Genomic DNA, 57671 nt, shown 5'->3' on the forward strand with positions numbered 1-57671 from the left:
TGCTCTTTTTTGAAGGTTTTTTCGCGCTTTCTTCTCCCAAGACCCCTTTTTTACCCAAAATTGGGGCATTTTCGACTCGCTGGAGGAAAATCGGCCCTCAACTTCCCTCCAGAATCTAAATTTTCACCCCAATCCCTTTTTCGCCTAACCAATGTTGATATTCAGGCCTTTTTAGCGCGTGCCATTCTCCACACCAGCCATCCAACCACATTCACGACCGCCAAAGCGCCTAACAATTGGGTGAGCGACTGCGCCAATGACCCCTTCCCCAAGCCGCTCCCGACCAGAGAGAAAGCAATATTTAACGGTAAGTAGCCAAGCAGAGTCCCGATCAAAAAGGTCGAATGCGCCACCTGGGTCACCCCTAACAAAACATTCAGTACCAGACCAGGTAGCATCATCTGCCGCACCCAGAAGACCTTCAGCCAGGAAGGCTTCTCCAGCATCTTCTTCAGCCAGGGCCAGCGCTCAGCCCGGGCCAGGACCGCACGCCGCGCTCCTGCCCGAGTCATGAGGAAAGCCCCATACGATCCCAGAACGGAACCCACCAGAGAGAGGCTCAGCCCCTCCATAAAGCCAAAGATCAGCCCCGCACCCGCACAGAGCGGCAGTCTGGGCAGGCCGATCATCACCCCTATCGCACAGGCCAGGATGAAGCTGAGGTGCGCCATCCAGCCTAGCTCATCCACAAAAGCCTTCCAGGCCTGGACATTGGTGATCCAGGCCTTCAACGGCGTAAAATGTGCCAGGACCATGAACAGTCCCACCACAGCCACCAGGATGAGGACACGCTTGTTTTCACGGTTCATGGATCGGCTTGTTTCCAATTCGACCAAGTCCGCCTCAGTGGCCTTGTCTTCAGTGTCGCACTTCACATGTCCAGTGTGCAGCGGGGCTTTTTCTTGGTCCGGTCCGTTCATTCGGGAGTAATCAGCGACGGGTCACCCGGCTTCTCAACACAGAAAGTGCATCTTTATCTCAAGGCATCCTCCCGCTGGCGCGTTTCATAAGAACTTGCCATGAACACGCCCGCCCTTTCTCGCCGCCAATTTCTTCAGCGCAGCAGCCAGGCGCTCGCCTCAGGCCTGCTCGCCACACCGCTCCTGCAGGCTGCGGGTGCCATGCCACGCTCTGAAACGCTGGTACATCAGCTTTACTCAAGCCTCCAGGAGCCTCAGCAAAAGTTGTTATGCTTTGGCTGGGACGACCCGCGCCGTCTCAAGGTAGACAACAATTGGCATATCACTCCTCAAAAACTCCGCGATGTCCTGGATGGAGACCAGCAGGACCTCGTCCGCCAGATTTTCGACAGCTTGCACAGTGATGAGTATAAAAAAGAGGTCTGGCGTCAGTTTGACCAGGATAATAAAGGCGATGGCGGCTTTGCCAGCTCCTCCATGGCCCTTTTTGGGAAACCCGGCAGCGGCCAGTTCGAATTCGTCCTCACTGGTCGCCACTGCACCCGCCGCTGCGATGGTGACAGCGAGGCTGGCACTGCATTTGGCGGCCCCATCTTTTATGGGCATGCCGCGAAGGGCTTTTATGAAAAACCGGACCACCCAGGCAATGCCTACTGGTTCCAGGCCAAACGAGCCAATGAAGTTTTCCAGGCCCTGGATGGTCGCCAACGCGATCTGGCTCTGCTCGGAGACGGGCGGGATGAAACAGGTAGCCGCACGGTTAACCTCACCGGAAAAAAAACGGGATTGGACGGCATCCCCCTGACGGAGCTTAGCGGAGACCAAAAAGGACTCGTCCGCCAGGTACTCGGAGATTTGTTAGCCCCCTTCCGCAAAGAAGATGCCCAAGAGTCCCTCAAATACATCGAAGCCGCCGGATTCGAGAACCTGCACATGGCCTTCTATAAGAATCAGGACGTCGGCAATGACGGCACCTGGGATGTCTGGCAGATCGAAGGTCCCAGCATGATCTGGTACTTTCGGGGAGATCCCCATGTCCACTGTTGGGCTCATATTAAAGAAGCAGCCTGAGAAAAAAATTCAAGAGGACCACTTGACAGGCGCGGGAATTGCTAGCGAACGTACTCGCACGCAATGCCAACTCCCGTTTTGGAAGCGACCTACTACATCTCTAAAGGCCAAAAAGTCGTCGGTCCCTGCACCTTGGACGACTTATACAGCTATATCGCCTACGGCTCAGTCCGCGAGAGCGATCTGGTGCGCCGTGAAGGTGCCACGGACTGGACCCCGCTTAAAGCCCTGGAAGAATTGCATCTGGATACACCGGATTCCCAGACAGCCCGGGAGCTGACCACCCGCCGCCGCACAGCACGTTACCGGGACTATGCCAAAGTGCCCCGCAATCGCCGCTCCGGCATCGTGCTATGGCGCCTCATCATCGGCTTCTTGCTTTTCCCCCCGCTTCTTTGGAAAGCCGCCATCACCGTCTTCCAGGACCGGATCTTTACCACCAAGACGGATCCGCGCGGTTACCTGGAGTCCTGGCCCCGCTGGTGTGAGCCCGTCATCTCGGGCATGATTATCGTCAATACCTTGGCCTGGACAGCCTTTGTCTGGAGCTTTTCCCAGGAATCAGCACCCGTTGTCCAGGAGCTCGCCGCTATCTTCTCCACCGGCATGGTGGAGATCCAGCGCTGGTTTAATCAGTAAGCGAGATGAAAAGCGGAAGGCCGTTTCCTTCAGCAGATGTTTGAATTTTAACAAAAACAAACAATTCCATTGCCTTTAATACTATGGAAAATATAGTTGGTGTAGATTTGGCTCCATTATGCCTGTTTCACCCGTCCACTTTTCCCCCCGGCAAGCCTCGAAGAGGCTGCTCATCGCGCTTGCCTTAGGAGCGCTGATCCTGGCCAGCAGTCATGCCCAGCAAAATCCGGCCCTGTCGGAGAACGCTACCATCAAGGTCAATTTCCCCAACACGCCGGTCCAGGCCATCATCCCGTTTTATACCCAGATCACGGGAAAAAAGATCATCCTGGATTCCGCCCTTCAGGGCGAGCCCCTGCGTATCATCGCCCCCGAGCCTTTGACCCGTCGTGAGGCGGTCGCCTTTATTGAGGCTACCCTTCTCCTCAATGGGTATGCCATCATCCCAGTGAATGAGTCCACGGTGAAGCTCATTCATCACAGCGGCGGCAAGAGCCCGACACCTGAAGGGCTTAAAGTTTATAACTCCATCAAAGATCTGCCGGATAACGAAGAGCTGTGCCACTTCGTCATGCCCCTCCAGCACATCTCCCCAGATGAAGCCTCCAAGGCCTTTCAGCAGGTGATCAAGCTGCACAGCTACGGTGCCATCATGCCCATGAAGAATGCCGCCGCACTCATCATTACGGAAAACAGTACCACCATCCGCAGCATCTATGAGATCGCCCAGGTCATTGATGTGCCACCGGCAGAAATTGCCAATGAAATGATCAAGCTGGAGCGCAGTGATGCGGAAAGCATCGCCGAGATCATTGGGGAAATCTACGCGGAGGAAGAAAAGACCGAATCCGCACCTGCCCAATCCATCCCTGCCGCACCCCCAGTAGCCACCAATGGCGCACGCGCCCCGGCCCTCAACCCCATGGGCATCGCTAACACGGCCAATACCAATCCTAGCGTAGCCAGAGTACGCGTCATCCCTCACCGCCGCACCAACAGCATCCTGGTCATCGCCCGACCGGTGGACATTACTTATATCCGCGGACTGGTGGAAAAGCTGGACCAGCAGGCAGGTGACGTCACTTTCCTGAAGCGCAAGCTGGCCTACCTGGATGTGGGGGATTTCCTTCCCGTCGCCTATAATGCCCTGGCCAAAGACACCGACATCCAGAGCGAGGGCGCAGATTCCGCCTCCGGCGGCGGACGGCGCAGCAGCAGCAGCCGACGCCCTAGCGCCAGTTCCAACACACCCTCCACGGATGCCTCCCGCGACAGTTCCAGTTCGAACGATTTTGGTCAAAATCTCCAGGGCGGTTTCGGTGGCCAGGGGAACAATCGTAACGAACGCAGCCTGCTGGATGACCCAGATGCCATCTCCGCACCAGAATCCCTGGTGGTTGGAAAGACCCTGCTCATTGCCGACCCCCAGTCCAACAGCCTCGTCGTCAGCGGCTCGCCAGAACACATTGCCGTCATTGACCAGCTCATCCAGGAAATGGATGTGCGCCCGCAGCAAGTTTACATCAGCACCATCATCGGCCAGTTGAACCTGGGCGGAGATTTCAAATACGGGTTCGATTTCCTCAACATGCTGGATGATTTCACCCTCCGGCAGAAGGATGTCACCACCCCCAACGGTGTTGACCTCGGAGGTGCCTTGAACATCCCGTTCAACATGGAAAAATTCGGCACCAGTTCCATGAGCTTCTATGGCCAGCTCGGCTCCCTGAGCCGTTATGTGAACCTGCTGGAAGGGAATAAAAACTTCAAGGTCCTCTCTACCCCCAGCCTTTATACCACGAACAATGGCAAGGCGGTCATCTCCAGCGGTCAGCGCATCGCTGTGCCGGTGAATATCCTTTCCAATGCAGGCATCAATAACATTGCCGCCACCAGTGCCAGCATCGAATACCGGGATGTCGTCCTGAAGCTGGAAGTTGTCCCTCTCATCAATAACGACAACGAAGTCACCCTGCGCATCGCTCAGGTGAATGACAACATCGTTGGTGAGCAAAACATCTCCGGCAACACGGTGCCCACCATCGGCACCCAGGAGTTGCTGACGACTGTGACCGTGCGGGACGGAGCCACCGTCGTCCTGGGCGGGCTCATCACCGAAAGGACCGAAAACACCGAGCGCGGTGCCATCTTCCTGCGCCGCGTTCCCGTACTGAAGCACCTCTTTGGCACCACGGAGAAAGGCACCACGCGCGATGAGCTGCTGATCTTCATCCAGCCAAAGATCATCAATTCCACCGCCCAGCTGGACAGCCCGAATAACATTGAAGCACGTCGTTCCCGCATCATGGAAGAGACCCTGGAATTCGGTATGCCTCTGAAAGATATTCCCCGGGCACTGCCTGCGGATAAGTAACGGCGGATAAAGGTTAGCTTTAATGTTAGGCTTCCAGCCCCGGACGGTTTCCTGGAGATTGACGAAAAGCGGCGGAGGCGCATAATCGTAGCTAGGAAATTTAACCCTGCTGCGAATCATGAAATATCTCATTGTACTCCTGATTGCCACCCTGTCTGCCACGGTCTTCTCCGCACCAGCTCCACGCGAATGGACCAATACGGAAGGCAAGAGCCTCACAGGCACACTTGTTGAAACCGTTCTGGATGCACAGGGAAAAGCGACGGCCGCCAAAGTGCGCCTGCCCAATGGCCAGGTCTATATCCTGGAACTGAGCAAGCTCTCTGCCGCCGACCAGGAATACGTGGCCACTGCCCAGAAGGAAAAAGCGGCCGAGGAGCAAAAAGCCTTGCTGGCCAGCCGCCGTGCCAAATGGACCGATGACTGGGAAAAGGCGCAGGAAGAATCCGAAAAGACCGGGCTGCCCATCCTGCTGTTGATGACTGGATCCGACTGGTGCGGCTACTGCATCCGGCTGAAAAGCAATGTCTTTGAAGAACGGGAATTTCAGAAATTCGCCAATGAAAACGTCGTGCTCATGATCGCGGATTTCCCTCACGGTTCCCAGTCCAAGGCGCTGAAGGAGCAGAATGAGAAGCTGAAAAAGGACTTCCCCTTTGGCGGTTATCCCACGGTGAAACTGGTCAAAGACGGCAAAGAAGTCGCCTCGTTCGGCGGCTATGGAGGTGACTCGGCCGAGGACTACGTCAAGAAGCTGGCTGAGAAATTGAAGTAACTTCAAGACGAGTTGATACGAAAACAGAGATCCATCATAAAAGAGCTGTGTTTTCCTTTTGCACTGCGGCCCAGGCTGCGTGTCATAGCTGACGCTCTCTGCATGGCCTCCGCTCCTTCCTACCTCCCCTGGCTTAGGCGGATTGTCTTTTGCCTGTTCATGGCCGCCATGGCCTGGGGATATGTATGGCTGTCTGCACAAAACATCCGCCATTCCCTGGACCGGGAAATGACGCCGCTGGAAAACCGTCATCTTGCGCTCACCCTGGCCACTCAGAGAGATCTGAGGCCTGACTTTACCCACAGCTTCTCCGAGCCGCTGAAAAAATTGGCCCCTCACCGCACTGACGGCGTGGCCCAGCCCCTGTGGCCTTGGGTGGCAGCCTGGAGACTGGATGAGGCGGACCTGCGCGGCTCGCTGCATGATCTGGCGTGGTTCCGGGTCGGTCTCACCTTGGCCTGCCTGATTTTGATGGGGCTGGCCTGCCTGCGCTATTTTGCCCTGCCTGCTGCCTTGCTGGTGGTGGCCTTGACTGGCTTTCATGGGCTTCTGGGCACGGTATCCATGTATTCTGGAGCTACTTTGTTTCATCTGTTCTTCCTGCTCACCTGGCTGGCTTGCCTGTATGCACTGCAAAGAAACTCGCTCTGGGTGTATGGGCTGGTCGGGGTGTTTGGTGCGCTGGCTTACCTCTCGGTGGGTCGGATCGTGCCGCTGGTGGTCGTGTTCATTCTCGTCAGCACACTCCGGGCGATCTGGGGCTGGCTGGCGGCCCACTGGTGTCCCCATGAAGGGACGACCCTGTGGGTGAGGCGTAACCATATGTTCGGTCTGCTGCTGCTCGCCACTGGCGCGGGTTTCATCGCCGGACCACGGCTGACGGTTGCCCGGGAGCAGTTTGGGGAGGCCACCTTTCATTACAGCGACCACATCCGCTGGCTGGATGACCGGGAGGCAGCTCTCGCCTGGATCGAAGCTCATCCTGACAAAGCCAGCCTGAAACGTATACCCACATTGGAACGTCTCACCCCGCAGCATTACTTCCAGACCCATACTCCCGCACAGATAAAACAAAGGCTTTTCAATGGAATGTCCATCCTCACGGGTCGGCTCCAGGGCCGGGGCGGGGAGGTGGTGACGATACTGCTGGTCTTGCTGGTGGCCTTTACCCTGGCCTGTCGGTTTAGCACACCCAAAGCCTGCCACGCCGGAGAGCGCCTGCACCCGGAGACGGTGCCGACAGTGCTGTTTCTCGTCACTGTGGCAGTCACCTACGGACTCATTGCTGCCTGGGATGTAACGATCGTTACGGCCAATTACCTCCATGCACTCACCGGTCCCCTGACCCTGAGCCTGCTCTGGGGGTGTGAGAGTGTCCTGCGAAGGGCGCGGCGCCGGGGGGCGAGCTGGATGGTCGCCCAGGGTTACCAAGCCGTTCTGTGGCTGCTGCTGGCCATGACCCTGGTACAGTTTTGGAAAACGGCCTTTACTGTGCCCTGAAGCCTGCCTTGACTCCCCTGCTGCCAGGGTAAAGTCCCTTCCCCCATCTGTCGCATGCCTGCCCGCAATCCTACGTTCATCCTCTCCTTCGATTTCGACGGCACTCTGGTGCATCCGGAGAGTGATCCCGTCTTCCATCCGATGCTGGGGCAGATGATCCAGCACCTGCGCAACCAGGGCGCTGCCTGGGTCATCAATACAGGCCGCAGCCTGCCGCAGACTCTGCAAGGGCTTTCCCAGTATGGCATCTTCATGGAGCCGGATTACATCATCGCCATGGAGTGCGATATTCATAAGCCCGGCCTGTTCAGCAAGTGGACCGACTTTGGTCCCTGGAACAAACAGGCGCGCAAAGCCCATACGCGCTTCGTCAAAGACCATCAGGCTTCTTTGAACAGCATCCGCGAGATGGTGGAAAACCAGACGCAGGCCCAGTTTCTCACCGGGGAATATGGCGAGCTGGGAATCGTGGCGACTACGGATGAGGAGATGGAGGTCATCTGCTCGTTCATCGACACTCATGTGCGGCAGTTCCCGGACATCGGTTACAACCGCAATGGCATCTATCTGCGCTTTGCGCACAGCGGCTACAGCAAGGGCACTGCCTTGAGCGAGCTGGCCCGCCTGCTCGGTCTGAATGCCAGTCATTGCTTCGCCGCCGGGGATAATCTCAACGATCTCTCCATGCTGCACCCGCGCCATGCCTGCATGATCGCCACACCCGGCAACGGACTGCCCGAGGTGAAAGCCCATGTCCAGAGTCATGGCGGTTTCATCGCCACGCGATATGCGAGTGAAGGCATGATGGAAGCCCTGACGCATTACTTTGGCGGCAAGAGTTGATGGGTGAAAGCAGGCATTCTTCAGGTCCCACAAGAGAGGCTGTATAAGCGGGACTGGCGCATCTGTAGCCGTACCTTCAGAGGCCGGCCTTGGGGCAATGCGCTGCCAGAGGCCTGCCACCGGACCTGCCATTTTGTTTGGTTCTCACGCAGGGGTTCACAGTCTTCAGCTGTATAACCTTCAATAGGACGGCCATCCGCCTCCAGTAATGCGGCGCGGATCTCGCCCCCTGCGGCGTTGGCATTGATGATGAGTGCTGGGCCTCCCAATTGAAGGGGCCGGGTCTCGACAAGACCATTCTGACCGGCATCCAGGGACACAAAACCATGCCGCCTCCATTCGGCCCGGCCGATGGCATTCATTTTGGGTGGAATAGGGGCTCCGTGGCTGGTCGTGAGGGCGGTGTAATAGATCCAGGTCTCATCTTTCACATGCACACAGGTGCTGGAAACACCAAGGATGGTGCCGCCATCAAAACTCCCTGGTTCACCGCGTGGAATGAGGCTGATTCGAGGGTCCGTGCGCTGCCACGTCAGGCCATCGGCGCTGGTGATGAGCTGCACCTCAATGATGCCATCGGTGGGGCTCTGACCAGGTTTCACCTCTGTCTTCTCAGCATCCTTGCCCAGCACGCGAAAGATCGTCGGCAGACCGATAAAACCGGAAGCGTGAGGATAGACGGAGAGGTTATTGACCTCTGTACGCTCGTCCGCATTCTTGGCCCAGGCGTGGTCATCTTTATCCGCCAAGAAGGTCAGCTCGGGCTCGCTCCAGGTTTGGAAATCACGGCTACGAGAGAGTGAAACTGAGCGTCCATGCTTATTCGCCGGCTGTCGGTGATAAGCCAGGTATTCACCGGTCAGCGGATCCTGGGTCAGGCAGATATTATCCGAACTTTTCAGTACGGGACGGTCATCTGGAAAGCGTTTCCAGTTTATACCATCTGCGGATACCGCCGCATAATAGGCCCCTCTTAATGAGCCGAGCATCTTATACCGCCTGGAGGGATCCGGGTCCCGTTTGTCCAAAAGCACGCTCGGGCTATGCATGTCGAATACGATGTTGTTGGCCGTGGAGCCCTGGAAACTATGCAGTCCAAGCTGCGGCCTCTGCCAGGCCAGACCGTCTTTCGAAGTCGCATACAGAACCATGTCACCCTTGCCCGCCCTAAAACCTGGGACCTTGGGTTTATTCCCCTGCGCATCCACATCTGGATGGCCCATATACCAAAGGGATAAGCTTTGAGCAGCTTCATCATAATAGACCGAGCCATAGACATAAATGCGGCTGCCTTCCCAGGGAAGTTCCGGCTGCATCACTGGTTCAGCCCGTGTCCGTGCCCGATGAAGGGTGATGATAACCCCCTGTCTGGAGGCGATACCGCTGTCATCCACAAACAGCAGCGGCAAATCATCCAGCACAATCTTGGGCATCTCCTCGCACATCGCCGTTGCGGCGGAGAGCAGGAGGCCTAGGGCGATGAAACAAGGGAGCTGGCTTTTCATGGCGTTCAGAGAACCGGGGGGGAAAAAACGTGTTCACCATCCTGTCTGTTTCCCGGATTGATGCAGGGACAGCCGGAATGGATGCGGGGTAAAATGTTTCCTGAACATGCCCCACCGACCATTTGCCCTTGTTTGACCGGGGACGCTTGGGTTAAAGGAACTGCGACCCCATGAATCCGACCGCCAACGTCCACATCGCCTCCAATATCCCGCTGCCTGCGCCTCGTGCGCTGGTGGCAGAACTTCCACCCTCGGAGACGCAGGCGGCGTTTGTGAACCAGGCACGCCAGGAAATTCGCAACATTTTGTTCGGCGATGACAAGCGCTTTCTGGTTATTGCCGGACCCTGTTCCATCCATGATCCCGAGGCGGGGCTGGAGTATGCGGCGAAGCTGGCGGCGCTTTCCCGCGAGCTGAACGACCGCCTCTGCATTGTCATGCGGGTGTACTTTGAAAAGCCGCGCACCACCGTCGGCTGGAAGGGGCTGATCATGGACCCTGATCTGGACGGCACCTGCAACATCCCGGACGGTCTGCGCCTGGCGCGGCGCATCCTGCGGGATGTGCTGGAACTGGGTCTGGCAACGGCCACGGAGCTGCTGGACCCGATCACCCCACAATACATCGCGGACCTGATCTGCTGGAGTGCTGTTGGAGCACGCACGACGGAATCCCAGACGCACCGGCAGATGGCCTCCGGGCTGTCCATGCCACTGGGGTTTAAGAACGGCACGTTTGGCCACATCTCGCCGGCGGTGAATGCGATCAAGGCAGCCATTCAACCGCAGACTTTCCTGGGGGTCAGCGAAGATGGAGTGGCCTCCGCCGTGACCACCAGTGGCAATCCAGACTGCCACATCATCCTGCGCGGCGGTGAAGACGGCCCGAACTATGGTGCTGACGACGTGGCGGAAACGCGTGCTGCCCTTGAAGCGGCGAAGCTGAAGGCTTCCATCATGATTGACGCCAGCCATGGCAACTGTGCGAAGGACCACCAGCGCATGCCGCAGGTCTTCCGTGAGATCGTCCGCCAGCGCGCAGCCGGGGAGGAATCCATTATCGGTGCCATGCTGGAAAGCAACTTGGTGGGCGGCAGCCAGAAGTTCCCGCGCCCGCTGAATGAACTGACCCGTGGCCAGTCCATCACGGATGCGTGCATGGACTGGGCCACTACCGAGCAGGTGCTGCGCGAAGCGCATGCCCTGCTGGGATAAGGAGCCATCAGAAGTAAACATCTCTCAATCTAGGGTGAGCCGCAGCAGCGGCTCACCCCTCACCCCGGGCCCTCGCCCCGCAAGCGGGCGAGGGGGAGGTCGTTGTCAGCCGACCAGCTTCCGGGCCTCGGCGAGGGCAGCGTCCACCTTGGACACGTCCTTACCGCCGCCACGGGCGAAGTCGGGTTTGCCGCCACCTTTGCCACCAACGATGGGGGCAATGGTTTGAATAATCTTGCCGGCCTGAACCTTGGCCTGATGCTCTTTGGAAACGGTGGCCATGAGGGTGACGTTACCGCCGCCGGTGGAGGCCAGGACGATGACGCCATTAAACACGCCTTTGAGGGCATCGTTCACGGCCATCGCGTAGTCGCCATCCACATCGCCCAGGTTGGCGATGAGGGTGTTGTTTTCGGCGGTGGCGAGGAGTTCCTTGGCCTTGCCCGAGGCTTCACGCTGCTGGGCGGCCTTGAGGGCTTTCTCGAGTTCCTTCTGCTGGGATAGCAGGCCTTCGATTTTCTTCTCGAGGTCGGCCGTGCCCTGGGCGCTGACCTTGCCAGCGAGCAGCTTCAGGAGGTCGGCATCAGCACGGGCGGCGTTGTAGGCTTCGAGTCCGGCGATGGCTTCGATACGACGGACGCCAGCGGCGACGGCACCTTCACCGATGAGGCGGAAGAGGCCGATCTGGCCGGTGTGACGGGTGTGGGTACCGCCGCAGAGTTCCATGCTGTAACCGTCAAAGGCGAGCGGCTTGCCGCCGATCTGCACCACGCGGACATTCTCCGGATACTTCTCACCAAAGAGCTGCATGATGCCAGTATTGGACTTCACTTCCGCATAGGGGACTTCGTTCCAGGAAACGGGGTCATTGGCGACGATGCGCTCATTCACCAGACGCTCGATATCGGCAAGCTGACCCGCCGTGAGAGCCGCATTGTTGAAGTCGAAGGTCAGTTTCTCGGCCGTGACGTTGGAGCCTTTCTGAGTGGCTTCCTGGTTCACGACTTCATGCAGGGCCCAATGCAGGATGTGGGTGACGGTGTGATGACGCTCGATGGCGTGACGGCGGGCGGCATCCACTTCAATGCTAACGGTAGAACCGACAGCGGGTGTCTCTTCCCCTTCGATGAAATGCAGCCAGGTATTTCCCACCTTGGTGGTGCTGCTGATAGGATACGTATTCGCACCCAGGATGATCTGCCCGCTGTCACCGATCTGGCCACCCATTTCGGCATAACAAACACTGCTATCAAGGATGATGGCCGTCTTGTCCTTCATGGACACGACTTCGAGAACCTTCGCTTCTGTTGAGAGAGCGTCGTAACCGATGAACTTGGTGGGTTCTTTGGTTTCGATTTCGCTGACGGAGACGATCTGCTTGTTCTTTTGACCGGCTTCACGAGCGCGTTTTTTCTGCTCGTCCATGAGCTTGTCAAAGCCTGCGGTGTCAACGTTCAAGCCGCGTTCGCGGGCGAGGAGCTCGGTGAGGTCGAGAGGGAAACCGAAGGTGTCGTAGAGTTCGAATGCCACCGCCCCTGGAATAATCATCGGTAAGCTTGGCACATTGTGCAAAGCAGAAGTAAATTCACTCAAATGGACGGCTAGTTCTACCTCCAACTCGCCTCCCAATTCTTTTTCGCTATCGTAAGCAATTGCTTCTCTATATATGTCCTCAGCTGATGCCCAAGATGTTTCCAGCCTACTTGAGGTAACCGTAAATGCTGATTTAGCGCCAGACGCAAAAACAATAGGCTGGGCTGCCTTGATCAGCTGAGTTAAAAGATCGAGAAACGTTCGCACATCCCCCCATGATCCCTTGGTGGTTTGGAAAATAACTCTTCCATTTTTACCTGCTGCGTCATTTAGATCTCGGCAAGCGTCGAGTTGCTTATTGAAATCAATGATATGATTGAGACGGTCATCAAAAATTGCTAACCCCTTATCCAGCGTCCGATTGAACGCTTCTTCTTCCACCTTCAGCACAGCCTTGATCTGCTCTTTGCGGGCGCGCAGTTCGGGGAAGACATCACCCATGTGCTGGGCGAGGACGTCCACGAGTTTGTAGAAGAAGGGTTCTTTGAATTCCAGGGTGCGGCCATACTTCACGGCGCGGCGGAGGATGCGGCGGAGGGTGTAGTTGCGGTCGCTGTTGCCGGGCTGGATGCCATCGGCAATGGAGAAGCTCAATGTACGCAGGTGGTCGGCGATGACGCGGAAGGCGACGTCGATTTTCTCCTGTTCGGTCACGGGGATGACGTGGCCCTGCTCATTCGGCAGGGGCAGGGTGCTTTGGTAATGCTTGCCGCTGAGCTTGGTCAGTTCATCAAAGATGGGTTTGAAGACATCGGTGTCGTAGTTGCTGATCTTGGCGGTTTCGAAGTCGGTGAAGTTCTTGGTGCCCTGGATGATGGAGGTGAGGCGCTCAAAGCCCATGCCGGTATCCACGTGCTGCGCAGGCAGGGGTGTGAAGGTGCCGTCCGGGTTGGCATTGTACTGGATGAAGACGTTGTTCCAGATTTCGATGCAGCTTGCGTCGCTGCCATTGACTAACTTCGCGCCTTCGCGCTGGCGTTCTTCGCTGAGCTCAATGGGGCCGGGGGTGAGGTCAATGTGGATCTCTGTGCAGGGGCCGCAGGGGCCGGTATCGGCCATCATCCAGAAGTTGTCCTTCTTGTTGCCGTTGACGATGTGGATGTCGGGGTCGAGGCCCACGGCACGGAATTTTTCGGCCCACAGGTTCCAGCTTTCTTCATCGCGGTCGGCGGGGTCGCCCTTCGATTTGTCCGGCTGATAAATGGTGGCGAAGACGCGGCTCGGGGGGAATTTGAAACGCTCGACAATGAGTTCCCAGGACCAGGAGATGGCTTCCTTTTTGAAGTAGTCACCAAAGGACCAGTTCCCCAGCATCTCAAAGAAGGTGTGGTGATAGGTGTCCAGGCCGACGTCCTCAAGGTCGTTGTGCTTGCCGCCGGCGCGGATGCATTTCTGGGTATCGGCCGCGCGGGTGGGGAGGCCTTTGCTCAGCACGCCAGGCCAAGTGTCCACATCGGCCGAGCGCTCGCCCAGGAAGATGGGGACGAACTGGTTCATGCCAGCATTGGTGAAGATGCGTGCGCCATCGCGGCTGGTGTAGCCGACGTTGTCACTGGGGACGATGGTGTGGTCCTTGGACTTGAAGAAGTCCAAAAATGTCTGGCGAATCTGGGCGGCGGTGGGGACGGCGGACATGAGCAGAAAGGGGCGCGCACTATGGGCGGAGGAGGCGGGTGGTAAAGTGATCAGTTTTTAGCGACCCGCAGGAAGGAAGACGAAACGGAGCTAAGGGGGATGCCTGCTGAGTGGGGAATGCGGGGATGGGGACGCAGATGAATTTTTCCCCATTTGGGGATTTTTTGCGCTAAACTGTTGATGATCAACAATTGGCGATGGGGATTTTTATCCCCATGAATCCCCACAGGTTCCCCAATCATCCCCATTTCCCCATGTTTTCCCCAAGCCTGGGGATGCACAGGGGTGAATGCAAAACGGGGAGAGCCAATGAAGGGTGAGGTCACGCCGGTAACGTCCGGGCGGTGGAATCCGGGGTCAAGGGAGTGTGGGGGGCACTTGGGCCAAGTGGCTCGGATTGGCCGCAAAGGGGTGGAGAGGCAGAGGAGGCAGAAAAAGGCTAGAACGATAAGCACTCAGCTCCCACTGCTCCTCTGGGGCAGTGTTTTGGACTTCCGTGTCTTATACCATCTGGATCAAGTAGCTGATCGAATCTTATATGAGGTCTTTGCGAGCTAAAGCTCTGGACTACTTTGGCTGGCGCAGGTGGCGGTCGAGGAAGCTGAGGGCGGGGGTCAGGATATCGCCATAGGAGAGGAAGGCGGCGATGTGGCCGCGACCGTTTTGCCAGACGAGTTCATGGGGAATGCCGACTTTTTTCAAAGCGGCGGCGTAGTCTGAGGCGTGATCCGGCGGCACGAGGGTATCCCGGGTGCCGTGGTAGATGAAGACGGGTGGGTCATCCGAGGTCAGGTGGGTGACGGGGGAGGCGGCGGCGTAGAGGGCGGATTTTTCCTGGAGACTGCCGCCGAGGTAGGTGGTGACGATGGGGCTGCGGTCAAATTTACGGAGATCCGAAGGGGCCCCGCCCGCGACGACGGCCTGAAAGCGGAGGTCCGCAGGTGCATCCAGGGCAGCGAGGAGCGCGGCGAGATGACCGCCAGCGGAGTAACCGAAGACGCCGAGGTGATCCGGCTGAAGGTGCAACTGGTCCGCATGGGTGCGGAGCCAGCGGGTGGCCTGCTGGAGATCGTGTATCTGCGCGGGATGGATGTGCTGGGGAGCGAGGCGGTAGGTGGCGTTCATGACGACGTAACCGCGACGGGCGAGGTGCCCGGCAATGCCATCCATGTCACTGCGGCGGTCTTTATTGGCCCAACTGCCGCCATGGATCAGAAGAATGCCGGGCCAGGGACCGGGGCCGTCCGGGACATACACATCCGCAGGCAGGGCCTGGGGCCAGCCGGGGGGAGTGTAGATGACGTCCTCCCGAAGGGTAAACCCGGCGACACGGACGGGCTGCACCGGGGTGCCAATGCGAGGGCCCACGCGGGTGGTGCAGGAGAGGCTGGACAGGAGGCAGACGAAAAGGAGGAGATGGGCTTTCATGCGGTGCGGCTGGCAGGGGAGGCACGGTGGCCTAAGCCCGCTATTGATTCGCACAGGGGGAGGATGCGGATTCACGCAATCCAGTGCCAATAGATTTTGAGCGGCGCTTTGGCCGGTGCTGCCGACACTGTGAGACGACAGGTGATGTCAGCCGACGAGGTGGAGCAGGTAACGCACTTCCTCCTGCCAGTTGTCCCCCTCGACGGTCTGCTGGACGAGGCGCTGGAATTCATGAGCCGCTTCTTTCCGCAAGCGGTGAAGACTGACTTTTAAATCTGCCAGACTGACGAGGCCTGCTTTTTTGACGAGTTCAGCCGAGGAGAGTGTCTGGTCCTTCATCTCGCTAAGGATGAGGGGGGACAGGGTCTCATACACGCTGAGGCGCTGGCGGTAAATGTAGGCACTGCGCAGGGTATCCAGCACCTGCTGCCAGAGCTGGCGGGCGAAGCCACGATCAAAGGCGCGCTCTGGGTTATCCAGATCTTCTGCGGCATGCTGGAGGTATTCGCTTTCCGCGAGGTCAAAATCCAGCGTGACGTGCTCCACCCCACCGCCACGGACTTGCGTCTGCTGATGGGCGATGCTGTTGGAAAGGCGGTGGCGAAAGATGGTAATGATCCAAGTACGAAGCCTGCCCTGCTCCCCATCGTAAGTGGAGAATCCCTCTGCATGAGTGAGGATGTGCTGGAAAAAATTCTGCACGGCATCGGCCGAGGCATGCTCGTTCATACCAGTGCGGCGGGAAAAATCATAAAGCGGCAGCCAATAACGGCGCGCGACTAGGCGGATGGCTTCGTTGCGCAGAGAGGCATCCGTACTGCACAGTCGTCCTACCAGGGTAAGGCTGGTTTCGGGAAAGCCATCGTGGGGGGGGAGGATGGACATTAGGCCGGTCAAAAAGATTATTCTCGCATGTGGATACCGGATTGGTGCACCATAGATACAGTTTTTCTGCTAAGTAATGGAGAATCCCTCCGTCCTTTTTACAGAATGCCATCGGAATTGCCCCCCCCAGACGATACAGGCGTGCCCTCATTTCAGTCTATCGTAGAGATGGATCTGGGTGGGCCGCTGCGGCCTGCGGTGGAGTGGCAGGGTACGGAGATGATCCCGAAGGAAGTTTTGATGCTGCTGCTGCCGCAGTATGAGGGGTGGGAATTCCTGGGGGCCGGGGGGATGGGGGTGGTTTATAAAGCGTGGCACCGGGAGCTGCACCGGTGGGCGGCGGTCAAATTCCTGGCTCCGCGCCAGTGCCGGGATTCGCGGGCGCTGGCGCGGTTTCAAAACGAGGCGTCCCTGCTGGCGCAACTGCGGCATCCGAACATCGTGCCGGTACATGACTTTGGCAGCGAGGGGGACGTGGCCTGGCTAGTGATGGACTTTGTGGATGGGGTGCCGCTGGTACAATGGACGGAGGAGAAATCCCGAAAGCCGACCGAGATGGCGCAGATGGTGGCAAAAATCGCCCGGGCGGTGGGGGTGGCGCATGCTTCCGGCATCACCCACCGTGACTTGAAGCCCGGAAACATCTTGGTCATCGGGGAGGAGCCGGTGCTGCTGGACTTTGGGCTGGCACAAAACATGGCCTGGCAGCAGGACATCCGGCTGACCCAAAAGGGGGAGCTGGCGGGCACCGTGGCCTATCTGGCCCCGGAGCAGGTGCAGCCCAGCCTGGGGGAACCAGCCCCGGCGACGGATGTGCATGCCTGTGGGGTGATGCTGTATGAGATGCTGGCGAGGAAGCTGCCGCGCAGCGGGCTGGCCTCCGAGATCATCGCGCGGCTGCATGAAGACGACCAGCCGCCCCGGCTGCGGGCTGCGGTGCCCAGCGTCCGCAAGGAGCTGGATGCCATCTGCTGGCGGGCCATGCAAAAGAGCCCGGAGGACCGGTATGCGAACGGGATCTCCCTGGCGGAGGATTTGGAGAGATTCTGTGATGGACGCCCTGTGCGGGCGAAGAATCCTGACCTCCTGGATCTGGCCTACCTTTATGTGCGGCGCAATCCATGGGCGATGGTGGCAGGCGGGGTGGCGGTGATGGCGCTGGTGATGTTTGCGTGGTCGGCAAGCCGCCTGCACTGGAGCCAGGAGAAGGCAGCGCTGCTATCCCAGATCAACCGGCATTTGTCTGAATCCGACTGGACGCCGGAGCGTCTCATGGCCGCGGAGGAGCTGCTGAAAAAGATGCGTGGGCTGGATGGTGTGCTGGAAAAATACCTGGAGGAAGATGTGCAGAAACGCACCCACAGCACGGTGGTGAGCCAACTGGAAGCGCCCCGGCTTTCCGAAGAACAATCCGCCCAGGTGGGGAAACTTTTGCAGTCCCTGGTGGCCAAGAAGCATCCTGAAAGTGCTGCCTTGCTGAAGCGGTGGCACGCGCGGGAGGCAGCGTGGCAGACCGTGGCCAGCCTGAGCAGCCCCATCAGCCAGGAGGCGGGGGAAGTCATCTTCCGACCCGGAACCTGGGAGGCCAGGAAGGGGGGACTGTGCGCTGTACCAACGGTAGCAGAGCAGACGTGGAACTCCCTGATCAGCGTGGTGGAACTGAATGGATCTGTGGAATTGGAGGTCGAATTTGGCGCGGTGTGGCAGGAGGCGAAGGCACTGGGAGTCGTGCTGAAGATTCCGCTTTTAAAAGACATTCGTTTTCAGGTGTTTCAGTGGGACCGCTTCGCGCAGCACCAGCCGGACTATGAAAATCCTGAAAAGGCTCCAGTGATAGCCATCCTGGCAGACAAGACGGCGCTGGTGTATGCCAAACTGCCACGCGATGTGCGCAAGAGCGGGCAGCTAGTGCTGCGCTGCCGATATGAAAACGGGGACCTGACCCTGTCCGCCAACGGCATGGAGCCGCTGCATTACACACGCATCTTTGAGCTGGCGAGGCCCCTGGCGGATACCTACTTCAGCGTGCTGCTGCCGGTGGAGTCCAGCCTGGTGCGCCTGGAGCTGAGGCAGCGGGAGGCGAGCTCCCCGGCGTCCCCACTGACGAAAGCGGATGACCTGGTGAGCATCGGTAAAGCCCAGGAGGCCATGGCCATCTATGAGAAGTATCTGAACCGGGCGGATGTGAAAACTGAGTGCCTGTACAAATATGCAGCCTGCCTGGAGGCCCTGCAAAAGACGGGGGAGGCAACCCAAAGATGGGAACAGGTGGCCCGGAGCGATGATGAGCCGTGGTGCAGCCTGGCGATGTTCCAGCTCTGGCGAAGCCACCTGGCGCAGGGGGAGATGGAAAGAGCGGATGCGTGGTTTGACCTGCTGATGGCAAGCAACCCGCCGGAAATCGTCCGCACGGGCATCCCGACCGGTGACCGGCTGATGCTGAACCAACACTACCTGCCGGTGACCCGGAGCATGAACTGCCTGAAGGTGCAGCCGGATGACCTGAGCGAGCTGGACCGGGCCGTGCGGGTGCAGCAATTCCTGGGGGCAGATGACCGGCAACTGGCGGCACGCACGGCGATGGCCTTTCACTTTGCAGGCCAGAATGAGCGTGCCCGCCAGCTGTACCGGCAGGCGGTCACAAGGGTGCGGCCCTCCCCCTCCCTGCCTGGAGATGAGGCACACATGACGCTGCTGTGCCTGGACCAATGGGCGGCGCTGGGCGGGGCGGATGGCGATGCAGTACTGCAGGCGACGGTGACCTCCTGGCAGCATGCGCTGAAAGGTAGCGCACTGCCTGCGCGGGCGATCCCCTGCCTGGAGGATCTGCGTCATGAATTACGCCAGGAGCCTGGTTTCAAGAGGGTCCACCGGGAAGCGATTCAGGACCTAACGGAAGATCCGAAAGTGATGCTGCGGCATCGGGTGGAGGCATGGTTGATCGCTGGCCTGGGGGAAAAATCTGAGGCGGCAAAGCGGCAAGCCTGGAAAAAAGCTGTCGAAGTACTGGCAGGGAGGGAGGGCCAGCCGGATCACACACAGCAGAGGCTGCATTCTGAATTTGTGGCCCGGAGCCTGGACCAGAGCTGGACGGCACAGCAGGCGACGGAGTGGATGACGACTTTATTTGGCAAGGCGAGGCCGCTGGTCAGCCAGGAAAAGTGGGTGGGGCCACTGGTGCAGGCGCTGGTGGGTCATTCCCTGGCGAAGACGCTAAACCAGACGCTGCAGGATGAGCGGGGCCAGCGCTTCGCCCATGATTACATCCTGCGGACACGGCCTGCCCGTGATCTGGCTTATGAGGGCATGGAGCTGGTGTGGGTCACACTCTTCAGCGATGGCACGGGGTGGCCGACGGATCATCCTCAGGTGCAGGAAAGCGCGGCGCAGATCGTCCGGGCTTTCTGTGCGAGGGAGATCACGGAGATCGCGCTGATGCAATTCTTCAGCCTCTGGAACGGTGTGAAGAACCAGGCGACCTGGGAGATCATGTCCGAGAAGTGGAGTCCCGAGCTGCGTGATCCGGTGGCTGCGCTGCTGCACAGGCGGTACGGAGTGCTGGGACAGGCGGATGTGGCGGCCGAATTTCTACCAGGGGCCGGGGCCAAAGAAAAACCCGCGCCGGAGACGACGCGGGTTTCCCCCTGACGGATACAGTTGTGTCTCGCGGGTTTATTTGAATTCCACGCAGACGCCTTCTTCGGTGCTGCGGGCGAAGAGGCGGTCATAAGCGAGGACGGGGTAGCTCCAGACCTTGCCATCCAGCACGTCGTCGCGCTTCAGCTCGACATACTTTTCAGGATTGGCCTCAATGATGACCACCTCGCCTTTATCGCTGAGGGCGATGAGCTTGTCCCCTGCCAGGATGACCTGGCCAGGGCCGAAGCCTTCTTTCTTCCAGACATCCTTGCCTGTTTTGATATCCACGCAGGCGACGGGCCCTGCGCCGTATTCCTTGAAGCTGAACATGCCGTAGAGATAGCCGTCCTTCACCACCGGGGTGCTCCAGTGATTGAAGCACTCGTTTTCCCGCCGCCAGAGAGGCTCTGCACTGAGGCCGTTGCCGCTCTTGCTGATTTTGAAGGCACCACCGCCGACGCCATAACCGGCGGAGCAGTAAACGATGTCTTCATAAACGACCGGGCTGGCTGCGGTGGAGACCTTGAAGGGATAATCGGCACGCCAGAGGACCTTGCCGTCCGCTGGGGTGATGCCGACAAGGCCGACCTGGGTGAAGAAAATGGCCTGGTGAACGCCGTGGATGTCAGCGATGACGGGGGTGGCGTGGGTCATTTTATCGTTCTCACCCTTCCAGACGATTTTTCCGGTGTCCTTGTTCAGGCCCAGCAGGGCCTGGCCTTCGCCGCCGCCGCAAAGCATGAGGACATCGCCATCAATGACCGGGGATGCGGCGTTCTGCCACTTGATCTGCACGCCGGCGTTTTCTTTCATCACGTCGTGGCTCCACACGGGCTTGCCAGTGGAGGCTTCAAAACAAAAGACGCCGAGGTTAGCATCAATGGCATACACTTTGTCGCCATTCACCACTGGGGTGGAGCGGGGGCCGTCGCCGCCTTTGTTATCAGGAGTGCCGGCATCACCGCCGCCATCATATTTGCCAATGACGGTGAGGGGCTTGCTCCAGACTTCCTTGCCAGTGCGGACATCCATGGCCACGAGCATTTCACCCGTGTTGCCTTCGGTTTCACCGGTGACGATGGTGAAGGCCTTGCCGCCTGCGACGGCGAAAGAGCTGAAGCCGGAGGGCGTCTCCGTCTTCCATAAGGTCTTCATGCTGGTGCCTTTCCAGTCGGAAATTTTCGTGGCGGCGACGGTGCCGTCTTTGTTAGGCCCGCGGAAGCTGCCCCACTCGGCAGGAGTGGTTTCGGCGGAAAAACAGGCTGCGGTGAGGAGCGAGCCACTGATGAAGGTAAGGGCGGGGCGGTTCATAAGATAAAAAGGCAGGGCCGTGTGAAACGGGCACTTGAGGGAGAGTCTTGCGAAAGCCGGAGCGGACGGCAAGCAAAGACGTGTGAAATTCATAGCTGATCCATGTGCTGAAGGATGCCGCTGTAATATCCCTGGACCATGGAGATGATGCGATAGACGACAAAAACCACGACGAGGGCATAGCCCATTTTGGGCAGCCAGACGGAGGCTTTTTCCATGGCTTCGGAGGCACTGACGGTCTCCGCAGCCATCCAGCGTGCCATTTCATCATCCAGCTTTCCCACTTCTTCGGCAGTGGCCAGAGCATTGACGAAGGTGCGATCAAAGTCACCGGTTTCCGCCAGGGAGAGGGAGAGTTTTCCCCCCTGCTCCACAAGGCTGGCCGCACGGAGGGCACCTGCACGGAGGCGTCCTGATTGAGAAGCATCACCTGCTAGGCGACAGACCTCTGATATGCGCAAGGCAGCCAGAAGGCCAGCATGAAAAACCTGGCAAAAACGGGCGAGCGCCCAATGCCGACGTGCTGGGCCGATCCAGGGCACGCGGCCTAACCAAAGATCCACCGTGGGGGAAGTGAGCGCCTTTTCCGCAAGCCAACGCCACAGGAAATAAACAGCAGCCAGAGCCACCCACAAAACCCCGAATGCGAGAAGCACACGGGGAAGGAAACCGGGGCCTTCTGTAGCCACAATGGCAGAGGGTATCTCCGGCAATAGGATGGCCAGATGCAGAAGGATGAGCGGGTAAATCATGGCTCCGCGCATCTGCCGCACAGCAGAATCCACCGAGGCAAAATAGCGGGCGAGATGATTAAAGGCGTCGCTGAGGTGACCGCTGCGCTCACCGGATTCAATCAACGCCAGCTCCAGACCGATGACGAGCTTGTGGTTATGCATGCGAACCGATTCCGCCAGGCTGAGACCTTCAGAGAGACCGCGCTGCATCCCCTCCAGATAACTGCGCCGTGAGGGGGATATTTTCTGCGATAGCAACAGGGTGAGAGATCGGTCCAGGTGGAAGTCCGCCTGCGTCAGCTTGGCCAGTTCACGATAGAGAGCTGTCTTTTCCGCAGGTTTCATGGGCATATCATCCTGAATGGCGGGTGAAGAAGCGAGGGCAAAATCAGGAGGGATTCATGGCCCGCGCATAGGTGCGATGCAGCTCGATGACGCTGCGCTCCCAGCTCAGGCCAGTGCGCAGGCGCTCCTGGCCGATGCGCCCCATCTCCTGACGTCGAGGCTCATCGTCCAGTAGCTCCAGGATGGCATCGCCGAGCATGGCCGCAGAATTTTCCATCACATACAGAGCCGCATCACCTGCGGAAAAACGCCCCTCCCGTGTGCCGAACATGACCTGCGGTTTCGCAAAGGCCATGTATTCGAGCGTTTTGTTCATCGTGCAATGATCGTTGTATTCATTGATCGGATCACAGGCCACACCCACGTCCATGGTCTTGAGGGCAGTGAATAAAAACTCATTGCTGACCCGGCCCGGCATGGCGATGCAGTCCTGAAGACCGAGCGCATCCCGCTGACGAAGCAGTTCCGCATGCTCTGGACCGCTGCCCATGAGGATAAACTGGACATCATGCCGCTGCCGCTCAGTGACGATGTGGCGGGCGGCTTCGATGAGGTAGCTGACGCCATCGGCATTGCCCATGACGCCAATGTAGCCCACCAGGAAACGACGGCCGTTTTTCAGCTTTGGATCGGCGGGCAGGCTGGTATTCAGGGCGTTCGGCGCGGTGCGCACGATGAAGACTTCGTCATCCCTTTTGTGTCCGCGTTTTTTTACTGCGGCCAGGACGCTCTGATTGGTGGCCATCACTGCATCGGCCAGGGCCAGGGTGCATCTTTCCGCCAAGCGCACGGCCCAGTAGAGCAGGCCACGTCGGCCAAACTTGGCCTCAAACATTTCCGGCCACAGATCATGCACGTCATAGACCACTTTTACTCCCGCCAGAAGTTTGAAGGGAAAAGCCACCAGGAAGAGCAGGTCCGGCGGGTTGCAAAGGTGGATCACATCGAAACCGCCACGCCGCCACGCCTTGAGGGCACAGACAAACTCTCCCCAAATAGCCGTTGTATACTCCATGAAAAAACCGCGCATGCCGCGCGCTTCATCACTGATCCAATGCCGGTAGATTTGGATCCCGTCCAGCACCTCCTCCGCCTGGGTATAGCCGCGCATCTGCGGGCAGATGACGGTGACCGCATGGCCTGCATCACGGAGTGCACAGGCCTCCTGCCAGACTCGCCGGTCCAGCGGCACGGGCAGGTTTTCGACAATGATGAGGATGCGCAGTCGGGACATCACAAGAGACTTGTCCCGTCTGGCTATTTCGCAAGCTATTGTCCTTCGTTCTTACCTCCCTTGGAAGGTCTTATGTGCTTAGCGAGTTTCTTCGAGCAGTTTCTGCAATTCATCCCGGCGCGGCTCCAGGTCTTTTTTCACTGCGTATTGATTCAGCTTCCAGATCCCATAACTTAACAGAAGATTGAAGACGAGAGTTCGAATGCCGCCAGACAGACTGCCATTGCCTCTGATCATATGATACAGGTCCGGGACCATCAGCGCACCGAGCAATGGGCCGATGTACCACCAGTGCACATTGCGCAGCAGCCAAATCTGATGCTCCACTTCAGACACGGCCAGACCGAGGGCATCCACGACCGATTGACCGGGTGCAGCAGCGGTCTTGCGATGCCGCAGCCGGTCAATCACCAAGAATCCCGCGATGAAGACAAGTGCCACGACAATGAGGTGGTGTTCCCACATGCTGCCGTTGTGCGCTCCGCGCAGGAGAAAGAACGGGATCAGCAAGATCGCGAGGCCCACCTCCCGAAAGTCACGCCAGAGGATCGTCCGTTGGAACTTCCGATGCTTCTCCCGCACTGTTGCTGAGAGTACACTCCCGTCCGCACCTGTTTCTGGGACGGGCTGGGTTTGCCAGAGATGTTTAAGTTCGTCTTCAGTCATGGGATGTTCCTTTCATGAGCTCTGCCAAGCGCATCCGTGCGCGGGTGAGTTTGGTGCCAATGTTGACTTCCGAGAGGCCCATCACTGCTGCCATCTCCCGGTAGCTGGCTCCCTCCAGATGCATCATGATTAGCGCGGTTTCAGATGGCGGCAGTTGCCGGATGGCTGCGTAAAGTTCATCGATCTGCGTTTCATCCGGAGTGACTGGCGCGGGGATGCTGTCAAAATCCACAGTTTCCGTGTGACGTACACGTCTGGTCTTGGCCGCCCGGCTCCAGGCCATCGCAGTATTGAAAGCCACCCGATAGACCCAGGTGGAATCTGCACAGCCTCCGCTGAAGCGAGCCGCAGAATGCCAGAGCTGCACAAGGACGTCTTGAAAAAGCTCCTCCTCATCCTGCCGGGAATTGGTAAATCCCCGGACTACTTTGAAAAGCAATGGCCTGTATCTTTCGAGCCAATCGCGAAAGCGCGTTTCAGAATCTGGTGCAGAAGGTGGCATGAAGGTCTGCTCCAATAGTGACCGAATGCCGTGAAACCTTACGCCCTGATGAAATATTTATTTATCATCCACCTGGTGCTACGCCAGGCATGGGAGCACCCTCCAAAAAACAGGGGATTTAGCAAGTAACATCACCTCGCCCTAACAAATGATATAACCTTGTTTATGCCGCATGACAAAAAGCGCACAATTGGGCGCGTCTTTGAACCTGTAGCTCTTTGCCCTCTCAATCAATGAGAGGGGGATGATTCTGCAGAGCTTATCCCTCCAGGATGGAAGCAGATACGCGGGCGATGATGTGGCCCTGAGGGTCACGAACGATCACTTTACCATGCTCGACCACCGGAGAATCCCCCATCGCCTGCACATAATCGGTCGCTAAGTCCTTGCTGCAGCCCAGCACCTGGCAGAGGCGGGTCACGCGGGAATTGAATTCGGATTCGGTCATATCCAGCATCTAACCGCATTCTAAATCAGACGCTAGGCAAAATGAAGGAGAGTCTTTAGCCTACTACTTCCATGAGAGGGCTGCTTGTGCGCGAAATAGAGGGCTTTTTGCATCGTTACCCAGGCATGCGCTGCTTCCTGCTTTTCTTGACCTTTTGCTGCACCTCTATTGCAGCCCGGCCAAACGTGATTTTCATCATCAGCGATGATCAGGGGTATCCGGACTTGGGCTGCATCGGCACAAAGCCGGTGCTGACGCCTAATCTGGACAAACTGGCAGCCGAAGGGGTGCGGGGTGCGAGTTTTTATGTGACGTGGCCTGCCTGCACCCCCTCTCGTGGAAGCGTACTGACGGGGCGGTATCCCCAGCGCAACGGGCTCTATGACATGGTGCGCAATGACTTGGTGAATTATGGCTATGTGTATAACGCTGAAGAGTATGCCACCTCCCCCGAAATGACGCTGGGTCTGGACCCCAAGGAGGTGACGCTGGGAGACATGCTAAAAAAGGCAGGCTATGCCACTGGCTGTGTGGGCAAGTGGGACATGGGCCAGGCAAAACGGTACCTGCCGCTGCAACGCGGGTTTGATTTCTTCTATGGCCACGGCAACAACGGCATCGACTACTACACGCACGAGCGCTACGGCGTGCCCTCGCTGTTTCGCGGGAATGTGCGGACGGAAGAGGATAAGGGCAGCTACGTGACGGATATCTTCCGCCGGGAGGCGCTTTATTTTGTGAATGAGAACCTGGGACAAAAACCCTTTTTCCTTTATCTGGCCTTCAATGCCCCGCATGCAGCATCCTCCTTTTCCGAAGGTACAGTCGCTGGAAAAAAGCGCAGCGGTGGTCCAGGTGTGCAGGTGCCGGAGAAGTATGCCGCCCTGTATCAAGACAAGGTGAAGGATGAAAAACTGGCCCGGTATTATGGAGGCGTGACCTGCATGGATGAGGCCATCGGTGCACTCATGGATACGGTGGAAAAAGCCGGACAAAAGGACAATACGATCTTCATTTTCATGTCCGACAACGGCGGCAGTGGCAATGGCGGCAATGCGCCGCTGAATGGGAGCAAGAGCACGATGTGGGAAGGTGGTCTGCGCGTGCCCTTCATCGCCCGCTGGCCTGGAAAACTGCCTGCCGGAAAGGTGACGGATGAATTCATCACCGCCTTGGAACTGGTGCCAACCCTTCTCGCAGCAACGGAAACGCCCGCCCCAGAAGGTGTGACGCTGGACGGCTTTAACATGCTGCCCATCCTGCGCGGAGAAGCCAGCTCGCCACGCAAAGACATGTTTTGGCAGAGGCGGAGCGACAAGGCCGCCCGCGTGGGCAACTGGAAGTGGCTGGAATCCGCGAAAGGCAAAGGCCTCTACGATCTTAGCACGGACATCGGTGAAAAAACGGATCTCTCCAAAGAGAAACCCGAAGTCCTGAAAATGATGCAGGACCAGTTCGCCGCATGGAGAAAAACAATGGATGAAACGGAGCCTAGAGGACCGTTCCGGGATTATTGAAGCAGCGCTTTTGTCACCTCAGTCGGGGAGCAGGTATCCCTTCGCCAATGTTTGATAAGTAGCGACCTGGGCGGTTTCCCAGGCGGCATCGCGGCCCAGTTCTTGGGCCATCAAACTAGCGACCACAGGAGCGGCCTCCATGCTGGCACGGGCATCCAGCAGCAGCGCGCGGGTGCGGCGGGAAAGCACGTCCTCCACTGTGCGGGCCATCTCATGCCGGACGTGCCAGATGACTTCGGCTTTGAGAAATTCGAGCTTTGGATGCAGGGGTTCACCGAGGCCGGGATCGATTTCGATCAAGGCAAGAATACCTGCGGCGTCGCTGCCATAATAATGCAGGTGGCTGGACCCGGCTGGGGTGGCGATGGCACCGTGCACGGCCAGTTCATGAGTGGAGCAGTGACGGTGCTCCAGGGCACCGATCATCTCGGCATGGTCGATGACATCTTCAGCCATCTTACGATACGTCGTCCACTTCCCGCCGGCCAGGGTGATGAGGCCGGAATCGGAAATGGAGATGAGATGATCCCGTGAAAGGGCGGCAGTGGAGCTGGCATCCGCCTTGATCAAAGGCCGCAGGCCGGCATAGACACTGAGCACATCGGCCCGTGTGGGATCACGCGTCAGATAGCGGCTGACTTGGGTGAAAATGAACTCGATCTCCTCATCCAGGGCACGCGGCTCCAGGGAGGCGCTATCCACCGGAGTATCCGTGGTGCCTACCACCACCCGGCCATGCCAGGGCACGGCGAAGAGAACGCGGCCATCATCCGTTTTCGGGATCATGATGGCCGTATCGCCAGGCAGAAATTCACGCGGCAGCACAAAGTGGATGCCCTGGCTGGGGCTGAGCATGGCCTTGGCTGCCGGATCATCCATGCGGCGCACCTCATCGGCAAAGACCCCCGTGGCATTGATGACCACCCTGGCCCGTATCTCGACCTCCTGGCCGGTTTCCTCATCATGCAATTTTACACCGGAGACATGAGGCCCGTCTTTGACCAGCCCGGCGCAGCGCACGTAGTTCATCACAATGGCCCCGTGCTCCGCAGCCGTTTGTGCCAGATTGATGGCCAGCCGGGAATCATCAAACTGGCCGTCATGGTAAATGATGCCGCCTGTCAGATCCTGCTGCTCAATATTGGGAAGAAGCTCAATGACATCTTCCCGGTTAAGGTAACGCGAAGGCTCCAGGCCCAGCTTGCCCGCCAGACCGTCATAGACTTTCAGGCCGATCCCGTAAAACGGACCTTCCCACCAGTGATAGTTGGGGATCACAAAGGGCAGGCTGTGAACCAGGTGCGGTGCATTCCTGCACATGAGGCCACGCTCACGCAAGGCCTCCAGCACCAGGGAAACGTTACCCTGTTTCAAATAACGCACGCCCCCATGCACCAGCTTGGTACTTCGGCTGGAGGTACCCTTGGCAAAATCCGCCTGCTCTACCAGGAGCACGGAATGACCACGCACCGCGGCATCCACCGCAGCGCCGAGGCCGGAAGCCCCACCTCCAACAATGACGACATCAAAAGGTTCAGACCGGGAGGACAGCTCGGCAAGTGAGGCTAGGCGGTTCATGAGATATACAGGTTAAACGAACGCCGCTCCCTTTGCCGAGAACAAATCCTCATGCAGCGGGCGGTTTCGCATTGGATCCCTTATACAGCGTTAGACCGGCGGCACCCGCTGCGTGCATGACATGCTGTTTCAACGGCTGCCTTTTGAGCAAGCTGGTAATCAGGACCACCTGGGCAACCGCAAGGATCCCCACGATACCCTTGGTCAGGCAGAAGCCTGTCAAGGCAACGAGCAAAACGAGCAGGGTGTAAAACCAAGGGGCGGGCATACGCATCAGCAGCCGCACACGGGTGAGACAGCGCTGCCCGCCATGATACTCCGTGACGGTGGCAATGGCAGGAGACAGGAGACCCTGCGAAGGGGTTTCGAGGTCAAAAAAGCGCCACCCGTCATCCTGACGAACCGCCATCCCGGCTACTTCAAAATGGTGTTTAAATTTGGCCAGCAGCTCCATCCGCCCGATGCCGGACTCACTCCAAAAGGCGACTTCTCCCAGAGGCACGGTGATCTTTCGTGGCCGCCTGGGCTGACGTGGATGGCGAAGAGGAGTGCTGCCTTCTGGGCGGGCTCCCAGCCGGATCATTCCCAGCAGCCGTTCCCACTCCCGGGCTACGGGCTGCCACCAGCATAGGCCTAACAAAAGAAATGATTCACGCAAAGTGAGGGAGAAAGGCGCGAGCGTGAGACAGCGCAAACGGCAGGCGGCGAGGAGCAGCGAAAAACTGACGATGACCGCCGCCGCCATGGGCATCCGCAGCAGCAGTGCCACCGCCAGCAGCATGAGCCACAGCACGCCACCGAGCCAGTCCAGCCAGCAGCGCATCCCCTGACGGTAAATACCCTGGAACAACCCCTGCCCAAAAGGACCATGGAAAATACTGCCCTCCACCAGATGCAGTGCCGCAGCGCGATCCCCATAAATACCACCCAACCAGCGAGCACCCCCCAGACGCCCAAAGCGCTGCGGATGGTCTTTCATCAACAAAGCTTCAGCGCGGCCATAACCCCGCTGCTGCCTGAAATACGCTCTGATGGTGTAACGGCGATGATGCCAGACCATGGCTCCAGGGATGAAGTGCAGTTTCCCACCGGCCTCGCGCAATCTCCAGCACACATCCACATCATCACCCGCCACCCGATACTGAGGGCGGAATCCGCCAATGGCCTCCAGCGCGGTTTTACGGATGGCCAGATTGCACCCAGGCAGGTGCTCTGCCTCGGTGTCTGAGAGCAGCACATGAGCAGGGGAGCCAGGCGCAGCGGCAACGACGGCTTCCGTCCTGTTGCGCGGCGGCGGCGGGATATTCGGGCCGCCTGCAGCGGACCATTGAGGATCGATCAAGCCTGCCGAAAGATAAGAAAGCCAGTCTTCATCCGCGATGCAGTCATCATCCGTATAAGCCAGGATCTCCCCCGTAGCCAAAGTAGCACCCAGATTTCGTGCGACGCTGAGGCCTGCATGCTCCTGTTTCACATAACGTACTGTGGGAAAATCCCGCGCAATAACCGCGATGTCTTGGGTGGAGCCATCGTCGATTAGCAGGACTTCGAAATCTGGATAGCGCAGGCGACCCAAGGAATCCAAGCAAGCACGTAAAGTGGCCGTGCCATTGTAGGTACAGACGATGACGGAAATGCGAGGAGAGGTTGCCAGCACCCCGGTTTGCAAATCCTTATGCAGGCATGCACAGACCTCGCGCTCCTGCCTCTGGGCATCCACCAGCCCAAAGCTCCACTGGGTGACCTCCTCCCCTCCACGGAACCATTCATCCGTGTAGCTGAACCACACCGTCCCTGCGACAGCCGCCTGAGTGCAGGCCTTTTGAAACCAGGCATAGGTTTCCCGCTGCGCCTGCTGTCCATGAGTGGCGACATCCAGCCCAAACTCCGTGATGACGAGGGGTTTGTTACCCGCGAGATTCTGCAATCTTTGCAGGTAGGCTGCGAGGGCCTCTGGTTGTTCCAGATACAGATTCACTGCCAGAAAATCCGCATTGCGCGGGATCAGATATTCAGTGCTGGGATAGGTGGCATAACTGAACAGATGGTGAGGTGCGATGCTGCGCCCGATTTCGATCAGCTCCTCCAAAAAATCCCGTACCTGCGAAGGCCCCATCCAGCGCACGAGTGTTTTTTCGATCTCATTGCCAATGATGAAACAGGCAATGCAGGCCTCCTCTCGAAACTGGCCGACTACCTCCGCCAGACGCTGCCGGATCTGTTTTTTCAAACGGCGGTCGCGCAGGAAATCCACATGGTCTGTCCATGGGATGCCAACGATCAAGCGAAGCCCCAGATTTGTAGCCGCCTGGAGCATCGGCGACGTGGGCAATTCATAAATCCGCAACGCATTAAAACCGAGCCGCCGGATGTGCTCCAGATCCTTCTTTAAAACGGCATCTTCAGGAAAGGGTTCCCCACGTGAATTGGGCCTGAATGGGCCGTAGCTCACCCCCTTCAACAGCCACTTTTCCCGCCCAGCATGCAGCCATTTTCCCCCCGTCGTAAGACGCGGGTAAAGACTGCTGGTTGGAGGGGTTTCAGACATGAACAACGAATCAAGCATGGACGCAGGCCAGGCGAAAGCCATTCGCCAGTGATGCAGACGAGTTTTAACCCCGGAACCACCTCATTGTCTCTGCGCATCGGCTGAAATCTCCTGTCATGCCTGCATAAAAAAACAGTTGCTCACCCGCCAAGGGCGTATTAATGAATCCGTCCGACAAACGCGCAGTTAGCTCAGTGGTAGAGCATCACCTTGACATGGTGGGGGTCACAGGTTCAAATCCTGTACCGCGCACCATCTTCCCGAGACTGAGGAAGATGAGCAAACAACCGAACTCGGTTAAATTATTTTAGAGGAGACCCTTGCCCACGGGTTTGGAATCTAAAAGGCGTTGAACGATGACGGTAAGTCCGGGTCGCGGGTAGCTTAAGATTCGTACTTTTTGCACAGACTCAAAAATTGGTCAATGCAGCGAAGCTGGGATTCCGTCAGCAGGTCAATGTGAGTAGCCTCCGCACAGGCTCCCCAGGCGGCGTCCCAGCCGAAATTGGGGAAGCCGCGAAGGTAGTGGCACATGTAAGCCGGGAGGTAAAAGCGCCACCCTTCGGCATCTGAAAAGAAAAAGTATTCCTGGCAATGCTGCATGCTCTCATCGGTGACGTCCGTCCAGTGTTGCTCGGCGTCTTGGGAAGCGAGTTCAGAGATGCGCTCATCGGACAATTGCCACTCGGCATCGTAGCCTGTGGCCACACTTCGGGTGATTCTGGGGCGCGGGATATCCGCAAAAGCTTTTTCAATTTCCTGGATTAGAGCGGCGGCCTCGGCCCTGGCGGCTTTATCTGGTGATGGCGATGTCACGGGATGATCCCTTCCAATGGATGAGATTGCAGCCATTTCGGGCTGATCAAAGTGATGGCCCCGCCATGATCTCACCGCCGTTCGATGCGGTCCTGTTTAAATTCCGTTTCTTTGCCCAGGGTGAAGTCGGTGGTCTGGTTGTAAATAAGGGTATCGGTAACGGAGTGGGATCTGCCGAAAAACTTGAAGGCGGCCCCGACGTTGTCGTGGACCTGGCAGTTTGTGTAGAGGGTCGTACTGCGGTCCACATCTGCCACCCCGCCGACGGAGGAACCGTTCCAGGCGATCTCGGCACCGTCCACCTGCATCTGCACATCGTCATGGGCGCTGATGCCTTCATCGGCATTGGAGAGCGCGCGGATGTTTTCCAGGCGGATGCCCTTCCAACTGCCGTGGATGTTGAACCCGTCATTGCCGGCGTGCATGGCGGTGATGTTTTTCACGATGATGTGCGAGCAGGCGATGGTGACACCGCTGGTACTTTTTCGTGAGGGCAGAATGATGCTGGCCTGGCCTGGTTTTTTGGAGGCGGGCCAGCGGAAATACAGGGAGCCGTCTTCCAGACAGCCCATCTGGCCGGGTTTAAGCAGGGAAGGCGGATGATAGGCATAGCCTTTTTTGCCTACAGCGCGTCGGGCCCGCTCAGCAACCGGGTCGCGGGCGAGAGTGACAGGAACTTCATCAAGAAACAGGCCGGTGTGCTGGCCTTCGGCAATGAGTTCACCCTCCGTCACGGGACCTGGAGAGGTCCAGATATCGCCATCTTTTTTCCAAGCGCGGTCCGTGATGTCTATGCCGAGGTCAATGACCATTCCTTTGCCGTCAAAGACGAAGGGCTGCTCTGCAGTACCGCCTTTGGACAAGCGCAGCGGCTTGGAGGAAACCTCTCTGGAAAAAAGAGGAACGGTGATGACGAGGCAGAAAAGGAGAGGAAGGAAACGCATGATGGTGTGTGTGATGGGGCACCGATGCGCTATTCCTTCTCAGGCACCAGATTTAGCGCCAGCTTCCTGAAGTTACTCACGCGGTGGAAGGTGGCGTGGTCGGCATCGTGCTGATGAGGAGCGTTGATGGAAGAGCGAGCGATGATGGCGAGGTCGTCCCCATCAATGACGGGGCGGGCGTACATGAAGGACTGGGAGAGCTTGGCGGCTTGGGCAATGCAGCCGGCCTGGAACCAGTTCAGGCCATCGAGACTATAATGAAGCATGAGGAAACGGCGGTCATTGGCGGAGGCTCTGAAGTGGCCTTTTTTGCGCGCGGCTTCCTGGAAACCGGCGATGTCTTGGCTGTCGGTGGCCATGTTCGTCGTGGCCCAGTAGAGCTCGGAAACCTCATCATAAATGACGCAGAATTTGAGATGCCCGCCCGGCATGGCGCTGTACTGGGTGAACTTGAGGTCCAGCTTGGCACCATCATCCGTGGCATCAAAAAGGGCGCAGAGACCGGAGACGGTGGGGCGTCTGACTTTAAGCGCGGCCAGCACCCGGATGCGGCCACCGATCTCTACGACGTTTGGCTCCAGCCACTGGTCCTGCATGGCTTTGAAACGCGGGTCCGAGAGCTCCGCCGGGGCGGGTTTAAATTTCACCACGTCGGAGAGTCGCCAGGCTTTCGGGTCCATGGGATCGCGGGAAAGATCCCCGGCGACGAGGCGCGGGCCGCGTTCTTTGCCATAACTCAGGTCATCAATGGCCCAATAAAGCTTCCGGTCTCGCTGGACCATCGCGGTGTGGCAGTTCCAGAGATTGCCTTTGAAAAGGGTGACGGGTGCGGACCAGCTTTGGCCACCATCACTGCTGCGCAGCAGGAGGAGGTCGGCATTGCGGGCGTTTTTGGGACCGCCTTTGTTGGCAAAAAGATACAGTGTGCCTTTATCCGTCCAGGGCACGGCGGAGTAATAAGGCAGATCGGTGAGGAGTTGCCACGTTTCGCCTTTGTCCGTACTGCGAAGGATGTGGGTCAGGCTCTGCTCCTGGCGTCTTTCCTCGCTCCATTCCTCTCGGGGCACCACCGGCACAACGGCCAGGAGGGAGCCATCGTCTAGACGGACCAGACCGGGGCCTTCGACATAGGCCTCCGGATTTGGATTGTGCCAGACGATGCTAAAATCCTGAGCCAGGGGCTCGGCGGCAGTGCCGATCTGTGGCAGCGCATTCAGCAGCAGCGGCAGGGCGAGGAAACCAAGGCGAAAAAGGACAGGCGCGGGCACGTTTTAAAAACGTCAGCGGCCTCGGTATCTTTGCATGGCTGGCATTTCTTTTAAGGCGATGTGCAAGACGTTAAAAAAAGCGGCTGCAAAATCTCTCTCTCTCGGCTATCTGCGCATTGTGATCGCCATTGCAACGGCCAGCCAAAAAGGCGGTGTGGGTAAAACCACACTGTGCATCAACCTTGCGTATTCCCTCGCCAGGCGCGGGTGGAACACGCTTCTCGTGGATACGGACCCCCAGGGCGGCGTGGGTTTGTCCCTGGCACGGTCCACTAAAGCCAAGCAGGGATTCTATGATTTCCTGATGGGCGAAAAGAATTTTAACAAGCTGGTCCTCTCCACGCGCCTGCCGGAACTGCAAATCCTGCCTTCAGGCCAGTATGATGCCTGTGCGCGGCAGGGCTGGTCCCCCACGGAGGTGCCGGGCCGTCTGGCAGACCTCCTGCGTGCGGCGGAGCTGAAGGGCGTTGATTGCCTGATCATGGACACAGCAGCCGGTTTAAACGGCATGTCTGAATCCGTGGTGAAGGCCTGTGATTTTGTCCTTCTGCCTCAGCAGGCGGAGCCGCTGGCCGTGCGCAGCGTCCCGCACATGCTGGAGACTTTGTCCCGCTTTCGCGCTGAAGGCGCGGGTGTGAAGGTGGCCGGCATCCTCCTGACCATGGTGATGAGTGACAATCCCATCAGCCAAAAAGTGGTCACTGAACTGCGCGCGCTGCTGCCAGCGGACCTCATGTTCGACCAAAATGTGCCCCGCATGCCTTCCTTTCTCGAGGCCAGCGCCATGGGTGTGCCTGTGGCTTTGGTCAAACGGAACCCTCCTCCTGAGGCGCTGATTTTTGATCAGCTCGCCGCAGAAATCGAACAACGCACCGGGCTGCTCCAGGAACGCGAAGCCTCTGACAACCATGCAAGTCTCCTGGATTGACCCTGAAGAGGTCGCTAACCTCGCTGAATCTCTGCGCCCTCCGGTTCGCCCCCAGGCGAGAGGGCCGATGCCTGAGCCTGAACCGGTCGAACCGCTCGTGGTCGATGCCTCAGGGACTGCTGCCGCACCGGTCACTGGAGCTGGAGACAGCAGCATGCCCAACCTGGCAGCCTTCCGCCAGCGCCTCCAAGCCATCCGCGACAAGGCCATTCATGCTGGGCTGCTAACGCCTCAAGCCTCTGACCCGGAACCGAATTCTACGCTTCCTTCCACGCCGGAACCATCGGCTGAAAATGTAGCTCCTGAGGTCATTCAGCCTGCCGTAGCAGAGCCTATTTCAGCTCCTCCGGCGATCCAGCCACCCGCCATCGAAATGGCACCCGGCGCCTCCGTCAAAGAGCGTCTGGATACCTTTGCCGCTTGGGCGATCGAGCTATCGGGCACGGGTGAACTTTTGATCGTGGACGAATATGGCGATCTGCTTTGGGGGCCACCGCGGAAATCCGGCCTGGTTCTTTCCACCATGATGGCCTGGAATGCGGCCATCCGTGCCAGTGCCCAAGCCGCCAGCGGTGCCACACAGGTCCTTCATCAAATCCTGACGACGGGAGATACTCTGACCATCATCCCCTGCCAGACCCGGCTGGGCATGCTGCAACTCGCCTTGGTTAAAAACCGCGCCCTGCAGGATAATGAGTCTGCGCTGCTGCGGACGACCCTCCTGCAAGTGATGGACATCACCGGCTGAAAGCCTCCATCACAAAAGCACACAAGGAGGCAACATCCGTGGTCGCAATGACTCGCTGTTTTCCTGTAGTCTGATGGACAGTTCCAACCCATCTCATGAAACCGCTCGATCTCCAGGTCAATGGCTACGCAGGCACCGACTTCAACGGCGACAGCCTCACGGCTGAAGCCCTCCACCATGCCTGCCACTGCCTGCGGGAAGATGGCTGTGATTCCATCCTGGCCACGTTCATCACGGATGACATCGCCACGCTGGAGCGGCGCATGAGCCGGCTGGTGGAGCTGCGTGAAAACGATCCTCTGGCCAAGGAGGTGATCGCAGGCATTCACATTGAAGGGCCGTTCATCAATCCGGAAAAAGGCTACGTGGGTGCCCATCCTCCGCAATGCGTAAAGCCAGCCAATCTGGAGGATACCAAACGCCTGCTGGATGCGGCAGGTGGCCTCACCAAGATCATCACCCTGGCCCCTGAGCATGACGCGGACTATCACGTCACGGAGTTTCTTTCCAGGAACGGCATCACCGTCTCCGCCGGGCATTGCAATCCTTCTCTGGACCAGCTCCGCGCAGCGACGGAGCACGGCCTGAGCATGTTCACCCACGTGGGCAATGGCTGCCCCATGCTCATGCACCGGCATGATAACATCATCCACCGCGCACTCTCTTTGCGGGACCGTCTATGGCTCTGCTTCATCCCGGATGGCGTGCACATTGATTTTTTTGCCCTCATTAATTACCTCCGTAGTGCCGGGCTGGAAAAAACCATCTTTGTGACGGATGCCATCTCCGCCGCCCGGCTGGGCCCAGGAAACTACAAACTGGCAGGCTGGGACATCAAGATTGGCGAGGACCTCGTGGCCCGCTCACCAGACGGCTCCCACTTCGTCGGCAGCACCGTGACGATTCCCCGCATCCTCTCCAACGGCCAGCAGTCCCTGGGACTGACCAAAGCCGAGCTGGAACTGCTGCTGGATACGAACCCGCGCAAGGCCGTGGGGCTGTAAGCAGTGCACCCGGCACGCAGTTCAGCGGGCTTTCGGCGGAGCCACCATCTCATAGCTGCCCTCTGGGCCAGCAACTCGGTATTCATCCGCATAGATCACATTGCGGTCCGTTTCCTCCACACTGTGATACTGGCCAAACTTGGCGTAGGGGCCGAGTTTCTCAGGATACTGGGTGATGATGTCTTTCTCGTTGATCACCTCCACGCCGTCTTTCCAGATGCTCCAGAAGCCGGTGGTATCGGAGGCCCAGCGGACATGGACGACCCAATCCGTCCAGACGTCCTTTTGCATGGGCAGCCGTTTCATTCTGCGGCGCTTGCCGCCAGGGATGGCATCGCTGGTGATGACCCATTCGTCACCCTGCACGCGGATGGCCAGCACGGGGCTGGGGCCGCCCTGCTGGGTATGCCATTGAAAGAGCACGGCATCGCGCTTTTGCGGGGCCTTGAATTCACCCGGCAAGTATAAGCTGAGGCCATACCAGTACTCCGTGTCCATCTGGATCTTGGTGCGGTCATCCGTGAACTCAGCACGCTGACCTTTGGCGACTTCGGGATCGGTGGCGCGCAGGAGCATCTTGGCCGCGTATTTGCCCGCACGAACAGGAGAAGTCACCAAGGTCACCGCATCCGGAGATCCTTGTTGGATTCGCAACTGCGTCACATCACCGGTTTCAAAATCCGCCAGCTTTAAGAGAGCTGCGTGAAGAGGCATCGCAGAGGCGATGAGAAGCGGGAGGAAAAAGCGGGACATGGGGGGCATGGGCATGGAACATCTACGGTAGATCGGTCACCGTTTTACCGAGTATCCAACAAGGTATCTTGCAACAACAGAAGGCTGCTCAATTACGGTGCCTCTTTCATCCGCTTGGCCACATCCAGCTCGATAGGGCCATACTTCTTTTCATAGGCCTGCAAGGTCTGGGTGAGATGCATCCACAGGCGCTTGGCACCGTCATAAGAAGTCACCACACGGCTGACGATCTGGGCCTCTTCATCCACCATCGGCCCAAAGGCATTCAGGTTGAGGGCGAAATCCAGCACGACCTCATTCGGGGTGGCAAAAAGGCGGGCGACATTCGAATACACAGCGCCTGCAGGAGGGGAAATTTTGACCGGGGCAGAGGAATCTGGACCGACAATTTTTACGGAGTTGGACATGGTGTTAGGCTGGGGTTGGAAAATGAAGGCGCTCCGGATGCGTGTAAACGTTCATCGTTTCACCACGCAGGAAACCGATGAGAGTCTGGCCTGAATCCTGAGCAAAGTCCACCGCCAGGCTGCTGGGGGCAGAAATGGCGGCAACGATGGGGATGCCGCCCGCCAGGGCCTTTTGGATGATCTCGAATGAAACGCGGCCACTAACTAACAAAATGTGCTGCGAAAGCGGCAGCAAGTTTCGTTGCAGCGCGTAACCCAGCACCTTATCCAGAGCATTGTGCCTGCCCACGTCCTCACGGATGACAATGAGCTCCCCCTGGGCATCAAACAGAGCGCTGGCATGGAGACCGCCGGTCTTGGAAAAAGTCTCCTGAGCAGCACGGAGCTTCGCCGGGAGGGAGGCGATGAGGTCGGGCGAGATGGGAGGGAAGGAAGAAGGTGTGAGCGAAGAGGAGGAGTGTTCAGTATTCAGTGCGCAGTTCTCAGTTGGCAATGACCCGGCACCTTCATCTGAGGGCTGGGGACTGCGCACTGAGCACTGGTTTTGGTTCAGCGTTGGAAACTTCTGAAACACAGATTCAATGCTCGTCTTCCCGCACAGACCGCAGCTAGAGGCGCTGAAGACATGACGGGTCAGGGATTCCCAGTTCACCACGGCCCGGCCGAGCAGGACGTCCACAATGTTGCCATGCTTGTTGCCAACGCTGGGGCATTGGGAAATTTCCAGCACATCCCGTGCGCAGGTGATGACACCTTCGGTGACGAGAAATCCGGCCACCAGCTCTTCATCATGTCCAGGAGTGCGCATGACCACGGCCACGCTGCGGCCTTCCACCCGGATTTCCAAAGGCTCCTCCCGGGCCACCACGTCCTGACGTTTTTCAGCAGGATGGCCTAACTGAAGGTGCGTCAGCTCGATGGTGGATGATTCGCTCATACCGCCGTCTCCAGCAGGTCCGCACTGACAAGCCCTTGCGTCACGTGGCGGGGCTCGGCGATCAGGCGCACCAGTTTGTCAAAAATCTCCCGGCCCTTGATGATCTCGATCTCCACCCGGAGGAAGTAAATGGGGATGTCATCGGGAAGCGATTTCGGGAAGCGTACGAAGTCCTTTTCAGTGGTGAGGATGGCGTGGGCATCCGCATTTTCACAACGGTCAATGAACTGGATGATCTCCTTTTCCTGGAAGCGGTGGTGATCCGTGAAGCGGACAGTCCAGTGGACTTTGGCCCCCAGCTTGCGCAGGCTATTTTCAAAACTCTCCGGCACGGCGATGCCAGACAACGCCCCTACATACTTTCCCCGGAAAGCATCCAGCGGCAGACGCTCACCCGTGTGAATGTGCTCAAAGTGGACCGGCCGGTGGCGACACTCGATGATTTCCGCCACGGCGTTGTGTTTGCGGATCTGCTCAATGATCTCGCCGCTATCGCCATCGGATTTGGTGAGGAAAATGTAGCTGGCACGGCGCAGGCTGGCGGGCGGCTCGCGCAGGGTGCCGCGGGGCAGCATATAGCCGGTGCCAAACGGAGCGGTTTTATCCACCAGCACGATGTCATGGCGATGCTTCAACTTCAGGTATTGCAGGCCGTCATCCAGGATGAGCACATCCGCACCGAATTTACGGATGGCATGGGCACCCGCCTTCACGCGGTTGCGGTCCACCACCACGGGCACGCCTTTGCAGTTTTGCGCCAGCATGAAGGGCTCATCACCGGCCACGTAAGAATCCAGCAACACCTTTTCACCGTCCGAGACCACACGCGGCAGCAGCTCGCGCGGCTTGCGGACCAGACCCAATTTGGCCGCGATGCGCCAGCTCGTGGGGATCTTGCGCTGTCGTTTGCTTTTATAACCCCGGCTCAGGATGGCCACCCGCCGCCCCTGGGCCAGCAGGGCCTTGGCAAAAAGCTCCACCACTGGCGTCTTGCCCGTGCCACCCACCGTGATGTTTCCAATGCTGATCACCGGCACCCCCAGGTGATGGTCGTGCAGGTAACGCTCCCGATATAGTAACAAGCGCAGCCTCACCGCCCCAGAATAAATGCCGGACAAAAACCAGAACGCCATGCGCAAAAACGCCGCCCGCATGCCACGACGATTGTGGATGATGACATCAATGATGAATTTTTCGAGATCTTCGAGCGTGTCCTTCATCCGGTGGGAGGCGGACGGTAGACCGGGAGGGGGGGATGCTCAAGTACTGTAGTCATCACTCCCTGTCCCGCGACTGCGGCGATCCGAGTGATGAGTTTCGGATTCTGCGGCCGCGCTGTGGCTGATGACAACCTTGTCTCCGGCCAACCAGCGCGGTTGGAAAGCAGGTCTTTACGGGTGAGATGGATGAATTATGTTGAAGGCATGAGCACCCTCACTGCGATCCTCAATCCATCGCCCGACGGAACGTTGCATTTGCCCTTGCCAGCGGGGTGGAAACCTCAGCAGGCCGTTCGGGTCAAGGCTGTCTTGGAGCCTGTTCTGGACAATCCAGGAGAGGCGGCCGAATCTGCGAGTCTGAAGGGTTTTGGTTGTTTGCGAGGCCTGATATGGATGGCTCCCGATTTTGATGAGCCGCTGGAGGATTTTGGAGAGTATTCTGCATGAAGCTTCTGATTGATACTCATGCCTTGCTATGGTTTTGCGAAGGCCACGCCTCACTCAGCGCAAAAGCGCGTGCTGCCATGGAAGATGAAAGCAACGAGCGTTACGTCAGCCATGCCACGGCTTGGGAAGTGGCTATAAAAGTGAGCCTTGGGAAGATCCAGCTGAAACTGGACTATGAAATTCTCTTTTCGCAGGTGGTGAAGGCCAACGGATTCCAAATGATGGGCCAAGATTTACGGCACTATCAGGCATTGATCGCCATGCCAAAGCATCATGGCGATCCCTTTGACCGGTTGCTGATCGCGCAGGCCCAGGTGGAGGGCATGACCATCCTAAGCTGTGACAGGAATTTTGCGGCCTATGGCGTGCCGCTTCTTTGGTAGCGAAGTGATGGGGGATGATACTCAAGTACAGTAGTCATCACTCTCCGAGGGATGCGAAGCGAGGTCGAAGCCTGTCGAGGTCGAATCTCCTGCGAGGTCTTACCAAAGTGAATATCAAAAACGCATCACTCGGAGAGTGATGGTTACTGCACTAATACCGCCTCAGCGTCGTATCCGCAGGCTCACGCGCGGAGTCTTTCTCCGGGTAATCCAGCGTGAAATGCAGCCCCCGGCTCTCATGGCGGCGGATGGCGCATTCGACGATGAGTGAGGCGGTTTCGACGAGGTTGCGGAGTTCCAGGAGCTCGCTGGTGATGCGGAAGTTCCAGTAAAACTCCTGGACCTCGCGCTTTAAATTGCGCAGGCGGGCGGCGGCGCGTTGGAGGCGCTTGGTGGTGCGCAGGATGGAGACGTAATCCCACATGAGGCGGCGGATTTCATCCCAGTTGTGGTAGATGACGACGAGCTCGTCATTGTCCACAGCCTCACCGCTCTGCCATGGGGGCACCGAGTAAATCTGCTCGGCCTCTTTGCCGATGGGCATCTTGCGCAGCATGTGATCCACAGCACGGTGGGAAATGACGAGGCACTCCAGCAGGGAGTTGCTGGCCAGGCGGTTGGCCCCATGCAGGCCGGTGCAACCGACCTCCCCTACGGCACAGAGGCCTCGAATTCGGGTAGCACCATTCACATCCGTAACGACGCCGCCACACTGGTAATGAGCTGCGGGGACGACGGGGATGGACTGCTTGGTGATGTCGATATCCACCTCCAGGCAGGCTTTGTAGATGTTCGGGAAGTGGCTGAGGATAAACTCCGCCGGACGGTGGGAGATGTCCAGATACACGCAGGGGCCGCCGGTGCGCTTGATCTCGCTATCAATGGCGCGGGCGACGATGTCACGCGGGGCCAGGGAGCCGCGCGGATCATAACGGTGCATGAATTCCTGCCCCTTATTATCGATCAGCCGGGCACCCTCGCCTCGCATGGCTTCGGTGATGAGGAAGGAGCGCTTCTGCGGGTGATAGAGGCAGGTGGGGTGAAACTGGATGAACTCCATGTTTGCGATGCTGGCCCCGGCCCGCCAGGCCATGGCCACGCCATCCCCGGTGGCCACACGCGGGTTGGTGGTGTAAAGGTACACACGGCCGCTGCCGCCGGTGGAAAGCACGACGCGATCCGAGCGGAAGGTGACGACTTCATGCGTGGTTTCATTGAGCACGTAGAGGCCCAGCACGCGGTCCTCCGTGACAAAACCAAGCTTGGCCGTGGTGATGATATCAATGGCAAAGTGATTTTCGTAGAGCGTGATGTTGGGCCGCTCTTTGACAGCGGCCAGCAGCTTTTCCGTCAGCTCCCGTCCAGTGGCATCGGCAGCATGAAGCACGCGCCGCTGGGAGTGCCCGCCCTCGCGCGTCAGGTCAAATTCCAGGTGGCCGTCGGAGGCTTCGCGCTGGTCGAAGTGCACGCCCCATTTCACCAGCTCGGCGATGCGGTCCGGCCCTTCGGTGACGATGGTGCGCACCGCCGCTTCATTGCAAAGGCCCGCGCCGGCGATGAGGGTATCACTGACGTGCTGCTCGATGCTGTCTTCCTCGCTGGTCACGCAGGCGATGCCGCCCTGGGCCCAGTTAGAATTGGAGTCCAGCGCTCCGCGTTTAGTGAGGATGGCCACTGTGCCATGCTCAGAGGCATGCAGGGCCGCGCTCAGACCACCGGCACCACTGCCGACAATGATGAAATCGTAATCAGTCACAAGAGGATAGGCGGGTTGGAATCATGCCCCGCCTCCCGGTCGGCGGACCGGATGGGATTTCCTGGTTGGGAAACTGCGCTGCTTCTCGTCCACGACGGGCTCATGACGGCCTCCAGCATGGCGAGCTTGGCACATTGCGCCAGCGGCTTGTTTGGGGGGCAAAACTCTGCTGTTTTTAAAACCGACCCTGGTTCACCTGATCAAACATCTGCCCGACGGTCTGCATCAGGCGGTTCTGCCCCAGGTGCTTCCGGTAGCCGTTATCCTCCGCCTCACGGCGCTCCTTGTATTCCAGTTCACGTCTGAGGTCACGATTTTTGGCCGCGAATTCCGCGGCAGCCGTCAGCGGATAAAGGGGACCCGTTTCAGGCCTTAGCTGTGCAGCCTCAGCCGCCAGGATGGCTTCCCAAAGCAATGGCAGACTGGCCATGGATTCCAGCCCCTTGTTCTGGGTGGCAGGATCCAGGCGAAAGAGAGCCAGGGTGGCCTGCTCCCGCTCCGCCCTGGGCATGGGCACATGATCCGTGGTGGCGAGGAGTTTTTTCCAGGCATTGAGGTAATCCGGGTCCAGTGTCACCGCACGGCGGTAATGGCTGACGGCTTCGGTGTGGTTCCCCTGCTGATCACGCAGGTAGCCCAGGAGGTAGGAGATCTGCGGTTTGTCCGGCATTTTCAGGGCCAGGCGGGTGAAGACCTGATCCGCGATGTTTTGGGCACGTTTGCCCTTGAACGCTCCCTCGCAGCCGAAGCAGTGGCTTTCCACGCGGCCAAAGCTGTCCGGCATGAGCTCAAACGCACGCCGGTAATGCATCTCCGCCTTGGCGAAGTCTCCCAGCTCACTGTAGCGCAAGGCCAGTCGTGACTGGATGCAGTAGGCATCCGCAAAATGGGTGAGCGCCTCCTCATACCTGGCCACGGCTCGGGAGAGCAGCCCGGCATTCCACCAGTCATCCGCATTTTCCGAAATGCGGATGGCCTTCACCGCACCGCGCATGGTGGCGGCCTGCTCCGCATCTCCCTTTTTTTCCAGGATATCCGCAAGGACGGCATAGGCCCGCATGCGGTCGCCTTTCCCCTGTTCACCATCGCTGGGGTCAATCGCGATGGCCGCGCGGACGGACTTTTCCGCTTCCTCCAGCCGCCCTTGATTGAGTTGCAACTGGGCCTTCCAGATGAGCGGCCTCTCTTGAAAACGATGGGCGGCCTGAAGGGCATCCAGGCGGCTTTCCAAATCGTCTCCGCCCAGGCTTAGCAAAAGAGCATACGCGGAGTCCTTGTCCGGGCGCTGCTGCACAGCCCGCTGAGCGATGCGCCTCGCAACGTCAGTTTTGCCTGTCTCCGCCAGGGCCTTGGCTACCATCACCAATACGGAATCGCGGAAGGATGTCTGCGCAAGATCGGCCAGATCCTTTGCCCGCCAGCCTGGGGAGGTATCTAGAAGCTGGACGATCTCCCCATACTGCCCCGCCTTATCGTACACCCCCATCAGCGTCACCAATATGTCCTGCGTCCTATGCAAAAAGCGCCTCTGCGATCCTGAATTGGAAGCACGGACCAGTCGGTCCTTCAGAAATGTTTCCGCTGTGCTGCTGCGGCCAGCTTTGACCAACATGTCCGTCACCGTCCACATCTCGCTCACGCTTCCAGTCCCCTCCTCGGGAATCTGGGCATAAGCAGCCAAAGCCCCAGCGACGGCTTCATCCACCAGCTCTGGCATGTTCAGTAAAAGCCCCAGGCTGAGGAGCACTTCAGCAAGGTCTATCTGCTCCCTTTCGGGCGTGTCCTGCCGATGGTTGGCGATAAACTGGAGATTGCGTTGCGCTTCCGGTGACAATTTGCTTTTCACCTCCTCTGGCAGTTTATCGAGCGAGATCGAGGCGGGGCTTGCTGTCGTTTTTGCAGGCCCTCTTTTCACCATCTCGCGGAGGATTTTCACCCCTTCATCCACCTCATCGGCAGCCAGCAGTGCACGGTAAAGGCAGCCTTCCACCTCGCTCCTCGCCCTACCCGCCAGAGCGGGTTTGGCCACAGCTTCACGCAGGAGTTGCAACGCTTCCCTGGACTGTCCCTCGTGAGCAGACAGCTCAATGAACACCTGCCACAAAGGCAAGGCAGGCTGCTGGCTCAGCATCGTGCGCAGAAAATCCAGCATCTGCCGCCCAAAGCCCTGCTTTTGCATGGCATCAATATCTGCCGCGTGAAGAGTCAGTTGAACTCCACTTTCATTCCCAATCCGGTTCAGGGTGAAAGCCATGGCCTCTTCCGTCCGGCCTGCGGCAATCAGGTGCAGCAGGTAGAGTCTTTCCGCATCGCTCCGGTGGGACGAATCATCATCGGGAAACTTCTTCACCAGTCCCTCATAAAGCGGCAGGTCCGCCTCGGTCTCGACGAACTCCCACACAGGTCTTTTCAAATCCGGCAGATTTTCCAGGGCCAGCTTGGACGTGAGACGACGCGTTTGTTTTCCGCTGACGCTGATGCCAGCCTTTAGCCGCAGCGCACGGGCGATAAGCGGAGCCACCGTGGCCTCATCGGCCTCCTGAAGCAGGTCCGGAATCAGGATTTCCTCCACCATGCTCTCATCCTTCTCATAGGCGTCTAATGTCGCCGCCAGGGCGGCTACTTGTTCCTGTGGACTCCCGGCCAAAGTATCCAGCGTGCGCCCGATACGATCCACCGACTCCTGGAAATAAGACACGCCATGCTTGGCTATCTTGGGATACTTCGTGATCAGGTCGCGAAGCCCCGCCATCGCTTGCTGGCGGCCTTGCGAATCATCCCGCAGGACAGCGCTCATCAGGATGAGGCACTGCCTCTGCAGCGGCTCCATATTCTGGGGACGTTTTTCTATCGCCTCCGCCAGAGCATCCCAAGTCTGCACAGGCGGCAAAACCTCCACCAGTTTCTCAAACTCAATGTCCTGGTACACCTGCGTCCACGCATCAAACAAAACCAGCCATTGGCCAGCAGCTTCTTCCGCCGACAACTTAGACGCCTGCGCAGTATATGCCTTTAACTCCGCCCTCAGGGCTTTGACATCTGCCGCCTCTTCATAGGAGCCTGCGAGTGCCCGGAACAGGCTGCTTCTAGAAAGGAGCCTGCTACCGAAAAACACAGCCGCAAGAACTGCGAAACCGAGGAGGAAGGTTAGGATAAAGAAGCGCGGGCGCATGATCGGATAAAAACTGTGCCCACTTGACCAAAAACACCGGCTCGAAACAAGCCTTAATGGTCACCCTGCCCTCAAATCCGAATCTTAGCCCGTAATGCTTGCGATCTATTCCCCTTCCGTCTCAATCGGCCCGATGTCCATGCCATCATAGCTGTCCAGGCCCTGATCATAGGCGAACTGATACAGCTCATCATTGCGGACATCCAGGCTGGCGGGGGTATGAGTCTCCTCCTTTTCCAAATGTAGCCACCAGGGGCGCGGGGCATTCGGATCTTCTTCTTCGAGCTGGTAAATATTCACAAACCGGTAGCCCTGTTCCACCAGGAGATCCCGCGCTACTTCCAAAGCTCCCGGCTCATGATGAGTGAAAAAGTACCCCCACAACATCTCGCTCGTCATGTCCCAATCCGTCTTTTCAGAGATGTTCACGAACATCTTCTGAAGCATTTCGAGGGTGATGGTTTTAGGCTGGCGGGGTTTGGGGTCGGACATGGTCGGTGAAGAAGATGAAGGAGTTTAAAGAACTTACCTCACCAGTTCAATGTTATCAATCAGCCGCGCCTTGTCGAAGAACACTGCGAGCGCAATAAGCCCGTCGTTTTGGACGATGTCCAGGGGCTGGAGGGTATGGCGGTCCACGAGGGCGATGTAGTCTTTGCGGCCGAGTGTGGCGTGCTCGGCGAGGTGCTGGTGGATGATGTGGAGCAGATGACAGCCACCGGTCACATCAGCCTGCCAGGCATCGCGGGCTTTGACCAGAGCCGCACGCAGAGCGGGGGCCTGGGCGCGTTCTGCAGGGCTGAGGTAGCGGTTGCGGGAGCTCATGGCCAGGCCGTCGTCTTCGCGCACGGTTTCCAGGCCGTGGATCTCCACTGGGAAATTGAGGTCGCGGACCAGACGGCGGATGATGGCGAGCTGCTGATAGTCCTTTTTGCCAAAGACGGCATCGTCAGGCTGGACGAGATTGAAGAGCTTCGCCACCACGGTGCACACGCCGTCAAAGTGGCCGGGGCGGCTGGCTCCGCAGAGGACGTTGGACAGGCTGCTTTCGCGGATTTGGATGCTGCGGTCAGCGTGATAGACTTCCTTCACACCGGGGGCAAAGACCATGTCCGCACCGGCTGCCTGGCAGATGGCGAGGTCCGCCTCCAGGGTCCGCGGGTAGCGGTCAAAGTCTTCGTTAGGCCCAAATTGAAGCGGGTTCACAAAGATGCTGGCGGCCACTTGGGCATCGGTTCCGGCCATGTGACGGGCTTCACGGACGAGGGCGGCGTGGCCATCATGCAGAGCACCCATGGTGGGCACAAAGATCACCCGGCCAGCAGATTTTCTCCAAGCGCGCAGTTCTTTAACGGTCTCGATCAGGATCATGATTTGAGGTCTCTGGATTCAAAAATGGCTGCGCCCACGATGAAGAGGGAGGCATTGACGGCAGCCAGGACGGTGAAGGATCTGAGGACCACCGCCCAGTCCGGCGCGGCCAGCAGCAACTGCCCCCAGACTGCGATGTGTTTCGTGAGCAAGAAGTGCTCGTAATCCTGCATGTAAGGGGTCTGTTTCAGAATGAGGTCACTCAATGCATAAGAGAGTGCACCGATGGTGGCCGCTGCGGGTTTGATGGAAAAGCAGGAGAGGAAAAAGGCGATGGAACTGATGACCGTCATCGCAAAGGCCAGAAAGAGGCTGGCGGTCGCATAATGGTAGAGGCCGTTTCCCCAGTCATGCAGCTCGCTGATGTTATCCACCAGCAGCAGGGCAAAAAACCCGCCACCCCAGCCCTTGATCGCCACGCCTAACAAAAAAGATGACCCCGCCATGAACTGCACCAGCACCACCGTGTAGCAGCAGCAGGTGAGAAACTTGATCGTCAGCAGCCGCAGTCGGCTGATGGGCCGCACCAGCAACAACCGGAAGTGCCCGTCTTCATTTTCCTTGGCCACGATGTCACCCGCCACCAGCGTCACATAGATCCCCCCCAGGAGAAAGCAGGAGATGCCCAGGACCTGCAGTGCCATGGTGAGCGCAGAGTCATAATATTCCAGCGAAGCTCCCTGGCGGGCCAGCGCGCCGTTGATCATATTTCTGAGTCCGCCTGTCCGCAGGCGAAACAGGATGAAGGCTTCCAGTGCCAGAAACACCCCGAACCCGATGAACGTGCGGCGTCTGGCAAAGAGCTTCAGCAGTTCACCCTGCCACTGGCGGAAAAAGAGGATCATGCGCCGGTTAGGCCGAGGTAAAATTCTTCCAGGGTCGGTTTATGCGGCTGCCAGGAGTCCACACGGACACCCGCTTCGACAAGAGATTTCAGCAATTCATGGCCTAGTAGGTGAGGTGGCAGCTCCACAAGTTGCGTCACGGGATCCAGCATGGCTCCAGCGCTGGAAATGGCTTCTTTGGCCTTGGCCAGATCCCGCGTTTGCAGGTGGAAGACACCCTGCTTTTTTTCCTGCGAGGGGACCGGGCCTTCGTACATTTTGCGGCCTTGTTTGAGGATGACACAGCGGTCGCACATCTGCTCCACTTCAGCCAGGAGGTGGGAATTCAGCAGGATGGTCATGCCGAGATCCGAGCGGAGTTTGAGGACGAACTCACGGAACTCACGAATACCTTCGGGATCCAGACCATCCGTCGGTTCATCCAGCAGCAGGCACTTCGGCAAGGGCAGCAAGGCCTGGGCCAGGGCGAGGCGTTGCCGCATGCCGTGGCTGTAGGTCTTCGTTTTATGATGGGCACGGTCCGCCAGATTCACCAGCTTCAGGATGCGCTTGGCCTCGTCCTCATCCCACCAGCCAGAGAGGGAGCAAAGCACGCGCAGGTTTTGCCAGCCAGACAGGTATTCATAAAAATGGGCAGCCTCATAAATGGCCCCGACGTGGCTCAGGGCACGGGACCGTTCCTGCTGGACCGAATGGCCTGCGATGCGCACTTCCCCCTCATCCGGCCTGACCATGCCGAGAGTGATGCCCAGGATGGTGCTTTTTCCTGCGCCATTGTGGCCCAGCAGACCAAGGATCTCCCCCTGGCGCATTTCGAAGCTCACATCATCCAGCGCCAGTCGGCCATTGGGCCAGCGTTTGGTGAGGTTGCAGACTTCGAGGAGGGCCATGTCCGCTGAGCATGGCGGGTCCGATGCATCCGCGCCAACAAGAATCTTTAACGCCCAATGCTGAAGGTCACACCCCCGACACGGCCTCGGATGCTGCTGCCAAAGTGGTGGTGAGAGCCATGGAAAGGAGCGCAACTGCGATAGATCGGATAGCTGTATCCTCCACCATAATATCCTCCGCCGTAGTAGCCCCCGAAGCCATTGTACGGCGGGTAGTATCCAAACGATGAATCCCGGTAGCCGACACCGCGATAGTCGCTGCTGTCATGGACGGCACCAATGGCAGGCAGGACTGGGACCACGGAGGCGGTGTTCTGCGGGGCCTTGGCAGCAGCCTCCTGGGCGGCGCGGGCCTGGACCTCGATACCGCGCAGACGGGCCAGCTCCATCTGCTGGGCCATGAGCAAGGCTTCACTGCGTTGCTGCTCATGTTCACGCCGGATAGCAGCCTGCTCCTGGCGGCGCTCCTCCTGCTCACGCTGATAAGCGGCAGCCTTGGCAGGATCATACCCTAGCCGGTTGCGCCATTCCTGGGACAGGTCGGTGAACAGCACCTTCGCGGCCCCATTAGCATGGGTGAAAGAGACTCCGTCCGGGTGGACTTTGACGATTTCACACTGCCGGTAGGTCTTGCCAGTCAGGGTGGAAATGGAGGCCAAGGGGGCGGCGCTCAACTGGGCCGCAGCCAGCAGGGTGAGAAAGAGTGGCGTGAAGGCTTTCATGACGGTCTGTCTGTTAGACGTAACAAGTCCCAAATTCCTTCAAAACCGGGGACCTTCTATGACAGGAACGACCCTTATTTGTAACCGGTGATGATGGCGAAGGCAGTGTTCTTTTGCTTGCCAGCCTCTGTCTGGTGGATGGTGACGACGTAAACGCCCGTCTTTTTAGGCTTGAAGAAAAGCAGGAATCCCCAGCCTTCCAGCACCGGCTGGATCTCGCCCACGGGCTGCCCGGCGAAATCCAGGACGGATCCGCTGATGTGGACCCCGGCCTTGCGCGGCACAGCTACACCGATGCAGTATTCGTTGCCTTTGAAAAGCTGCATCTTCACGGCCTTGCCGATCTCCTTGCCGATCTCCCCCGTCCAGGCTTCAGCGCGGAAGATGTAACCCTCTTTTTCCAGGTCTCGGGCCATCGCCTGGGCGGCGTCTTCAGCGTCATCCTCTGGCGCGGCGGTCACCGGAGAGGTCAGGGCGAGGACAAAAAAGGCTGCCAGGATGGTGAAAACGGACCTGGAAGTGAGCAGTGGGGAAAAGGAGCGGGTCATGGGACGCGGGGGTGCAAAAGACAATCTTTGCCCAACATAGGCATTGCATCGCGAAAAAGCCAAGTTTCTGTGTGACTAGATTGATTTGCCACTCTGGCGTTCATCAAATCAAGCACCGTCCCGTATCCCGCATCATGGCCACGCTTATATTCTACCTCGAAGATGGAACGACTTTGAATCATACGCTTGATGAGGGTACGACCACCATCGGACGGCACCCGGACAGCGTGGTCGTACTGGAGTTTTCTTCGGTATCTGGGCACCATGCGGTGATCGAGCTTTCTGACAATGGCTGCTTCATCAGTGATCTGAAATCCAGCAATGGTACGCGTGTGAACGGCGTTGAGATCGAAGAAGCTCAACTCCAGGACGGTGACCGGATCGGATTCGGGGATGTGCAGGCCGTTTTCGCTGCTGGGGAGGCACCCGCCATTGCTTACGTCCCACAGCCTGAGGTAAAGGCGGCTGAACCCCCGCCACCGGTGATGAAGGCCAACTACCGCCCGGCACCACCCAAGCGGAATCCGCAGGTGAAAAGAAGCGGTTATCCGCAAAGCGAAGGCGGCGGATGCGGCACAGCCATCGTGGTTATCGGCCTTTTTATCGCCGCGCTTCTGGCCGGTCTGTATATGCGCCACCACAAAGAAACCGAAGGCGGCAATTTCTTTGAAGACGTGGCAGGCAAGCTGGGCACCAAGATTCCGAAGATCAAGATCGAGAAAAAAATCGAGGAATGATCAGACGCTGAAGGTTGGCCCAGCATCCATCGTTTTAAAGAGGTCCCCCAACCACCTCTCATGAATCGCCGCGCCTTTCTTTCCACTTCCCTGGCTTCCTCCCTGGCCCTGAATCAAGCCTTCAGCGCCACGGCAGCACCGACACGCGTGGCAGTGATCGGTCATACCGGCCGGGGAAACTTTGGCCATGGCATTGATTCCATGTGGCTGGATATCCCGGAGACCCAGATCGTGGCGGTCGCGGATGCGGATGCCAAAGGCCTGGCTGGAGCACTGAAAAAGCTAAAAATCGACAAAGGCTACGCCGACTACCGCAACATGCTGGCAGAAGCGAAGGCGGATATTATCGCCATCGGCCCGCGTCACATCGACCAGCACTATGAAATGACCATGGCCGCCATTGAGACCGGTGCGCGCGGCATTTACATGGAGAAACCCTTCGTGCCGACCCTGAAGCAAGCGGATGAAATCATCGCGGCCTGCGAGAAACAGGGGACCAAGGTGGCCCTGGCCCATCGCAACCGTTACCACCCCGTTCTGCCCCTGCTGAAGAAAATGATCGCGGACGGAGCCATCGGCAGGCCGCTGGAATACCGGGCACGAGGCAAAGAGGATAGACGTGGCGGATCTCTAGACCTGTGGGTGCTGGGCTCCCATCTGTTTAACCTGGTCCATTACTTTGCCGGAGATCCCCGCTCCTGCTCAGCAGGGGTTTACCAGGAAGGCAGGCTCATCACCCAGGCAGATGTCAAAGAGGGAGCCGAAGGCATCGGACCCCTGGCAGGCAATGAAGTACATGCGCGCTTTGAAATGGCGGATGGACTGCCTGCATTCTTTGATTCGGTGCAGAATGCGGGGGTCAAGACGACTGGATTCGGCCTGCAGATCATCGGCACGGAGGGAATCATCGACCTGCGCATTGATGCAGAACCGCTGGCGCATTTGCTGGAAGGCAGTCCCTTTGGCCCGAACGACAAACCACGTACCTGGGTACCCATCACCACGGGTGGTGTGGGTAAACCGGAGCCCGTGGAAAACATTCGCAAACTGGTGGCCGGCCATGTCGGCCCAGGGCGTGACCTCATCGCAGCTATCCAGGAAGGCCGCGAGCCTCTGTGCAGCGCCAAGGATTCCCGCGTGACTCTGGAAATGACCATGGGCATCTTTGAATCCCATCGCCTCCGGGGACAGCGCGTGGACCTGCCCTTGAAGGATCGCAGTCATCCACTGACGCGGCTTTCTTGATAAGGCGCATCAGTCCACACTCCCTACAGAACGAGTCACTTTTAAGGAACCTGGACTGTCGGCGGCATGATGCGGGGCTGCCCGTTGGCCGGAATTTCATCCGGGAAGATCACGGTGATGCTCTTCACCTGATCCACGGTGGAGGCGTCCTGTTTCAACAGCCAGGTTTTCACAAACTCGGCGACGGACTTGCGGGAGGCTTCGCGGACCAGGTTGAGATGGGAGCGGTTACCCGCGCGTTTTTCTAGCGTGGGCGTGAGGTTTTTTTCCAGCGCGGCGAGGTTTTCAGCCGCATTGAAACGCAGCCAGCCCGCCTCAGATTTTTTTTCCATGCCCTCGGTCCGGATGGCTGGCGGCAGGGAAGGACGAAGAGCCGGGGCGTGGACGATACACTGGCCATTCTCGACCTTGAGGTCCCAATCTTCGGAAATCTTGATGTGATAACGGTAAACAACGGGAAGGCGGATCTCAGAAATGGTGGTGCCCAGATAGACGGTCTGATTGAACAACGTCTTCATGTCGTAATTGGTCACCGTCTCATCGGTCTGCATGGTGGAAACCTCGAGGATGTCGCCTTGGTTGGAAGCGATCTCAGTGACGGACTGGCGGAAGGTCTGATTGATGTCCTGGGTAACAAAATTTGTTCCCATCCAGGCGAGACCTTCTTTGGCCACATCCACAAATTTCCAGACGAGGAAACCGCCGATGAGGAGGATGAAAAGAAGCATCATCCCGATCAGCCGCCAGCAGCCGGAGGGACGTGGATTTTCCGTGGTAGGAGGTGGGGTGTCCTCAGCCATAGCTCCCACAATGCCGCAATCCTGGCCAGGGGCCAAGAGACATTTGCTCCAGGACAGCAATGGGGCCATTGAATGGGATCATGCCTGCTGTGCCCATCCAGTTTTATAACCGCCTGACCCAACGCCTGGAAACGGAGGCCGTTTATGGGGAGGGGCCGCTGCGCTTCGTTTATGAAAACCCCCTGGGCAAGATCGCCCTGCATGGGCTGGTAAAACGAGCCCTGTTTTCAGACTGGTACGGGCGGCAGATGGATGCGCCCAAAAGCATGGAGAGAATCCGCCCTTTCATCACGCAGTATGGTGTGAATGAAGCGGAATTTGCCGAGCCGGTGGAGAGCTACGGCAGCTTCAATGACTTCTTTTACCGCAAACTGAAGCCGGAGGCGCGCCCGGTGGTGGCGGAGGCTGGAGCAGTGGCTCTGCCCGCAGACGGGCGGCATTTCGTGATCCCAGATGTGACCCTGGGGCCGGACTTTTTCGTGAAAGGCATTCGCTTTAACCTCCCTGCGCTGCTGGGCGATGCGGCACTGGCCAGCAAGTATGAGGGCGGCAGTGTACTGATTTCCCGGCTGTGCCCGACCGATTACCACCGCTTTCATTTCCCCTGGGCCGGGACACCGGATACACCCCGACTCATCAATGGACCTCTCTACTCCGTCAGCCCAATCGCCTTTATGAAACGGCCGAGCCTGTTCTGGGAGAATAAGCGCTATGTGACACGCCTGGAGACACAGGATCTGGGCACCGTGATGTTGCTGGAAGTGGGTGCCACCTGTGTGGGGACGGTGGTGCATACCGCCCTGCCGGATAAGCCTGTGCGCAAGGGGGATGAAAAGGGGTACTTCCGCTTCGGCGGATCCTGCTTCATCACGATTTTCGAAAAAGGACGTGTGCGTTTCTGCGATGATCTGGTGGAAAACAGTGCGTTAGGCCGGGAGGTCTATGCACGGGTGGGAGATGTGGCCGCACAGAGGTTATAAGGAGGCACTATCTGGGGGATGAAGGGGATTCCAGCTTGCCAAGAAGGCTTCGTTCGTGAAAAACAAGGGCATGGAGTCTCACGAAGTCATCCGCCAGGCCTTAGACAAAGGTCATGTGAAAGAAATCGCGGCCAAGATGGGCGTGTCGCTATCGCTTGTTTACAAGTGGGGGCAACGTGATGAGGAAGAAGGAAGCGGGGCCTCCAATCCCCTGGACCGCGTGCGCCAGCTCTATGAGCTGACCGGGGATGACCAGTTGATCCAATGGCTGTGCCACAAGGCGGAAGGTGTGCTGGTGAAGAATCCACCCACAGGCAAACTGCCTGGGCGGGAAGTGATGCCCGCCACCCAAGAGATCGTGCAACAGTTTGCGGATCTGCTTTCCGCCATCAGCCATGCGGCGGCGGATAACTGCATCAGCCAGGAAGAGTCCAAGAAGATCCGCCACGAGTGGGATGAGTTGAAACGTTTCACGGAACGTTTCGTGAAATGGTGTGAAGCCGGGGATTTTCAACACCTGGCCGATGACCTGAGGCGCAACCACCACTGATCCGTCCGCCGTTTTATCCTGTTTTATTTGTTTTAATGTCCGCTCTGAAATCTTATCTGACTGACCGTTGCGCGTTTGTGGACGGTGTCCTTGACCGCCTGATCCCATCCGCCGAAACGGCACCGCCAACGATCCACAAGGCCATGCGCCACAGTGTCTTCGCCGGCGGCAAACGGCTGCGGCCGATCCTGTGCCTGGCAGCCGCAGAGGCATCCGGTGGCAGTAAGGAAAGCGCGTCCTTCGCGGCGGCGGCAGTGGAGTGCCTGCATACGTATTCGCTGATCCATGATGACCTGCCGAGCATGGACAATGACGACTTCCGCCGGGGCGTGCCGACCTGTCACAAAGTCTATGGTGATGGTGTGGCGATCCTGGCCGGGGATGCTCTGCAGGCGCTGGCCTTTGAACTGGTGGTGAAAACACCTGTGACAGTCCGCTACGGTGCCGGAGCACTGGTGACCGAGCTGGCACGAACTGCTGGTAGCCTGCACCTCGTGGGTGGCCAAGTGGCTGATTTGGAGGGCGAGGGCCAGAAGCTGCCCCTGGAGGCACTGCGTTTCATTCACGAAAACAAGACCGCAGCCCTGCTGACAACCAGCCTGAAGCTGGGCGGCATGAGCGCGGACTGCCAGCCGGAAGAGCTCCAGGGACTGCAAGACTTCGGCATGGCGACGGGTCTGGCCTTCCAGATCATCGATGACATCCTGGATGTGACCCAGACGAGCGAAAAGCTGGGTAAAAGTGCTGGCAAGGACCTGGCCTCGGAGAAATCCACGTATCCGGCTCTGATCGGCCTGGACGCTTCCCGCGATGAGGCTCATCGCCTCACGCAGGTGGCTCACGATGCCCTTTCCGTATTCGGCAACCGGGGTGGCCGCCTGCGGGAGCTGGCCGACTATTTGCTGGCGCGGGATTATTGAATGGAGACAAGCGGGTTCTATACGCCCGCTTCACATCCTATACCTCATCCTCCCATGATCACCCTCCTCAGCGGTACCAACCGCCCCGGCAGCAATACCCGGATCATCACTGGCATCGTTGAGAAAATCTATACGCAGGCGGGTATACCCTGTCAGGTCCTGGACCTCGCGGACTTGCCGCCGGAGATTTTCAATCCCGCTTCGTATACAGAAAAACCGGCTGCTTTTACCCCCTTCGCGGAGGCGATCCTGGGCAGCCAGGGGGTGGTGATCGTAACCCCAGAGTATAACGGCAGCTTCCCCGGCGTGCTGAAGTACTTCATCGATATGCTGCCCTTTCCGGCGAGCTTTGAGAACCGGCCCGTCTGCTTCATCGGACTAGCAGCGGGGATGTGGGGCGCACTGCGTTCCATTGAGCAGCTCCACGCCATTCTGGCCTATCGAAATGCCCATCTATACCCCGCACGGGTATTCATGCCCGGTATCGGCAAGGTCCTGCAGGATGGCCAGATCCAGGATACGGAACTGATGGGTAGGCTGGAAAAGCAAGCCGCCGGATTCGCCAAGTTTATAGCTTCACTTCAGTCCTGACCAATGCGGGGCGTATGCCCTATAGCCCGCGCTTTTGCAGATCCTCGCTGGCCTGATCAAGCACCCGGCGCTCATCGGGGGTCAGGCTGTGCATTCCTTCGCGGCTGATTTTATCCAGGATGTCATCCACGACCGGACTGTTCTTTTTGACTTTCGGTGCGGCAGGGCTGGCAGGGGCAGTTGTGCTGCGAGGGCGGGAGACAGCCTGCGGTTTGGCCGGGGCCTTGGCCTTAAAGGTGGGGATGGTGGGCAGGGTGAGGGCACCCTGCTCATAACGGATGTAGGCAATGGCCGTACCCACCTGACCAAAGAGGATCATCAGGGAGGTCCAGTCACGCATGGCCAGGGCCGAAAGTGCTGAGATGCCCACAAAGACCGCCGCCAGTATCCAGACTTCCAGGGTAAAGAAGATGAGCGAGACCTGCGCACGCGGATAAAGGGTCGCAAAGGCGATGAAAACACCAAATTCCCATTCCGTCATGCCCATGCAACCACGCTGCGCCCCCAGAAAGGCGGCTAGGCTGACCAGCAGCGGTGAAACCAGCAGCAGGATGACTAGCAGCCGCACAAAGCTGCTGCGGCCCAGGTGACGCTCCACCGCCTCCCCAAAACGCCAAAGCATGAAGCAGCCGACGACAAGCCAGAGGCTGGGCGGATTCACCAAGATGTAAGTGAACGGCGTCCATACCCAACCCTTCATCAGGCTGCTGAATTGAAAAATCAGGTAATCCAGGGATCCCGGCGCCGCCGCCATGAGGATGGAGGTCAGGATCATGCTGACCACGCCACCGATGGCTAGCACGGCAGACAGATACACCGGGTTCCCCTTCCACCAGGTCAGGGGGAGGTGGTCTTTGGATTCAGGAAGCCAGGACATGGAGGTAAAATGAATGTTTTTTCGGTTCTGGGAAGACAAAGATCAACGCCAGCCCGGTGAATCATTACAAACACCCATAAGCCTTGGAATGTCACATGGGCAGAACTCAACGTTCTTTCTCATGTGGCTCGAAGGCGAGCCAATACCATAGATACATCCACCATGATCACACATATTCAGTACTTCGGTTGCGATGCCCGTCCCGAGTGGGAGGAAAAAATTCAGGCTTTGTTTCTTGAGGCCCGCCAGCATACGCCGGTGACCGATGCCTCCGCCCGTGTCGAAGAACCTCAAAATGCCACCTATCGCTATCGAATATCCCTGACCCTCCAAGTCCCCGGCCCCGACATCCAGGTGCACGGCGACGGCTATACCTTCCAAGAAGCCCTGATGGAGGCCTCCGCCAACATCCGTCAAAAAGTAAAACTCCGCGCCGAAAAAGCCGCCCAACACAACGGCGCCAGCCGCGGTGTCAAAGCCGCCCATCGCGGCTAACCCCGGCCCTCCGCCTTTAATCAACCTTTCACCATCGATGGCAATCCGCCCCGCGGGTTGCCATCTTTGTTTTTGGGGAAGCTTTTAAGAGACGCTGTGAACGACTATAGTTTTTTCCATCCCCGCACTGACTTCCGAAGAGCCCCCTGCTAATAAGGCTCCATTATGCAGTAAGAGGATTCCAAATCCGGCTAAACCCAAGGTTTTGAAAATCCTTTTCATTCGCCGTGGCAAACTCAGTGACACCGTGATGGCGCAACGTTAAAGCCAATCGCAGGTCAATAATCCGTCTAAAGGCAAACTGGCTGCCTGCCGCCTGCTGCCAGACATCGTCCATGACGGGTGCAGATTCGATGAGCAGCCAGGCTCTGTTCTTCCTGTAGGACTGGCAGACAGCGGCCGCCTTCTCGGCA

General features: G+C 58.3%; 52 protein-coding genes and 1 tRNA gene (1 of these 53 running past the window's edge). 22 read left to right on the plus strand and 31 right to left on the minus strand.

What is annotated here, in order from left to right:
- Positions 1-161: 161 nt before the first annotated feature.
- Positions 162-920: a TVP38/TMEM64 family protein gene (locus EI77_RS18315; RefSeq protein WP_133796759.1), complete on the minus strand. Its 759-nt coding sequence runs from the start codon at positions 918-920 to the stop codon at positions 162-164.
- 99 nt (positions 921-1019) lie between these two features.
- Here EI77_RS18315 and EI77_RS18320 point away from each other — a divergent pair, with 99 nt between their 5' ends.
- From EI77_RS18320 to EI77_RS18345, 6 genes are all read left to right on the plus strand, one after another.
- Positions 1020-1991, plus strand: a complete 972-nt coding sequence (locus EI77_RS18320) for a DUF3500 domain-containing protein (protein ID WP_133796760.1) — start codon at positions 1020-1022, stop codon at positions 1989-1991.
- A gap of 63 nt (positions 1992-2054) precedes the next feature.
- Complete coding sequence (locus tag EI77_RS18325) at positions 2055-2630, plus strand: DUF4339 domain-containing protein (RefSeq protein ID WP_133796761.1); 576 nt, start codon at positions 2055-2057, stop codon at positions 2628-2630.
- A gap of 118 nt (positions 2631-2748) precedes the next feature.
- Positions 2749-5004: a secretin N-terminal domain-containing protein gene (locus EI77_RS18330; RefSeq protein WP_133796762.1), complete on the plus strand. Its 2256-nt coding sequence runs from the start codon at positions 2749-2751 to the stop codon at positions 5002-5004.
- Between the two features lie 118 nt (positions 5005-5122).
- The gene (locus EI77_RS18335; RefSeq protein ID WP_133796763.1) at positions 5123-5779 is read left to right on the plus strand and encodes a thioredoxin family protein; all 657 of its coding nucleotides are present in this window, start codon (positions 5123-5125) and stop codon (positions 5777-5779) included.
- 102 nt (positions 5780-5881) lie between these two features.
- Positions 5882-7279 (plus strand): hypothetical protein, encoded by a 1398-nt coding sequence (locus EI77_RS18340; RefSeq protein WP_133796764.1) that lies wholly within the window; start codon positions 5882-5884, stop codon positions 7277-7279.
- A gap of 54 nt (positions 7280-7333) precedes the next feature.
- Positions 7334-8122: an HAD family hydrolase gene (locus EI77_RS18345; protein WP_133796765.1), complete on the plus strand. Its 789-nt coding sequence runs from the start codon at positions 7334-7336 to the stop codon at positions 8120-8122.
- A 20-nt stretch (positions 8123-8142) separates the two neighbouring features.
- On the opposite strand, the gene EI77_RS18350 is transcribed toward EI77_RS18345, so the two are convergent.
- Positions 8143-9627, minus strand: coding sequence for a hypothetical protein (locus EI77_RS18350; protein WP_133796766.1), 1485 nt, complete (start codon positions 9625-9627; stop codon positions 8143-8145).
- A gap of 170 nt (positions 9628-9797) precedes the next feature.
- Between EI77_RS18350 and EI77_RS18355 the strand changes: the two genes are divergently transcribed.
- Entirely contained in the window at positions 9798-10841 is a 1044-nt protein-coding gene (locus EI77_RS18355; RefSeq protein ID WP_133796767.1) for a 3-deoxy-7-phosphoheptulonate synthase, read from the plus strand.
- A 105-nt stretch (positions 10842-10946) separates the two neighbouring features.
- On the opposite strand, the gene alaS is transcribed toward EI77_RS18355, so the two are convergent.
- The 3 genes from alaS to EI77_RS18375 form a co-directional block, all read right to left on the minus strand.
- Positions 10947-14069, minus strand: coding sequence for an alanine--tRNA ligase (gene alaS / locus EI77_RS23855; protein ID WP_243838930.1), 3123 nt, complete (start codon positions 14067-14069; stop codon positions 10947-10949).
- Between the two features lie 567 nt (positions 14070-14636).
- Positions 14637-15497, minus strand: a complete 861-nt coding sequence (locus tag EI77_RS18370) for an alpha/beta hydrolase (RefSeq protein WP_133796768.1) — start codon at positions 15495-15497, stop codon at positions 14637-14639.
- Between the two features lie 147 nt (positions 15498-15644).
- Positions 15645-16382 carry an RNA polymerase sigma factor gene (locus tag EI77_RS18375; RefSeq protein WP_133796769.1) on the minus strand — a complete coding sequence of 246 codons (738 nt, stop codon included), beginning with the start codon at positions 16380-16382 and terminating at the stop codon, positions 15645-15647.
- 141 nt (positions 16383-16523) lie between these two features.
- On the opposite strand from EI77_RS18375, the gene EI77_RS18380 reads away from it, so the two are divergent.
- Entirely contained in the window at positions 16524-20030 is a 3507-nt protein-coding gene (locus EI77_RS18380) for a serine/threonine-protein kinase (protein ID WP_208300407.1), read from the plus strand.
- A 24-nt stretch (positions 20031-20054) separates the two neighbouring features.
- Here EI77_RS18380 and EI77_RS18385 read toward each other — a convergent pair whose 3' ends face one another.
- The 6 genes from EI77_RS18385 to EI77_RS18410 form a co-directional block, all read right to left on the minus strand.
- Positions 20055-21332 carry a PQQ-like beta-propeller repeat protein gene (locus EI77_RS18385; protein ID WP_133796771.1) on the minus strand — a complete coding sequence of 426 codons (1278 nt, stop codon included), beginning with the start codon at positions 21330-21332 and terminating at the stop codon, positions 20055-20057.
- Positions 21333-21421: 89 nt separating this feature from the next.
- A complete protein-coding gene (locus EI77_RS18390) occupies positions 21422-22411 on the minus strand; it encodes a type II secretion system F family protein (RefSeq protein WP_166647353.1) in 990 nt (329 codons plus the stop codon).
- Positions 22412-22454: 43 nt separating this feature from the next.
- The gene (locus EI77_RS18395; RefSeq protein WP_133796773.1) at positions 22455-23645 is read right to left on the minus strand and encodes a glycosyltransferase family 4 protein; all 1191 of its coding nucleotides are present in this window, start codon (positions 23643-23645) and stop codon (positions 22455-22457) included.
- 78 nt (positions 23646-23723) lie between these two features.
- Positions 23724-24311 (minus strand): hypothetical protein, encoded by a 588-nt coding sequence (locus tag EI77_RS18400; RefSeq protein ID WP_133796774.1) that lies wholly within the window; start codon positions 24309-24311, stop codon positions 23724-23726.
- The gene (locus EI77_RS18405) at positions 24304-24813 is read right to left on the minus strand and encodes an RNA polymerase sigma factor (RefSeq protein WP_133796775.1); all 510 of its coding nucleotides are present in this window, start codon (positions 24811-24813) and stop codon (positions 24304-24306) included. Before EI77_RS18405 ends, EI77_RS18400 begins: the two co-directional genes overlap by 8 nt.
- Positions 24814-25072: 259 nt before the next feature.
- Complete coding sequence (locus EI77_RS18410) at positions 25073-25261, minus strand: hypothetical protein (protein ID WP_133796776.1); 189 nt, start codon at positions 25259-25261, stop codon at positions 25073-25075.
- A 185-nt stretch (positions 25262-25446) separates the two neighbouring features.
- Between EI77_RS18410 and EI77_RS18415 the strand changes: the two genes are divergently transcribed.
- Positions 25447-26778 carry a sulfatase-like hydrolase/transferase gene (locus EI77_RS18415; RefSeq protein ID WP_208300408.1) on the plus strand — a complete coding sequence of 444 codons (1332 nt, stop codon included), beginning with the start codon at positions 25447-25449 and terminating at the stop codon, positions 26776-26778.
- Positions 26779-26796: 18 nt separating this feature from the next.
- On the opposite strand, the gene EI77_RS24015 is transcribed toward EI77_RS18415, so the two are convergent.
- Together EI77_RS24015 and EI77_RS18425 are read right to left on the minus strand one after the other, a co-directional pair.
- Positions 26797-28356, minus strand: coding sequence for a glycerol-3-phosphate dehydrogenase/oxidase (locus EI77_RS24015; protein WP_133796777.1), 1560 nt, complete (start codon positions 28354-28356; stop codon positions 26797-26799).
- A gap of 49 nt (positions 28357-28405) precedes the next feature.
- Positions 28406-30904, minus strand: coding sequence for a glycosyltransferase (locus EI77_RS18425; protein ID WP_166647354.1), 2499 nt, complete (start codon positions 30902-30904; stop codon positions 28406-28408).
- Between the two features lie 180 nt (positions 30905-31084).
- On the opposite strand from EI77_RS18425, the gene EI77_RS18430 reads away from it, so the two are divergent.
- Positions 31085-31159 (plus strand) — tRNA-Val (locus EI77_RS18430).
- A 129-nt stretch (positions 31160-31288) separates the two neighbouring features.
- On the opposite strand, the gene EI77_RS18435 is transcribed toward EI77_RS18430, so the two are convergent.
- From EI77_RS18435 to EI77_RS18445, 3 genes are all read right to left on the minus strand, one after another.
- Positions 31289-31720 carry a DUF6714 family protein gene (locus EI77_RS18435; RefSeq protein ID WP_133796779.1) on the minus strand — a complete coding sequence of 144 codons (432 nt, stop codon included), beginning with the start codon at positions 31718-31720 and terminating at the stop codon, positions 31289-31291.
- 71 nt (positions 31721-31791) lie between these two features.
- Complete coding sequence (locus tag EI77_RS18440) at positions 31792-32664, minus strand: right-handed parallel beta-helix repeat-containing protein (RefSeq protein WP_133796780.1); 873 nt, start codon at positions 32662-32664, stop codon at positions 31792-31794.
- Positions 32665-32693: 29 nt separating this feature from the next.
- On the minus strand, positions 32694-33932 hold the full coding sequence (locus EI77_RS18445) for a sialidase family protein (protein WP_133796781.1): 1239 nt from the start codon (positions 33930-33932) through the stop codon (positions 32694-32696).
- Positions 33933-33966: 34 nt separating this feature from the next.
- Here EI77_RS18445 and EI77_RS18450 point away from each other — a divergent pair, with 34 nt between their 5' ends.
- From EI77_RS18450 to EI77_RS18460, 3 genes are all read left to right on the plus strand, one after another.
- On the plus strand, positions 33967-34860 hold the full coding sequence (locus EI77_RS18450; protein WP_133796782.1) for a ParA family protein: 894 nt from the start codon (positions 33967-33969) through the stop codon (positions 34858-34860).
- Positions 34841-35608 (plus strand): hypothetical protein, encoded by a 768-nt coding sequence (locus EI77_RS18455; RefSeq protein ID WP_133796783.1) that lies wholly within the window; start codon positions 34841-34843, stop codon positions 35606-35608. The genes EI77_RS18450 and EI77_RS18455 overlap by 20 nt, the downstream gene beginning before the upstream one ends.
- A gap of 95 nt (positions 35609-35703) precedes the next feature.
- Entirely contained in the window at positions 35704-36612 is a 909-nt protein-coding gene (locus EI77_RS18460; protein ID WP_133796784.1) for an N-acetylglucosamine-6-phosphate deacetylase, read from the plus strand.
- A gap of 21 nt (positions 36613-36633) precedes the next feature.
- Here the strand turns inward: EI77_RS18460 and EI77_RS18465 are convergent, their stop codons facing one another.
- The 4 genes from EI77_RS18465 to lpxK form a co-directional block, all read right to left on the minus strand.
- Positions 36634-37365 (minus strand): polysaccharide lyase family 20 protein, encoded by a 732-nt coding sequence (locus EI77_RS18465; protein WP_166647355.1) that lies wholly within the window; start codon positions 37363-37365, stop codon positions 36634-36636.
- Positions 37366-37457: 92 nt separating this feature from the next.
- Positions 37458-37772: a DUF3467 domain-containing protein gene (locus EI77_RS18470; protein ID WP_133796786.1), complete on the minus strand. Its 315-nt coding sequence runs from the start codon at positions 37770-37772 to the stop codon at positions 37458-37460.
- Between the two features lie 4 nt (positions 37773-37776).
- A complete protein-coding gene (locus EI77_RS18475) occupies positions 37777-38709 on the minus strand; it encodes a formate dehydrogenase accessory sulfurtransferase FdhD (protein ID WP_133796787.1) in 933 nt (310 codons plus the stop codon).
- Positions 38706-39929 carry a tetraacyldisaccharide 4'-kinase gene (lpxK, locus tag EI77_RS18480; RefSeq protein ID WP_133796788.1) on the minus strand — a complete coding sequence of 408 codons (1224 nt, stop codon included), beginning with the start codon at positions 39927-39929 and terminating at the stop codon, positions 38706-38708. The genes EI77_RS18475 and lpxK overlap by 4 nt, the downstream gene beginning before the upstream one ends.
- 204 nt (positions 39930-40133) lie before the next feature.
- Here lpxK and EI77_RS18485 point away from each other — a divergent pair, with 204 nt between their 5' ends.
- Together EI77_RS18485 and EI77_RS18490 are read left to right on the plus strand one after the other, a co-directional pair.
- The gene (locus tag EI77_RS18485) at positions 40134-40376 is read left to right on the plus strand and encodes a DUF2281 domain-containing protein (RefSeq protein ID WP_166647356.1); all 243 of its coding nucleotides are present in this window, start codon (positions 40134-40136) and stop codon (positions 40374-40376) included.
- Positions 40373-40759, plus strand: coding sequence for a type II toxin-antitoxin system VapC family toxin (locus tag EI77_RS18490; RefSeq protein WP_133796790.1), 387 nt, complete (start codon positions 40373-40375; stop codon positions 40757-40759). The genes EI77_RS18485 and EI77_RS18490 overlap by 4 nt, the downstream gene beginning before the upstream one ends.
- Positions 40760-40910: 151 nt before the next feature.
- Here the strand turns inward: EI77_RS18490 and nadB are convergent, their stop codons facing one another.
- The 8 genes from nadB to EI77_RS18530 all read right to left on the minus strand — a co-directional run bounded on the left by nadB (position 40911) and on the right by EI77_RS18530 (position 50063).
- Positions 40911-42515: an L-aspartate oxidase gene (gene nadB / locus EI77_RS18495; RefSeq protein ID WP_133796791.1), complete on the minus strand. Its 1605-nt coding sequence runs from the start codon at positions 42513-42515 to the stop codon at positions 40911-40913.
- Positions 42516-42690: 175 nt separating this feature from the next.
- Positions 42691-45687, minus strand: coding sequence for a tetratricopeptide repeat protein (locus EI77_RS18500; protein ID WP_133796792.1), 2997 nt, complete (start codon positions 45685-45687; stop codon positions 42691-42693).
- A 105-nt stretch (positions 45688-45792) separates the two neighbouring features.
- On the minus strand, positions 45793-46179 hold the full coding sequence (locus tag EI77_RS18505; RefSeq protein WP_133796793.1) for a ribonuclease E inhibitor RraB: 387 nt from the start codon (positions 46177-46179) through the stop codon (positions 45793-45795).
- 33 nt (positions 46180-46212) lie between these two features.
- On the minus strand, positions 46213-47058 hold the full coding sequence (gene panC, locus EI77_RS18510) for a pantoate--beta-alanine ligase (RefSeq protein WP_133796794.1): 846 nt from the start codon (positions 47056-47058) through the stop codon (positions 46213-46215).
- Complete coding sequence (locus tag EI77_RS18515; RefSeq protein ID WP_133796795.1) at positions 47055-47903, minus strand: ABC transporter permease; 849 nt, start codon at positions 47901-47903, stop codon at positions 47055-47057. The genes panC and EI77_RS18515 overlap by 4 nt, the downstream gene beginning before the upstream one ends.
- Complete coding sequence (locus tag EI77_RS18520; protein ID WP_133796796.1) at positions 47900-48793, minus strand: ABC transporter ATP-binding protein; 894 nt, start codon at positions 48791-48793, stop codon at positions 47900-47902. Before EI77_RS18520 ends, EI77_RS18515 begins: the two co-directional genes overlap by 4 nt.
- A gap of 47 nt (positions 48794-48840) precedes the next feature.
- Complete coding sequence (locus tag EI77_RS18525; protein ID WP_133796797.1) at positions 48841-49515, minus strand: hypothetical protein; 675 nt, start codon at positions 49513-49515, stop codon at positions 48841-48843.
- Between the two features lie 74 nt (positions 49516-49589).
- Positions 49590-50063, minus strand: a complete 474-nt coding sequence (locus EI77_RS18530) for a hypothetical protein (RefSeq protein WP_133796798.1) — start codon at positions 50061-50063, stop codon at positions 49590-49592.
- Between the two features lie 134 nt (positions 50064-50197).
- On the opposite strand from EI77_RS18530, the gene EI77_RS18535 reads away from it, so the two are divergent.
- Positions 50198-50800, plus strand: a complete 603-nt coding sequence (locus EI77_RS18535) for an FHA domain-containing protein (protein ID WP_133796799.1) — start codon at positions 50198-50200, stop codon at positions 50798-50800.
- Between the two features lie 60 nt (positions 50801-50860).
- The gene (locus EI77_RS18540; protein WP_133796800.1) at positions 50861-52045 is read left to right on the plus strand and encodes a Gfo/Idh/MocA family protein; all 1185 of its coding nucleotides are present in this window, start codon (positions 50861-50863) and stop codon (positions 52043-52045) included.
- 41 nt (positions 52046-52086) lie between these two features.
- Here EI77_RS18540 and EI77_RS18545 read toward each other — a convergent pair whose 3' ends face one another.
- On the minus strand, positions 52087-52845 hold the full coding sequence (locus EI77_RS18545; protein WP_133796801.1) for a hypothetical protein: 759 nt from the start codon (positions 52843-52845) through the stop codon (positions 52087-52089).
- Positions 52846-52925: 80 nt separating this feature from the next.
- Here EI77_RS18545 and EI77_RS18550 point away from each other — a divergent pair, with 80 nt between their 5' ends.
- From EI77_RS18550 to EI77_RS18565, 4 genes are all read left to right on the plus strand, one after another.
- On the plus strand, positions 52926-53825 hold the full coding sequence (locus EI77_RS18550; protein ID WP_133796802.1) for a phosphatidylserine decarboxylase: 900 nt from the start codon (positions 52926-52928) through the stop codon (positions 53823-53825).
- 70 nt (positions 53826-53895) lie between these two features.
- Positions 53896-54375, plus strand: coding sequence for a helix-turn-helix domain-containing protein (locus tag EI77_RS18555; RefSeq protein WP_133796803.1), 480 nt, complete (start codon positions 53896-53898; stop codon positions 54373-54375).
- A 35-nt stretch (positions 54376-54410) separates the two neighbouring features.
- The gene (locus EI77_RS18560) at positions 54411-55295 is read left to right on the plus strand and encodes a polyprenyl synthetase family protein (RefSeq protein WP_133796804.1); all 885 of its coding nucleotides are present in this window, start codon (positions 54411-54413) and stop codon (positions 55293-55295) included.
- A gap of 54 nt (positions 55296-55349) precedes the next feature.
- Positions 55350-55886 carry an NADPH-dependent FMN reductase gene (locus EI77_RS18565; RefSeq protein ID WP_133796805.1) on the plus strand — a complete coding sequence of 179 codons (537 nt, stop codon included), beginning with the start codon at positions 55350-55352 and terminating at the stop codon, positions 55884-55886.
- Between the two features lie 19 nt (positions 55887-55905).
- Here the strand turns inward: EI77_RS18565 and EI77_RS18570 are convergent, their stop codons facing one another.
- Positions 55906-56763 carry a rhomboid family intramembrane serine protease gene (locus EI77_RS18570; protein ID WP_133796806.1) on the minus strand — a complete coding sequence of 286 codons (858 nt, stop codon included), beginning with the start codon at positions 56761-56763 and terminating at the stop codon, positions 55906-55908.
- Positions 56764-56925: 162 nt separating this feature from the next.
- On the opposite strand from EI77_RS18570, the gene EI77_RS18575 reads away from it, so the two are divergent.
- Positions 56926-57258, plus strand: coding sequence for a hypothetical protein (locus tag EI77_RS18575; RefSeq protein WP_133796807.1), 333 nt, complete (start codon positions 56926-56928; stop codon positions 57256-57258).
- A 163-nt stretch (positions 57259-57421) separates the two neighbouring features.
- On the opposite strand, the gene EI77_RS18580 is transcribed toward EI77_RS18575, so the two are convergent.
- Positions 57422-57671, minus strand: the 3' portion of a protein-coding gene (locus EI77_RS18580) for a TA system VapC family ribonuclease toxin (RefSeq protein WP_133796808.1). It continues 182 nt past the right edge of the window; 250 of the gene's 432 nt are visible here — the last part of the coding sequence; its start codon lies beyond the right edge, outside the window; it ends in the stop codon at positions 57422-57424.

The organism is Prosthecobacter fusiformis, assembly GCF_004364345.1.
Taxonomy (GTDB): Bacteria; Verrucomicrobiota; Verrucomicrobiia; order Verrucomicrobiales; family Verrucomicrobiaceae; genus Prosthecobacter; species Prosthecobacter fusiformis.

Excerpts from the sequence above, each read along its gene's own strand:
- alaS (WP_243838930.1), bottom strand. The coding sequence starts at position 14,069 with ATGTCCGCCGTCCCCACCGCCGCCCAGATTCGCCAGACATTTTTGGAC.
- EI77_RS18340 (WP_133796764.1), top strand. The coding sequence starts at position 5,882 with ATGGCCTCCGCTCCTTCCTACCTCCCCTGGCTTAGGCGGATTGTCTTT.
- EI77_RS18345 (WP_133796765.1), top strand. The coding sequence starts at position 7,334 with ATGCCTGCCCGCAATCCTACGTTCATCCTCTCCTTCGATTTCGACGGC.
- EI77_RS18575 (WP_133796807.1), top strand. The coding sequence starts at position 56,926 with ATGATCACACATATTCAGTACTTCGGTTGCGATGCCCGTCCCGAGTGG.
- EI77_RS18350 (WP_133796766.1), bottom strand. The coding sequence starts at position 9,627 with ATGAAAAGCCAGCTCCCTTGTTTCATCGCCCTAGGCCTCCTGCTCTCC.
- EI77_RS18515 (WP_133796795.1), bottom strand. The coding sequence starts at position 47,903 with ATGATCCTCTTTTTCCGCCAGTGGCAGGGTGAACTGCTGAAGCTCTTT.
- EI77_RS18530 (WP_133796798.1), bottom strand. The coding sequence starts at position 50,063 with ATGACCCGCTCCTTTTCCCCACTGCTCACTTCCAGGTCCGTTTTCACC.
- EI77_RS18425 (WP_166647354.1), bottom strand. The coding sequence starts at position 30,904 with ATGTCTGAAACCCCTCCAACCAGCAGTCTTTACCCGCGTCTTACGACG.
- EI77_RS18315 (WP_133796759.1), bottom strand. The coding sequence starts at position 920 with ATGAACGGACCGGACCAAGAAAAAGCCCCGCTGCACACTGGACATGTG.
- EI77_RS18385 (WP_133796771.1), bottom strand. The coding sequence starts at position 21,332 with ATGAACCGCCCCGCCCTTACCTTCATCAGTGGCTCGCTCCTCACCGCA.
- EI77_RS18485 (WP_166647356.1), top strand. The coding sequence starts at position 40,134 with ATGAGCACCCTCACTGCGATCCTCAATCCATCGCCCGACGGAACGTTG.
- EI77_RS18395 (WP_133796773.1), bottom strand. The coding sequence starts at position 23,645 with ATGTCCCGACTGCGCATCCTCATCATTGTCGAAAACCTGCCCGTGCCG.
- EI77_RS18520 (WP_133796796.1), bottom strand. The coding sequence starts at position 48,793 with ATGGCCCTCCTCGAAGTCTGCAACCTCACCAAACGCTGGCCCAATGGC.
- EI77_RS18320 (WP_133796760.1), top strand. The coding sequence starts at position 1,020 with ATGAACACGCCCGCCCTTTCTCGCCGCCAATTTCTTCAGCGCAGCAGC.
- EI77_RS18555 (WP_133796803.1), top strand. The coding sequence starts at position 53,896 with ATGGAGTCTCACGAAGTCATCCGCCAGGCCTTAGACAAAGGTCATGTG.
- EI77_RS18490 (WP_133796790.1), top strand. The coding sequence starts at position 40,373 with ATGAAGCTTCTGATTGATACTCATGCCTTGCTATGGTTTTGCGAAGGC.
- EI77_RS18565 (WP_133796805.1), top strand. The coding sequence starts at position 55,350 with ATGATCACCCTCCTCAGCGGTACCAACCGCCCCGGCAGCAATACCCGG.
- EI77_RS18325 (WP_133796761.1), top strand. The coding sequence starts at position 2,055 with ATGCCAACTCCCGTTTTGGAAGCGACCTACTACATCTCTAAAGGCCAA.
- EI77_RS18330 (WP_133796762.1), top strand. The coding sequence starts at position 2,749 with ATGCCTGTTTCACCCGTCCACTTTTCCCCCCGGCAAGCCTCGAAGAGG.
- EI77_RS18375 (WP_133796769.1), bottom strand. The coding sequence starts at position 16,382 with ATGTCCATCCTCCCCCCCCACGATGGCTTTCCCGAAACCAGCCTTACC.
- EI77_RS18535 (WP_133796799.1), top strand. The coding sequence starts at position 50,198 with ATGGCCACGCTTATATTCTACCTCGAAGATGGAACGACTTTGAATCAT.
- EI77_RS18455 (WP_133796783.1), top strand. The coding sequence starts at position 34,841 with ATGCAAGTCTCCTGGATTGACCCTGAAGAGGTCGCTAACCTCGCTGAA.
- EI77_RS18450 (WP_133796782.1), top strand. The coding sequence starts at position 33,967 with ATGGCTGGCATTTCTTTTAAGGCGATGTGCAAGACGTTAAAAAAAGCG.
- EI77_RS18560 (WP_133796804.1), top strand. The coding sequence starts at position 54,411 with ATGTCCGCTCTGAAATCTTATCTGACTGACCGTTGCGCGTTTGTGGAC.
- lpxK (WP_133796788.1), bottom strand. The coding sequence starts at position 39,929 with ATGAAGGACACGCTCGAAGATCTCGAAAAATTCATCATTGATGTCATC.
- EI77_RS18405 (WP_133796775.1), bottom strand. The coding sequence starts at position 24,813 with ATGCCACCTTCTGCACCAGATTCTGAAACGCGCTTTCGCGATTGGCTC.
- EI77_RS18570 (WP_133796806.1), bottom strand. The coding sequence starts at position 56,763 with ATGTCCTGGCTTCCTGAATCCAAAGACCACCTCCCCCTGACCTGGTGG.
- EI77_RS18440 (WP_133796780.1), bottom strand. The coding sequence starts at position 32,664 with ATGCGTTTCCTTCCTCTCCTTTTCTGCCTCGTCATCACCGTTCCTCTT.
- panC (WP_133796794.1), bottom strand. The coding sequence starts at position 47,058 with ATGATCCTGATCGAGACCGTTAAAGAACTGCGCGCTTGGAGAAAATCT.
- EI77_RS18465 (WP_166647355.1), bottom strand. The coding sequence starts at position 37,365 with ATGTCCCGCTTTTTCCTCCCGCTTCTCATCGCCTCTGCGATGCCTCTT.
- EI77_RS18545 (WP_133796801.1), bottom strand. The coding sequence starts at position 52,845 with ATGGCTGAGGACACCCCACCTCCTACCACGGAAAATCCACGTCCCTCC.
- EI77_RS18550 (WP_133796802.1), top strand. The coding sequence starts at position 52,926 with ATGCCTGCTGTGCCCATCCAGTTTTATAACCGCCTGACCCAACGCCTG.
- EI77_RS18390 (WP_166647353.1), bottom strand. The coding sequence starts at position 22,411 with ATGAAACCTGCGGAAAAGACAGCTCTCTATCGTGAACTGGCCAAGCTG.
- EI77_RS18500 (WP_133796792.1), bottom strand. The coding sequence starts at position 45,687 with ATGCGCCCGCGCTTCTTTATCCTAACCTTCCTCCTCGGTTTCGCAGTT.
- EI77_RS18410 (WP_133796776.1), bottom strand. The coding sequence starts at position 25,261 with ATGACCGAATCCGAATTCAATTCCCGCGTGACCCGCCTCTGCCAGGTG.
- EI77_RS18355 (WP_133796767.1), top strand. The coding sequence starts at position 9,798 with ATGAATCCGACCGCCAACGTCCACATCGCCTCCAATATCCCGCTGCCT.
- EI77_RS18400 (WP_133796774.1), bottom strand. The coding sequence starts at position 24,311 with ATGACTGAAGACGAACTTAAACATCTCTGGCAAACCCAGCCCGTCCCA.
- EI77_RS18505 (WP_133796793.1), bottom strand. The coding sequence starts at position 46,179 with ATGTCCGACCCCAAACCCCGCCAGCCTAAAACCATCACCCTCGAAATG.
- EI77_RS24015 (WP_133796777.1), bottom strand. The coding sequence starts at position 28,356 with ATGAACCGCCTAGCCTCACTTGCCGAGCTGTCCTCCCGGTCTGAACCT.
- EI77_RS18335 (WP_133796763.1), top strand. The coding sequence starts at position 5,123 with ATGAAATATCTCATTGTACTCCTGATTGCCACCCTGTCTGCCACGGTC.
- EI77_RS18525 (WP_133796797.1), bottom strand. The coding sequence starts at position 49,515 with ATGAAAGCCTTCACGCCACTCTTTCTCACCCTGCTGGCTGCGGCCCAG.
- EI77_RS18470 (WP_133796786.1), bottom strand. The coding sequence starts at position 37,772 with ATGTCCAACTCCGTAAAAATTGTCGGTCCAGATTCCTCTGCCCCGGTC.
- EI77_RS18460 (WP_133796784.1), top strand. The coding sequence starts at position 35,704 with ATGAAACCGCTCGATCTCCAGGTCAATGGCTACGCAGGCACCGACTTC.
- EI77_RS18540 (WP_133796800.1), top strand. The coding sequence starts at position 50,861 with ATGAATCGCCGCGCCTTTCTTTCCACTTCCCTGGCTTCCTCCCTGGCC.
- EI77_RS18370 (WP_133796768.1), bottom strand. The coding sequence starts at position 15,497 with ATGAAAGCCCATCTCCTCCTTTTCGTCTGCCTCCTGTCCAGCCTCTCC.
- EI77_RS18475 (WP_133796787.1), bottom strand. The coding sequence starts at position 38,709 with ATGAGCGAATCATCCACCATCGAGCTGACGCACCTTCAGTTAGGCCAT.